The 57,671-nt window shown below is 61.8% G+C and carries 51 protein-coding genes, 1 tRNA gene and 1 pseudogene (1 of these 53 running past the window's edge); 36 read left to right on the plus strand and 17 right to left on the minus strand.

The annotated features are described in order from the left end of the window. Positions 1-295: 295 nt before the first annotated feature. Positions 296-706, plus strand: coding sequence for a hypothetical protein (locus PZ897_RS12080; protein ID WP_275752551.1), 411 nt, complete (start codon positions 296-298; stop codon positions 704-706). Between the two features lie 72 nt (positions 707-778). On the opposite strand, the gene PZ897_RS12085 is transcribed toward PZ897_RS12080, so the two are convergent. Beyond that, on the minus strand, positions 779-1,648 hold the full coding sequence (locus PZ897_RS12085; protein WP_275752552.1) for a D-alanyl-D-alanine carboxypeptidase family protein: 870 nt from the start codon (positions 1,646-1,648) through the stop codon (positions 779-781). 170 nt (positions 1,649-1,818) lie between these two features. On the opposite strand from PZ897_RS12085, the gene PZ897_RS12090 reads away from it, so the two are divergent. From PZ897_RS12090 to PZ897_RS12160, 15 genes are all read left to right on the plus strand, one after another. After that, positions 1,819-2,712 carry a VOC family protein gene (locus tag PZ897_RS12090; RefSeq protein ID WP_275752553.1) on the plus strand — a complete coding sequence of 298 codons (894 nt, stop codon included), beginning with the start codon at positions 1,819-1,821 and terminating at the stop codon, positions 2,710-2,712. Then, positions 2,709-3,551, plus strand: a complete 843-nt coding sequence (kdsA, locus tag PZ897_RS12095) for a 3-deoxy-8-phosphooctulonate synthase (protein ID WP_275752554.1) — start codon at positions 2,709-2,711, stop codon at positions 3,549-3,551. The genes PZ897_RS12090 and kdsA overlap by 4 nt, the downstream gene beginning before the upstream one ends. Before the next feature lie 240 nt (positions 3,552-3,791). Next, positions 3,792-5,066 carry a phosphopyruvate hydratase gene (gene eno, locus PZ897_RS12100; RefSeq protein ID WP_275752555.1) on the plus strand — a complete coding sequence of 425 codons (1,275 nt, stop codon included), beginning with the start codon at positions 3,792-3,794 and terminating at the stop codon, positions 5,064-5,066. A gap of 178 nt (positions 5,067-5,244) precedes the next feature. Then, entirely contained in the window at positions 5,245-5,553 is a 309-nt protein-coding gene (locus PZ897_RS12105; RefSeq protein ID WP_275752556.1) for a septum formation initiator family protein, read from the plus strand. Positions 5,554-5,701: 148 nt separating this feature from the next. Beyond that, the gene (gene pdhA / locus PZ897_RS12110; RefSeq protein ID WP_275752557.1) at positions 5,702-6,739 is read left to right on the plus strand and encodes a pyruvate dehydrogenase (acetyl-transferring) E1 component subunit alpha; all 1,038 of its coding nucleotides are present in this window, start codon (positions 5,702-5,704) and stop codon (positions 6,737-6,739) included. Between the two features lie 15 nt (positions 6,740-6,754). Beyond that, positions 6,755-8,155 (plus strand): pyruvate dehydrogenase complex E1 component subunit beta, encoded by a 1,401-nt coding sequence (locus PZ897_RS12115; protein WP_275752558.1) that lies wholly within the window; start codon positions 6,755-6,757, stop codon positions 8,153-8,155. 15 nt (positions 8,156-8,170) lie between these two features. Beyond that, the gene (locus PZ897_RS12120) at positions 8,171-9,523 is read left to right on the plus strand and encodes a pyruvate dehydrogenase complex dihydrolipoamide acetyltransferase (RefSeq protein ID WP_275752559.1); all 1,353 of its coding nucleotides are present in this window, start codon (positions 8,171-8,173) and stop codon (positions 9,521-9,523) included. A gap of 33 nt (positions 9,524-9,556) precedes the next feature. Next, entirely contained in the window at positions 9,557-10,108 is a 552-nt protein-coding gene (locus tag PZ897_RS12125; protein WP_275752560.1) for a DUF308 domain-containing protein, read from the plus strand. Between the two features lie 141 nt (positions 10,109-10,249). Next, positions 10,250-10,888 (plus strand): SGNH/GDSL hydrolase family protein, encoded by a 639-nt coding sequence (locus PZ897_RS12130; protein ID WP_275752561.1) that lies wholly within the window; start codon positions 10,250-10,252, stop codon positions 10,886-10,888. Positions 10,889-11,069: 181 nt separating this feature from the next. Further along, positions 11,070-11,306: a YdcH family protein gene (locus PZ897_RS12135; RefSeq protein ID WP_275752562.1), complete on the plus strand. Its 237-nt coding sequence runs from the start codon at positions 11,070-11,072 to the stop codon at positions 11,304-11,306. A 70-nt stretch (positions 11,307-11,376) separates the two neighbouring features. Further along, entirely contained in the window at positions 11,377-12,822 is a 1,446-nt protein-coding gene (lpdA, locus tag PZ897_RS12140) for a dihydrolipoyl dehydrogenase (RefSeq protein WP_275752563.1), read from the plus strand. Beyond that, the gene (locus PZ897_RS12145) at positions 12,819-13,073 is read left to right on the plus strand and encodes a hypothetical protein (RefSeq protein WP_275752564.1); all 255 of its coding nucleotides are present in this window, start codon (positions 12,819-12,821) and stop codon (positions 13,071-13,073) included. Before lpdA ends, PZ897_RS12145 begins: the two co-directional genes overlap by 4 nt. Continuing rightward, positions 13,070-13,348: a GlsB/YeaQ/YmgE family stress response membrane protein gene (locus PZ897_RS12150; RefSeq protein WP_275752565.1), complete on the plus strand. Its 279-nt coding sequence runs from the start codon at positions 13,070-13,072 to the stop codon at positions 13,346-13,348. The genes PZ897_RS12145 and PZ897_RS12150 overlap by 4 nt, the downstream gene beginning before the upstream one ends. 27 nt (positions 13,349-13,375) lie before the next feature. Next, positions 13,376-14,368: a lipoyl synthase gene (gene lipA / locus PZ897_RS12155; protein WP_275752566.1), complete on the plus strand. Its 993-nt coding sequence runs from the start codon at positions 13,376-13,378 to the stop codon at positions 14,366-14,368. A gap of 4 nt (positions 14,369-14,372) precedes the next feature. Continuing rightward, positions 14,373-14,834, plus strand: a complete 462-nt coding sequence (locus tag PZ897_RS12160; RefSeq protein WP_275752567.1) for a type II toxin-antitoxin system RatA family toxin — start codon at positions 14,373-14,375, stop codon at positions 14,832-14,834. Here the strand turns inward: PZ897_RS12160 and PZ897_RS12165 are convergent. Together PZ897_RS12165 and ispF are read right to left on the minus strand one after the other, a co-directional pair. After that, positions 14,810-15,394 (minus strand): CinA family protein, encoded by a 585-nt coding sequence (locus tag PZ897_RS12165; protein ID WP_275752568.1) that lies wholly within the window; start codon positions 15,392-15,394, stop codon positions 14,810-14,812. The genes PZ897_RS12160 and PZ897_RS12165 overlap by 25 nt on opposite strands. Then, positions 15,391-15,921 (minus strand): annotated as a pseudogene (gene ispF, locus PZ897_RS12170) (2-C-methyl-D-erythritol 2,4-cyclodiphosphate synthase); the annotation flags it as partial. The pseudogene ispF and the gene PZ897_RS12165, both read right to left, overlap by 4 nt. A gap of 169 nt (positions 15,922-16,090) precedes the next feature. On the opposite strand from ispF, the gene dusB reads away from it, so the two are divergent. From dusB to PZ897_RS12220, 10 genes are all read left to right on the plus strand, one after another. Next, positions 16,091-17,104, plus strand: a complete 1,014-nt coding sequence (gene dusB, locus PZ897_RS12175) for a tRNA dihydrouridine synthase DusB (protein ID WP_275752569.1) — start codon at positions 16,091-16,093, stop codon at positions 17,102-17,104. A gap of 50 nt (positions 17,105-17,154) precedes the next feature. Beyond that, positions 17,155-18,264 carry a nitrogen regulation protein NR(II) gene (locus PZ897_RS12180; protein WP_275752686.1) on the plus strand — a complete coding sequence of 370 codons (1,110 nt, stop codon included), beginning with the start codon at positions 17,155-17,157 and terminating at the stop codon, positions 18,262-18,264. Positions 18,265-18,268: 4 nt separating this feature from the next. Continuing rightward, complete coding sequence (gene ntrC, locus PZ897_RS12185; protein WP_275752570.1) at positions 18,269-19,720, plus strand: nitrogen regulation protein NR(I); 1,452 nt, start codon at positions 18,269-18,271, stop codon at positions 19,718-19,720. 176 nt (positions 19,721-19,896) lie between these two features. Further along, positions 19,897-22,170: a PAS domain-containing sensor histidine kinase gene (locus tag PZ897_RS12190; RefSeq protein ID WP_275752687.1), complete on the plus strand. Its 2,274-nt coding sequence runs from the start codon at positions 19,897-19,899 to the stop codon at positions 22,168-22,170. Beyond that, entirely contained in the window at positions 22,160-23,524 is a 1,365-nt protein-coding gene (locus PZ897_RS12195; RefSeq protein WP_275752571.1) for a sigma-54 dependent transcriptional regulator, read from the plus strand. Before PZ897_RS12190 ends, PZ897_RS12195 begins: the two co-directional genes overlap by 11 nt. 54 nt (positions 23,525-23,578) lie before the next feature. Then, on the plus strand, positions 23,579-24,955 hold the full coding sequence (trkA, locus tag PZ897_RS12200) for a Trk system potassium transporter TrkA (protein WP_275752572.1): 1,377 nt from the start codon (positions 23,579-23,581) through the stop codon (positions 24,953-24,955). A 4-nt stretch (positions 24,956-24,959) separates the two neighbouring features. Next, positions 24,960-26,429: a potassium transporter TrkG gene (locus tag PZ897_RS12205; RefSeq protein ID WP_275752573.1), complete on the plus strand. Its 1,470-nt coding sequence runs from the start codon at positions 24,960-24,962 to the stop codon at positions 26,427-26,429. A 294-nt stretch (positions 26,430-26,723) separates the two neighbouring features. Beyond that, on the plus strand, positions 26,724-26,972 hold the full coding sequence (gene hfq / locus PZ897_RS12210) for an RNA chaperone Hfq (protein WP_275752688.1): 249 nt from the start codon (positions 26,724-26,726) through the stop codon (positions 26,970-26,972). A 70-nt stretch (positions 26,973-27,042) separates the two neighbouring features. Continuing rightward, positions 27,043-28,353, plus strand: coding sequence for a GTPase HflX (hflX, locus tag PZ897_RS12215; RefSeq protein ID WP_275752574.1), 1,311 nt, complete (start codon positions 27,043-27,045; stop codon positions 28,351-28,353). Positions 28,354-28,722: 369 nt separating this feature from the next. Continuing rightward, positions 28,723-29,505 carry an endonuclease/exonuclease/phosphatase family protein gene (locus tag PZ897_RS12220; RefSeq protein ID WP_275752575.1) on the plus strand — a complete coding sequence of 261 codons (783 nt, stop codon included), beginning with the start codon at positions 28,723-28,725 and terminating at the stop codon, positions 29,503-29,505. Positions 29,506-29,592: 87 nt separating this feature from the next. Here the strand turns inward: PZ897_RS12220 and PZ897_RS12225 are convergent, their stop codons facing one another. From PZ897_RS12225 to PZ897_RS12250, 6 genes are all read right to left on the minus strand, one after another. Beyond that, complete coding sequence (locus PZ897_RS12225; protein WP_275752576.1) at positions 29,593-30,498, minus strand: amidohydrolase family protein; 906 nt, start codon at positions 30,496-30,498, stop codon at positions 29,593-29,595. Between the two features lie 9 nt (positions 30,499-30,507). Further along, a complete protein-coding gene (locus PZ897_RS12230; RefSeq protein ID WP_275752577.1) occupies positions 30,508-31,455 on the minus strand; it encodes a threonine/serine dehydratase in 948 nt (315 codons plus the stop codon). Continuing rightward, positions 31,452-32,456, minus strand: coding sequence for a succinylglutamate desuccinylase/aspartoacylase family protein (locus PZ897_RS12235; protein ID WP_275752578.1), 1,005 nt, complete (start codon positions 32,454-32,456; stop codon positions 31,452-31,454). Before PZ897_RS12235 ends, PZ897_RS12230 begins: the two co-directional genes overlap by 4 nt. Before the next feature lie 270 nt (positions 32,457-32,726). Beyond that, on the minus strand, positions 32,727-33,569 hold the full coding sequence (locus tag PZ897_RS12240; RefSeq protein WP_275752579.1) for a MaoC family dehydratase N-terminal domain-containing protein: 843 nt from the start codon (positions 33,567-33,569) through the stop codon (positions 32,727-32,729). Between the two features lie 2 nt (positions 33,570-33,571). Then, a complete protein-coding gene (locus tag PZ897_RS12245; protein ID WP_275752580.1) occupies positions 33,572-34,666 on the minus strand; it encodes a CaiB/BaiF CoA-transferase family protein in 1,095 nt (364 codons plus the stop codon). Continuing rightward, the gene (locus PZ897_RS12250; RefSeq protein ID WP_275752581.1) at positions 34,666-35,826 is read right to left on the minus strand and encodes an acyl-CoA dehydrogenase family protein; all 1,161 of its coding nucleotides are present in this window, start codon (positions 35,824-35,826) and stop codon (positions 34,666-34,668) included. The genes PZ897_RS12245 and PZ897_RS12250 overlap by 1 nt, the downstream gene beginning before the upstream one ends. A 121-nt stretch (positions 35,827-35,947) precedes the next feature. On the opposite strand from PZ897_RS12250, the gene PZ897_RS12255 reads away from it, so the two are divergent. After that, positions 35,948-36,880 (plus strand): LysR family transcriptional regulator, encoded by a 933-nt coding sequence (locus tag PZ897_RS12255; RefSeq protein ID WP_275752582.1) that lies wholly within the window; start codon positions 35,948-35,950, stop codon positions 36,878-36,880. Positions 36,881-36,962: 82 nt separating this feature from the next. Here the strand turns inward: PZ897_RS12255 and PZ897_RS12260 are convergent, their stop codons facing one another. Next, complete coding sequence (locus tag PZ897_RS12260; protein ID WP_275752583.1) at positions 36,963-38,333, minus strand: FAD-binding oxidoreductase; 1,371 nt, start codon at positions 38,331-38,333, stop codon at positions 36,963-36,965. A gap of 72 nt (positions 38,334-38,405) precedes the next feature. On the opposite strand from PZ897_RS12260, the gene PZ897_RS12265 reads away from it, so the two are divergent. Beyond that, positions 38,406-38,696, plus strand: coding sequence for a hypothetical protein (locus PZ897_RS12265; RefSeq protein ID WP_275752584.1), 291 nt, complete (start codon positions 38,406-38,408; stop codon positions 38,694-38,696). Positions 38,697-38,762: 66 nt separating this feature from the next. On the opposite strand, the gene fghA is transcribed toward PZ897_RS12265, so the two are convergent. After that, the gene (gene fghA, locus PZ897_RS12270) at positions 38,763-39,602 is read right to left on the minus strand and encodes an S-formylglutathione hydrolase (RefSeq protein ID WP_275752585.1); all 840 of its coding nucleotides are present in this window, start codon (positions 39,600-39,602) and stop codon (positions 38,763-38,765) included. A gap of 63 nt (positions 39,603-39,665) precedes the next feature. After that, positions 39,666-40,781, minus strand: a complete 1,116-nt coding sequence (locus PZ897_RS12275) for an S-(hydroxymethyl)glutathione dehydrogenase/class III alcohol dehydrogenase (RefSeq protein WP_275752689.1) — start codon at positions 40,779-40,781, stop codon at positions 39,666-39,668. A gap of 175 nt (positions 40,782-40,956) precedes the next feature. Between PZ897_RS12275 and PZ897_RS12280 the strand changes: the two genes are divergently transcribed. Both PZ897_RS12280 and PZ897_RS12285 read left to right on the plus strand, forming a co-directional pair. Further along, on the plus strand, positions 40,957-41,826 hold the full coding sequence (locus PZ897_RS12280; protein ID WP_275752586.1) for a LysR substrate-binding domain-containing protein: 870 nt from the start codon (positions 40,957-40,959) through the stop codon (positions 41,824-41,826). A 39-nt stretch (positions 41,827-41,865) separates the two neighbouring features. After that, on the plus strand, positions 41,866-42,771 hold the full coding sequence (locus PZ897_RS12285) for a bestrophin family ion channel (protein ID WP_275752587.1): 906 nt from the start codon (positions 41,866-41,868) through the stop codon (positions 42,769-42,771). A 229-nt stretch (positions 42,772-43,000) separates the two neighbouring features. Here PZ897_RS12285 and PZ897_RS12290 read toward each other — a convergent pair. Beyond that, positions 43,001-43,076 (minus strand) — tRNA-Lys (locus tag PZ897_RS12290). Between the two features lie 311 nt (positions 43,077-43,387). Here PZ897_RS12290 and PZ897_RS12295 point away from each other — a divergent pair. After that, entirely contained in the window at positions 43,388-44,137 is a 750-nt protein-coding gene (locus PZ897_RS12295; protein ID WP_275752588.1) for a cytochrome c biogenesis CcdA family protein, read from the plus strand. Here PZ897_RS12295 and PZ897_RS12300 read toward each other — a convergent pair. Continuing rightward, a complete protein-coding gene (locus PZ897_RS12300; protein ID WP_275752589.1) occupies positions 44,092-45,111 on the minus strand; it encodes a DMT family transporter in 1,020 nt (339 codons plus the stop codon). The two genes, PZ897_RS12295 and PZ897_RS12300, sit on opposite strands and share 46 nt — an antisense overlap. A 106-nt stretch (positions 45,112-45,217) precedes the next feature. On the opposite strand from PZ897_RS12300, the gene glmU reads away from it, so the two are divergent. The 3 genes from glmU (at position 45,218) to PZ897_RS12315 (ending at position 49,330) form a co-directional block, all read left to right on the plus strand. Next, positions 45,218-46,597, plus strand: a complete 1,380-nt coding sequence (gene glmU, locus PZ897_RS12305) for a bifunctional UDP-N-acetylglucosamine diphosphorylase/glucosamine-1-phosphate N-acetyltransferase GlmU (protein ID WP_275752590.1) — start codon at positions 45,218-45,220, stop codon at positions 46,595-46,597. Between the two features lie 110 nt (positions 46,598-46,707). Beyond that, positions 46,708-48,534, plus strand: coding sequence for a glutamine--fructose-6-phosphate transaminase (isomerizing) (gene glmS / locus PZ897_RS12310; protein ID WP_275752591.1), 1,827 nt, complete (start codon positions 46,708-46,710; stop codon positions 48,532-48,534). Positions 48,535-48,634: 100 nt separating this feature from the next. After that, complete coding sequence (locus tag PZ897_RS12315) at positions 48,635-49,330, plus strand: DUF502 domain-containing protein (RefSeq protein WP_275752592.1); 696 nt, start codon at positions 48,635-48,637, stop codon at positions 49,328-49,330. A 79-nt stretch (positions 49,331-49,409) separates the two neighbouring features. Here PZ897_RS12315 and recG read toward each other — a convergent pair whose 3' ends face one another. Continuing rightward, a complete protein-coding gene (gene recG / locus PZ897_RS12320) occupies positions 49,410-51,527 on the minus strand; it encodes an ATP-dependent DNA helicase RecG (RefSeq protein WP_275752593.1) in 2,118 nt (705 codons plus the stop codon). A gap of 93 nt (positions 51,528-51,620) precedes the next feature. On the opposite strand from recG, the gene PZ897_RS12325 reads away from it, so the two are divergent. Next, positions 51,621-51,941, plus strand: a complete 321-nt coding sequence (locus PZ897_RS12325; RefSeq protein ID WP_275752594.1) for a succinate dehydrogenase assembly factor 2 — start codon at positions 51,621-51,623, stop codon at positions 51,939-51,941. After that, entirely contained in the window at positions 51,941-55,447 is a 3,507-nt protein-coding gene (gene mfd / locus PZ897_RS12330; protein ID WP_275752595.1) for a transcription-repair coupling factor, read from the plus strand. The genes PZ897_RS12325 and mfd overlap by 1 nt, the downstream gene beginning before the upstream one ends. 27 nt (positions 55,448-55,474) lie before the next feature. Here mfd and PZ897_RS12335 read toward each other — a convergent pair whose 3' ends face one another. Then, positions 55,475-56,167 (minus strand): DsbA family oxidoreductase, encoded by a 693-nt coding sequence (locus PZ897_RS12335; RefSeq protein WP_275752596.1) that lies wholly within the window; start codon positions 56,165-56,167, stop codon positions 55,475-55,477. Positions 56,168-56,207: 40 nt separating this feature from the next. Then, positions 56,208-57,671, minus strand: the 3' portion of a protein-coding gene (locus tag PZ897_RS12340) for an extracellular solute-binding protein (protein ID WP_275752691.1). Its footprint extends 342 nt past the window's final position; the window shows 1,464 of its 1,806 coding nt (coding positions 343-1,806); its start codon lies beyond the right edge, outside the window — the gene reads right to left on this strand; its stop codon occupies positions 56,208-56,210.

The raw sequence follows: 57,671 nt of genomic DNA on the forward strand, positions 1-57,671 counted from the left end.
AACGGACATGCACACACATAACCCTCATTTCCGTAAGGCAAAGCCCGCGTGCGGCCCTCCGGAATGCCAGTCTCACCTCACCCCCCGGCGATCGTGTCGCGCGGGATCGTTTCCCCTTGCGCGGAGCACTGCTGCCCGCAGCCGCATCCTCGTTGCCGGGCCGTGCTCTGCCTTGCCGCACACTTGAAAATCTGAGACACTTCCAGGCCGAGGCGCCTGCTGTCCCAAAGCCTGCGGCGAAGGCCAGGGCAAATCTGGGAGAGACAACTGTCCTGCGCCCGGGGAGGATCAGGCCATGCCGATGCGATCAGCAATTCCGATGTCTCTTGCCGCCGTCGCCGCCGGTCTGGCGCTTGCCGGTCCGGCCCGGGCCACGGTGTCGATTTCCTGCACCGACATGAAATTTGAGTCCAGTCTCGACATTGTGCTCGGCGCCGGACCTGTGCCCAATGTGTTTTCGGTGTCGCTGTCGGTCGGCGGCCGCGACTTCACCACCGCCGAAGGCCTGCCCGGAGAAAAACTTGACATCGCCCAGGCCTATGATGACGGCGAGATCTTCCGCATCGATCTGGTCGACCCGCAGGTGACCAGGCGTGTGGCGGCGATCCGGCTCATTCGCGGCGAGCACGATGAGGCGCCGTTGCAGATCGGCCTTGTCCAGATCGAGGATGAACCGCCGGTCGGCATTTCCTGCACCGGGCCCTGACCGGTTCAGGCTTGCCGATCGCGCAGAGGCGTCGTCTTCGCGCCAGTGATGGCGCCAAAGCCTTGCGACAGGCTATTTCGCGCGATTGACATAGGCCGACATCAGCGCCGCCATGCGGGCATTGCGGATCGCCGACGTGTTTTCGCCCATCACCACACCGACCACCGACTTGCCGCCACGTCGCACCGAAGTGGCCAGATTGAAGCCCGACGCGCGGGTGTAGCCGGTCTTCAGCCCGTCAGCGCCGGGAATCATGTCCATCGCCTTGTTGTGGCCCTTGATCGTGCGTCCGGCCACGGTCACTTCGCGCTGGTTGAAGTAGCTGTAATAATGCGGGAAGGTCCGCCGCAGCGCGATCGACAGCCGCGCCATGTCGGTGGCTGTCGTCACCTGGCCCGAATCGGGCAGGCCCGAGGCGTTCTTGAACACGGTGCGGGTCATGCCGAGGCTGCGCGCCTTCGCCGTCATCTTTGCGGCAAATTGCGCTTCCGAGCCGTTGCCGAGAAATTCGGCCACGGCGGTGGCCACATCATTGGCCGACTTGACCACCAGCACCCGGATCGCGGTGTCGACCGGAATCGACTGGCCCGGCTTCAGCCCGAGCTTTGACGGCGGCCGCGCAGCCGCATGGCGCGAAATCGGGATCAGGTCGGAGCGGCTGACGCGCCCCTCATCCATCGCCTCGAACATCAGATACAAGGTCATCATCTTGGTCAGCGACGCCGGGTAGCGCAGCTCGTTGACATTGGCGCCATAGAGCATCTTGCCTGACTTCGCATCGACCACGATGGCGGCATATTTCTCCGTCGTCGGCGCCACCGGCGCCACCACGTTCTCGATCGATCCGCCCGACGAGGCGCAGCCCGAAACCGCTGCCAGCAGCGCAATCATGGTCAGGGATTTTCGGCAATGGCGCAGTGCGCCTGCAATCAGCCCGGTCAAAACTTGCTCCCGTTTGCAACCCGTATCTGATTACCGTCTGTCCGCGATTGACGCAAGGCTTTGCAAGGCCGCAAACGCCGGCCAAGCTGGCGCGGGCAACCGGTGGCCTTGGTGTTGCACCGGCTTGGGCCTTGCTGGTAAGGGGAGGGCGAAATGGAGTAACGCCTCAAATGTCCTCACCGCGATCCCCACGTCCTCTCGATCACCTTGTGCTGCCGGTCGAGGATCTCGACACTGCGCGCGCGCGGCATTCAGCGCTTGGTTTCACCGTCGCCGCCGACGCGCTGCATCCCTTCGGCACCGAGAACGCCTGTGTGTTTTTCGCCGACGGCACCTATCTCGAACCGCTGGCCATCGCCTCGCGCGAGGACTGCGAGGCGGCCGCGCGGCAAGGCAATGTCTTCGTCGCCCGTGACCAGGCCTTCCGCTTCCGCCAGGGCGACACCGGATTTTCCGCGCTGGTGGTCGGCTCGAAGCAAGCCGAAGCCGATCATGCCCGCTTTGTTGCGCTCGGCATGTCCGGTGGCGCGATGCTGGCCTTCTCCCGGCCGATGCAATCGACCGACGGCTCCGAGCAGACGGCGAGCTTCCGGCTTGCGTTTGCGTCCGATCTGCGCAGCCCCGATTTCTTCGGTTTCGCAGTCGAGCGCATCAATGTGCCCGCCGCCGACCGTTCGCAACTGACGACGCACAGGAACGGCGTCACCGGCATCTCCGAAATCATCCTGTCGGAACCCAATCCGACCGATTTCCAGTATTTCATCCAGGAGCTTGCCTGCAACCGCGAGGTCGACGCCAATTCCTTCGGCATGTCGATCAAGCTCGACGGCGCCGCCATCACCGTCCTGAACAAGGCCGGCATGGGGGTTCATCTGGGTCTGCCCGACACCTCGCGCGATCGCGGCCTGATCGGCCGCGCCGTGGTCTACAAGGTCGATGACCTGGCGGCGACCGCGGCGCTGTTGCTGGAAAATGGCCTGGCCGCCCGTCAGGTCGCGGGCCGGCTGATTGTCGACCCGGCGCCGGGGCAGGGCGCCTGTTACTGTTTTGAGGAAACCCGATGACCGCCACGCCCAATTCCACCGTCACCGCCGGCACAGTTGCCTTCGGCAATCATCTGCCGCTGACACTGATCGCCGGCCCCTGCCAGATGCAGAGCCGCGCGCACGCCTTCGAGATTGCCGGCAGGCTGAAGGAAATCTGCGGCAAGCTCGGCATCGGGCTGGTCTACAAATCCTCCTTCGACAAGGCCAACCGCACCTCGCTCACGGGCACGCGCGGTCTCGGCCTCGACAAGGCGCTCACGGTCTTTGCCGACATCCGGGCCGAACTCGGCCTGCCGGTGATCACCGATGTTCACACCGAGGCGCAATGCGCCACCGTTGCCGCGGCTGTCGACATCTTGCAGATCCCGGCCTTTCTGTGCCGTCAGACCGATCTCCTGATCGCCGCCGCCGCCACCGGCCGCGTCATCAACGTCAAGAAAGGTCAGTTCCTGGCGCCCTGGGACATGAAGAACGTGCTCGCCAAGGTCACCGAAAGCGGCAATGCCAATGTGCTCTTGACCGAGCGCGGCGCCTCCTTCGGCTACAACACGCTTGTCTCCGACTTCCGCGCCTTGCCGATCATGGCCGCCATGGGCGCGCCGGTGGTGTTTGACGCCACCCATTCGGTGCAGCAGCCCGGCGGGCAGGGCGGCTCCTCCGGCGGCCAGCGCGAATTCGTCGAGACCCTGGCCCGCGCCGCCGTCGCCGTTGGTGTTGCAGCCCTGTTCATCGAGACCCACGAGGATCCCGACAACGCTCCGTCGGATGGCCCCAACATGGTGCCGCTTGACGCCATGCCGCGATTGCTCGAAACCCTGATGGCTTTCGACGCCGTGGCCAAACACCAGGCCGGCTGAAGATGGTCTGCGATTGCATGCCGCGATCGGCCGGGTAAGAAAAACAAGGCGCCGGTTTGTCCCCGGCGGCCTTGTGGGGTGTAGAGTGTAGATTGGATCCGGATCAGCCGGCGCTGCCTCTGAGCTTCGATGTTGGGATAAGTCCACCGCGGCGCGACCGGCAATTGATTTTTCGCCGCTGTGCGCTAAGACGGCACACAGCCGCCTTGGCCCAAGCCACTTATATGAAGGAACCACACCATGACCGCCATTATCCATATTGTCGGACGGGAAGTCCTCGACAGCCGCGGAAACCCGACGGTTGAGGTCGATGTCCATCTTGAAGACGGCTCCATGGGCCGCGCCATGGTTCCCTCCGGCGCCTCCACTGGCGCCCATGAAGCCGTTGAACTGCGTGACGGCGGCAGCCGCTATCTGGGCAAGGGGGTGGAAAATGCCGTCGCCGCCGTCAACGGCGCGCTGCGCGACCACATTTGCGGCATGGATGCCGAAGGCCAGATTGCCCTCGACAAGGAAATGATCGCCCTCGACGGGACTGCCAACAAGAGCAAGCTCGGCGCCAACGCCATTCTCGGCGTCTCGCTCGCCGCCGCCCGTGCCGCAGCCCAGTCGAGCGGTCTGCCGCTGTACCGCTATGTCGGCGGCGCCAATGCGCGTCTGCTGCCGGTTCCGATGATGAACATCATCAATGGCGGCGCCCACGCCGACAATCCGATCGATTTCCAGGAGTTCATGATCATGCCGGTTGGCGCGGAAAGCTTCCGCGACGCCGTGCGCATGGGCTCGGAAGTGTTTCATACCTTGAAAAAGGAGCTCTCGGCCGGCGGTTACAACACCAATGTCGGCGACGAAGGTGGCTTTGCGCCTGACCTCAAGAGCGCGCCCGATGCGCTCGATTTCATCATGAAGTCGATCGAGAAGGCCGGCTACCGTCCGGGTGAGGATATTCATCTGGCGCTTGACTGTGCCGCCACCGAGTTCTTCCGGGACGGCAAATATCAGCTTGACGGCGAAGGCCGGGCGCTCGAGCCCGAAGCCATGGCCGACTATCTGGCCGAACTGCAGGCCAAGTACCCGATCATTTCGATCGAGGACGGCATGGGAGAGGATGACTGGGACGGTTGGAAGTCCCTCACCGGCAAGATCGGTGACCGGTGCCAGCTGGTCGGCGACGATCTGTTCGTCACCAGCTCCGCCCGGTTGCGCGACGGCATCAAGATGGGCGTTGCCAACTCGATCCTGATCAAGGTCAACCAGATCGGCACCTTGTCGGAAACGCTCGATGCGGTCGAAACCGCGCACAAGGCGCGCTACACTGCTGTGATGAGCCACCGGTCCGGCGAGACCGAGGATTCGACCATCGCCGATCTGGCGGTTGCCACCAATTGCGGTCAGATCAAGACCGGATCGCTGTCGCGCTCCGACCGGCTGGCGAAATACAACCAGCTCATTCGCATCGAGGAAGAACTCGACGTCGAAGCCGCCTACGCCGGAACGTCCGTCCTGCGCACCTGACCGGGCCTGCGCACCTGACCGGGCGGGTGAACCCTTCACCGTCGGCCGTGAGGAAAAACTGATCAGGGCCCGCGCCGCTTGCGCGGGCCTTTCTGTTCGGTTTCGCTGATTGAGCTAACGCTATTTTAAGCATGAGGATGCGATCCTTGCCCACTCGCACGGGTAAGGCGTTTTTCGAATGCGGACACAATTCAAGAAAAAGCGGTTCTGGGGCCGGTGGGTCATTCCGGTTCTCTCGGTGGCTTGCTTTTCCTATTTTGGCTATCACTCCTGGCACGGTGCTTACGGGCTGGATTCAGCCGAAGCGCTGGAGATTCGACGTGTCGAATTGACGGAACGGCTTGCAAGCCTGGAAGAACGCAGGCAACATCTGGAACGCAAGGTGATGTTGTTGAGCGACGGCGCGGTGGAAGCTGATATGCTCGACGAACGGGCGCGGGCGCTGCTCAATGTCGCCCGTGCGGACGAGGTCGTCTATTTCAACTGATTTAACTGAGTTAACCTGAATTCAGTTAATCGAATGATTGTCTAGTTAAATCAATGGATTAGTTGGAATATCAGCTATGCGTTTATACGCTTGCTGATCATCTGCAATTTCCCTATGGTCAAGATTAGATGACCTTTGGGAGGATGATATGGCACCCCGTAAAACCGCCACAGCCGCATCCCGCAAGAAGCCTGCCGAAAAAAGCGGGCTGAACGGCGGGATTACCGATTTCGACAAGGCCGCCGAGATCAAGGCCTATAGCGAGATGCTGATGATCCGCCGGTTCGAAGAGAAGGCCGGCCAGCTTTACGGCATGGGCTTCATCGGCGGATTCTGTCACCTCTACATCGGTCAGGAAGCTGTCGTTGTCGGCATGCAGATGGCGCTCAAGGACGGCGATCAGGTCATTACCGGCTACCGTGATCACGGTCATATGCTGGTTTGCGGCATGGAGCCGCGCGGCGTCATGGCCGAGCTGACCGGACGCCGCGATGGCTACTCGCGTGGCAAGGGTGGCTCCATGCACATGTTCTCCAAGGAAAAGGATTTCTACGGCGGCCATGGCATCGTTGGCGGGCAGGTGTCGCTGGGCACCGGGCTGGGCTTTGCCAACCGCTATCGTGGCAACGACAATGTTTCTCTCACCTATTTCGGTGACGGCGCGGCCAACCAGGGTCAGGTCTATGAGAGTTTCAACATGGCGGCCTTGTGGAAGCTGCCGGTTGTCTACATCATCGAGAACAATCGCTACGCCATGGGCACCTCGACGGAGCGCTCCACCGCCCAGTCGAATTTCTCGTTGCGGGGCGCGTCCTTCGGCATTCCGGGGCATCAGGTTGATGGCATGGATGTGCGCGCGGTACACGCCGCCGCCATCGAGGCGGTCGCCCATTGCCGCGCAGGCAAGGGTCCGATCATTCTCGAAATGCTGACCTACCGCTATCGCGGCCATTCGATGTCCGACCCGGCGAAGTACCGCACCAAGGACGAGGTGCAGAAGATGCGCTCCGAGCACGATCCGATCGAGCAGGTCAAGGCGCGCATTCTCAAGCTCAAACATGCCGGCGAAGATGACCTCAAGGCCATCGACAAGCAGGTGCGTGAAGTGGTCGCCGACGCGGCGGATTTCGCCCAGAACAATCCGGAGCCGGATGCCTCCGAGCTCTACACCGATATTCTGCTGTAAGGGGAGGGAACCACCATGACGATAGATATCCTGATGCCCGCGCTTTCCCCGACAATGGAAGAAGGCACGTTGTCCAAATGGCTGAAAAACGAGGGCGACACGATCGCCTCCGGCGATGTGCTGGCCGAAATTGAAACCGACAAGGCCACCATGGAGGTCGAAGCCGTCGACGAGGGTGTGCTCGGCAAGATCGTCGTTCCTGCCGGCAGCGAAAACGTCAAGGTCAACGCTGTTATCGGCGTGATTCTGGAAGAGGGCGAGAGCGCTTCCGACATCGGCGCGCCGAAGGCTGCCGAAGCTGCACCGTCCGCCGCGCCCAAGGCAGCCGAGGCCGACGCAAAATCCGATGCAGCCGCGCCTGTGCCGGCCGCGCCGAAGGCGCCGGTTGCCAACACCGCGGTTTCCGATCCGTCAATCCCCGAAGGCACCGAGATGGTTCCGACCACCGTGCGCGAGGCGCTTCGCGATGCCATGGCCGAGGAAATGCGCGCCGACGACGACGTCTTCGTCATGGGCGAGGAAGTGGCCGAGTACCAGGGGGCCTACAAGATCACGCAAGGGTTGCTTGCGGAATTCGGCGACAGGCGCGTTGTCGACACGCCGATTACCGAACACGGCTTTGCCGGTCTCGGCGTTGGCGCCTCCATGGCCGGGCTGAAGCCGATCGTCGAGTTCATGACCTTCAACTTCGCCATGCAGGCAATTGACCAGATCGTCAATTCGGCTGCCAAGACGCTGTATATGTCGGGCGGTCAGATGGGCGCACCGATTGTCTTCCGCGGCCCCAACGGCGCGGCGGCCCGCGTCGGCGCCCAGCATTCGCAGTGCTATGCGGCCTGGTACAGCCATATTCCCGGCCTCAAGGTGGTCATGCCCTATTCGGCGGCTGACGCGAAAGGCCTGCTCAAAGCCGCCATCCGCGATCCCAACCCGATCATTTTCCTCGAAAACGAGATCCTTTACGGCCAGACATTCGATGTGCCGAAAATCGATGATTTCGTCCTGCCGATTGGCAAGGCCCGCATCCACAAGGCCGGCGCCGACGTCACCATCGTCTCCTTTGGTATCGGCATGACCTATGCCCTCAAGGCGATCGAGGAGCTCTCCAAGCTCGGCATTGATGTCGAATTGATCGACCTTCGGACCATCCGTCCGATGGACCTGCCGACCGTGATTGAAAGTGTGAAGAAGACCGGTCGCCTGGTCACCGTCGAGGAAGGCTTTCCGCAATCCTCCGTCGGCACCGAAATCGCCACGCGTGTGCAGCAACAGGCGTTCGATTATCTCGACGCGCCGATCATCACCATCGCGGGCAAGGATGTTCCCATGCCCTACGCCGCCAATCTCGAAAAGCTCGCACTGCCGAACGTCGCCGAGATCATCGAGGCCGTCAAAGCCGTCACCTATACGGCGTAAGGGGAGGTCCGGAAGATGCCTATCAACATCACAATGCCCGCCCTGTCGCCAACCATGGAAGAGGGAAACCTGTCCAAATGGCTGGTCAAGGAAGGCGACACGGTCAGCGCCGGCGATGTCATCGCCGAGATCGAGACCGACAAGGCGACGATGGAAGTCGAAGCCGTCGATGAAGGCACCGTGGCCAAGCTCGTCGTTGCCGCCGGTACCGAAGGCGTCAAGGTCAATGCGGTGATCGCCATTCTCGCCGCGGAAGGCGAAAGTGTCGAGGACGCCGCAAAGAGCGGCGGCGATGCCGCTCCAGCCCCTGCGCCAAAACCCGCCGAGGCTGCGAAGGCTGACACAGCCGCAACACAAGCCGCTCCTTCCACGGACAGCAAGCCGATCCGCGACGCCAATCCGGCTGCGCCTGCTGCCCCTCCTGCGCCGGTAGAAGACGGCGAGCGCGTGTTCTCGTCGCCCCTGGCGCGCCGCATTGCCAGGGACGCGGGCGTCAACGTGGCGCAGATCACAGGCTCCGGCCCGCATGGCCGCGTGGTCAAGAAGGATGTCGAGGCGGCAATCGCTTCGGGCACCGGTAAGGCTCCGGCAGCCGCAGCCGCTGCACCTGCCGCCGCGGCTCCAAAGGGCATGTCCGATGATGCCGTTCTGAAGAATTTCACCGAAGGCTCCTACGAGCTGGTCAAGCATGACGGCATGCGCAAGACCATTGCCCGCCGGCTGCAGGAATCCAAGCAGACCATCCCGCATTTCTACGTCACCGTCGATTGCGAGCTGGATGCGCTGCTGGCGCTGCGGGCCCAGCTCAACAAGGCGGCCCCGGTCAAGGACGGCAAGCCCGCCTACAAGCTCTCGGTCAACGACATGGTGATCAAGGCGCTGGCGCTGGCGCTGCGCGATGTGCCGGACGCCAATGTTTCCTGGACGGACGAGAATATGGTCATGCACAAGCATTCCGATGTCGGCGTCGCCGTCTCGATTCCGGGCGGGCTGATCACCCCGATCGTGCGCTCGGCTGAACTCAAGACGCTGTCAGCGATCTCGGGCGAGATGAAGGATCTGGGCAAGCGGGCCAAGGAGCGCAAGCTCAAGCCAGAAGAATACCAGGGCGGCACCACTGCCGTGTCCAACATGGGCATGATGGGGGTCAAGGACTTTGCCGCCGTCATCAACCCGCCGCATGCCACCATTCTGGCCGTCGGCGCCGGCGAACAGCGCGCCGTTGTCAAGGATGGTGCCTTGGCGATAGCCACGGTGATGAGCGTCACGTTGTCAACCGATCACCGCGCCGTTGACGGTGCGCTCGGCGCCGAATTGCTGGCGGCCTTCAAGGGCTACATCGAAAGCCCGATGGGAATGCTGGTCTGAGCGACTTGACGATCAACACTGGAGGACGCGGTTATGGCTGATCATGGTGTGGACGAGCGTTTCAGCAAGACCTGGACCTGGATGGCCGTGCTGGCGGTGATCTGCATTGTCGGCGGTTTTCTGGCGCTGCTCAATCCGTTCGGTGCGACCATTCTCGCCGTTGTTCTGGCCGGTTGGATCTTTCTCATCCAGGGTGTCGTCCAGGTGGTCCATGCCTTCAGAATTCGGGACTGGCCCGGCTTCATCTGGTCGCTCGGCATCGGTGCGCTGTCGCTTATCGTCGGCTTCGTGCTGGTTGCCGATCCGCTCGCGGGATCGGTGTCGCTGACCTTGCTGGTGGCGGTGCTCTTCCTGGTGATCGGCGTTGCCAAGATTATGTTCGCTCTGGCGCTCAAGCCCGCGTCCGGCTGGGTCTGGGTGTTGGTCTCGGGCCTTGTCTCGGCTGTGCTCGGCGTGATGATCCTTGCCGGTCTGCCGTCGACGGCGACGACTGTTCTGGGTCTGCTGCTCGGCATCGAACTGATCTCCAACGGCGTGCTGTTCCTGTTCGTGGCGCTGGGCCTGCGCAAGCTGGGTCACGTCTGAGACAGGCGGGTGACTTTGCCTGCCGCGCGCATCATATTGAAGCCGTAGCTTGAGGGAGTAGGAGGATATCATGACCGAATCGACAGACATGATTGGCCCGACGCTCAAGCAAATGCGCGCTGCAAATGGCGTTGTGAAACCATGAAAACAGTCCTCTGCTATGGCGACTCTCTCACCTGGGGCTATGACCCCAAGACCCGGGCCCGGCATGGGCTCGCGGACCGCTGGCCCTCGGTGCTGGCGTCAGCGCTGGGCGAGGGCGTGCATGTGACCGCCGACGGGCTCAATGGCCGGACCACGGCATTTGATGATCACACCGGTGATTGCGACCGCAACGGCGCGCGCACGCTGCCGACTGCGCTGCATGCCCACGCGCCGCTCGATCTGGTCATCTTCATGCTTGGATCGAACGACATGAAGCCGGTCATCGCTGGCACCGCCCATGCGGCATCGAAAGGCATCCGGCGGCTGCTGGACCTGGTCCGGTTGCACGCCTGGCCGGTGGAGCAGGAGGCGCCGCAGATCCTGGTGGTCTCACCGCCACCGCTGGTTCAAACCGCTGATCCCGACTTCGCCGCGATGTTTGAAGGCGGGGTCGCCCAGTCGGTGATGCTGGCGTCGTTCTATGCCGATCTGGCCGATGACACCGGTGCCGGATTTTTCGACGCGGGATCGGTGGCGCGGTGTTCGCCGATCGACGGCGTCCATCTGGATGCGGAGAACACCCGCGCCATCGGGCGGGGCCTGGCGCCGGTAACAAGGTTGTTGCTGGGGCATTGATGAACGCAGCGCCAGGCGGTCAACACCGCAAGGTGCTGCAGCACATGGAAGTGGCGTATGCGCCTTTGATCGCATCGCATGCGATTTGAGCGGTTGTGCGCGAAGCAGTTGACCAGGGTCAAGGAGAACACGGACCGGGCGGATAGAGTGCAGTCATCACCAGACAACGAGGAGATGATTGATGTCACATACGCCCAACGAACTGCCGGAGGAATTTCCCGAGCATGTTGAGAAAATGCATGAGATGAAGCAGGACGATGACCATTTCGCCAAGCTCTCCGATGCCTATCACGACCTCAACCGGGCCATCCACCGCGCTGAAACCAATGTCGAGCCGACAGATGATTTCACTATGGAATCGATGCGCAAGCAGCGCCTGAAGCTCAAGGACGAAATCTACGGGATGCTGACGGGATAGGACCCGACAGGCCCGTACAGATGGCAGGGCGGATGCCGATCCGTCCGCCCTGACTCAAAGGAGACGAGGCGTGTCAAACAGTTACGACGTGATCATCATCGGCGCCGGCCCCGGCGGCTACATCGCGGCCATCCGCGCCGCCCAGCTTGGTCTGAAGGCCGCCGTGGTCGAGCGCGAACATCTGGCCGGCATTTGCTCCAACTGGGGCTGCATTCCGACCAAGGCTCTGCTGCGCTCGGCCGAAGTGCTGCATCTTGCCGAGCACGCCAAGAACTACGGCCTCAAGCTCGAAGGCTCGGTCACTCCCGATCTTGACGCCATCATCAAGCGCTCGCGCGGCATTGCCGAACGGATGAATGGCGGCGTCGGCTTCCTGATGAAGAAGAACAAGGTCGATGTCATCTGGGGCGAAGCCAAGCTGACCAAACCGGGCGAGATCGCGGTTTCAAAAACCACCAAGAAGATCGTCGAGCCGCAGGGGCCGATCCCCAAGACCACGCTGGGCGAGGGCACCTACACCGCCAAGCACATCATCGTCGCCACCGGCGCGCGGCCGCGGGCACTGCCCGGCATCGAGCCCGACGGCAAGCTGATCTGGACCTATTTCGAGGCGATGAAGCCCGACAAGATGCCTAAGTCGCTGCTGGTCATGGGCTCCGGCGCCATCGGTATCGAATTCGCCTCCTTCTACCGCACCATGGGTGTGGATGTGACCGTGGTCGAGGTGATGAAGGCTGTGATGCCGGTCGAAGATGCCGAAATCTCGGCTTTCGCAAAGAAGCAGTTCGACAAGCAGGGCATGAAGATTCTGCTCGAAGCCAAGGTCACAAAGGTCGACAAGGCCGCCGATTCGGTCACCGCCCATGTCGAGCTCAAGGACGGCAAGATCGAAAAGATCACCGCTGACCGGATGATCTCGGCTGTCGGTGTCCAGGGCAACATCGAAAATCTCGGGCTCGAGGCGCTTGGTGTGAAGACCGATCGCGGCTGCATTGTCATCGATGGCTACGGCAGGACCAATGTCCCCGGACTCTATGCCATCGGCGATGTTGCCGGTCCGCCGATGCTGGCGCACAAGGCCGAGCACGAAGCCGTCATTTGCGTCGAGAAGATCGCCGGCCTGCCCAATGTCCACCCGATGGACAAGCTCAAGATCCCCGGCTGCACCTATTGCAACCCGCAGGTCGCTTCCGTCGGCCTCACCGAAGCCAGGGCCAGGGAACTGGGCCGTGATATTCGCGTCGGACGTTTCCCGTTCGTTGCCAACGGCAAGGCCATCGCACTGGGCGAGGACCAGGGCATGGTCAAGACCATTTTCGACAAGAAGACCGGCGAATTGCTCGGCGCGCATTTGGTTGGCGCCGAAGTCACCGAGCTGATCCAGGGCTTTGTCGTGGCGATGAATCTGGAAACCACCGAGGAAGAGCTGATGCACACCGTCTTCCCGCATCCGACGATTTCGGAAACGCTCAAGGAAAGCGTGCTCGACGCCTACGGACGGGCGCTCAACGCGTGAGCGGGTCTCGCCGCCTGCCAAGGGCCGTGCTGCTGCCGGTGATCGGCGGCGCAGGCTTGGGCGCGGTGGCGGGGCTGGCCGCCATTCGCGGCCGCGGTGCGGTCGAGTTCGGGTCTGTCCGGCTTGAGGGTTTGGCGGGGATCGTCTCGTTATCCGCCATCCTGGCATTGATGGGACTGATGCTCGGTCTTACATTCTGGTTGATCATGCGGGCGCTCGGCGCGGCGGCACAAGGAGACAAACGGCGATGATGGAGGTGCAGATGGGGTTTTTGGCGATGCCGGGGCTCGGCTTCTTCGGCCTGCTGCTGGTTGGTCTGATTGCCGGATATGTCGCCGAACGCGCCATGAACCGGGAGCACGGCTTGCTGACCAACATGCTGGTCGGCATTGCCGGCTCCTTCGTCGGCGGCGCGCTCGCGGGCGTGCTCAACATCAATTACTACGGATTTGCCGGAAATCTGGTGGTCGCCATTGTGGGCGCGATCCTGATTCTCTGGGTTTTCGGCCGCTCGAAGCGCGGCTGAACCACAACGCACATAAAGGGCCTTGTCATGGTCACCATTCTCGACGTCACCAATCGTGAAGCCGCAAAACCTGAAGTCCGGCGTATCCGGCATCCGGAAAAGCAGAATCGGCCTGATACCGAGGTCAAGCGCAAGCCGGAATGGATCAGGGTCAAGGCGCCGACCTCGAAGGGCTATCAGGAAACCCGCTCGATCGTGAAGCAGAACAATCTCGTCACCGTCTGCGAGGAGGCCGGCTGTCCCAATATCGGCGAATGCTGGGACAAGAAGCACGCCACTTTCATGATCATGGGCGAGATCTGCACCCGCGCCTGCGCCTTCTGCAATGTCATCACCGGCAAGCCCAATGCGCTGGATGTGAACGAGCCGGAGAACGTCGCCAAGGCGGTCAAGCAGATGGGGCTGATGCATGTCGTCGTTACCTCCGTCGATCGCGATGATCTCGATGATGGCGGCGCCGAGCATTTCGAGAAGGTGATCTTTGCCATCCGTGCCGCGTCGCCCGAGACGACGATCGAAATCCTGACACCGGATTTCCTGCGCAAGCCCGGCGCACTCGAGCGCGTGGTCGCAGCCAGGCCCGACGTCTTCAACCACAATCTTGAAACCGTGCCCGGCAATTACCTCACCGTCCGTCCCGGCGCACGCTATTTCCACTCGCTCAGGCTTTTGCAGCGGGTCAAGGAACTCGATCCGGCCATGTTCACCAAATCCGGCATCATGGTGGGGCTGGGTGAGGAGCGCAACGAAGTGCTGCAGCTGATGGACGATCTGCGTTCGGCCGATGTCGATTTCATGACCATCGGGCAATATCTGCAGCCGACCCGCAAGCACCACGAGGTGATGAGCTACGTGACCCCCGACGAGTTCAAGAGCTACGAGAAGATCGCCTACACCAAGGGGTTTCTGATGGTCTCGTCGAGCCCGCTGACCCGCTCGTCACACCACGCCGGCGATGATTTCGCCCGTCTCAAAGCCAACCGGGAGGCCAGAATGGCGGGCGCGCTCGTCGCCAGTTGAACCGATGCCAACCTACACCACCACACGTTCCATACCGCACTCGCCGCGCCAGATGTTCGATCTGGTCGCCGATGTCGAGCGCTATCCCGAGTTCTTGCCGTTGTGCGAGGCGCTGAGCGTGCGCTCGCGCAAGGAGCGCGATACCAGGACATTGCTGATCGCCGACATGACGGTGGGCTACAAGAAGATCCGCGAAACCTTCACCAGCCAGGTTTTGCTCGATCCGGATGAACGGGAGATCAACGTCAAATACCTCGACGGGCCGTTCAGATATCTCGACAACAAGTGGACCTTCGAGCCGCGCGATGATGGCGGATGCGAGGTGCGGTTCTTTATCGACTACGAATTCAAGAGCAGAATGCTCGGCGTGCTGATGGGCGCCATGTTCGACCGGGCCTTCCGCATGTTTGCCGAGGCGTTTGAAAAACGCGCCCGGGAGATTTACGGCGAGCCCGGCGTTTCCTGACCTCGCGTCGGCTGCGCCAGGCGGCCGATCAGCGCTTCGAGTGCAGCGCGGACTGTGGCAGCCCGGATCAGCGCGCGGCTCCAGGCCGGGTCCCAGCGCAGCTCGATCACACTGGTCAGGTCTCCCGGCCCCGAAAGCCCCATCCACACCAGCCCGACCGGTTTGATGGCCGAGCCGCCGCCTGGACCGGCGACGCCTGTCACCGAAACCGCGAAACTGGCCCCCGACCGGCGGCGTGCCCCGAGCACCATTTCGGTGGCGACCTGCGCCGACACCGCACCATAGCTATCGAGTGTGGTGTCGCGCACGCCGAGCATGTCCTGCTTGGCCGGGTTGGAATAGGTCACAAATCCGCGCTCAAACACCGCTGACGAACCGGGCACGTCCGTGATGGCTGCGGCGATCAGGCCGCCGGTGCAGGATTCGGCCGTCGCCACCCGCGCGCCGGCGACGGAGAACGAGTCAACCAGCTCCTGTGCCAGCCTGTGGCAGTCGGCGCCGATCTCGTCGAGCAATGCCGTTTGCCGCGCGGCCCCGTCCTTCATCTCCCCATCACTCATGACCGATGGCCATACACGACAGAGGCAGTGGCGATGGCCGCAATGCCCTCGCGGCGGCCGATGCTGCCGATGGTCTCATGGGTGGTGGCCTTGACCGAACAGCGCTCGACCGAAATGCCGAGAATGCCGGCAAGGGCGGAGCGCATGGCCAGCCGGTGCGGCCCGATCTTCGGCTCTTCGGCGATCAGCGTGACATCGACATTCAGGATCACGCCGCCGGCGTCGCGCACGATCGCGGCTGCGTGGCTGAGAAAGATGTGCGAGGCGGCGCCATGCCATTGCGGATCAGACGGCGGAAAATGATCGCCAATATCGCCCGCAGCGCATGTCGCCAGCAGCGCATCGGTCAGCGCGTGCAGGCCGACATCGGCGTCGGAATGGCCGTCAAGCCGCTGATCATGCGGGATCTCGACGCCGCAAAGAGTAACATGGGTGCCATCCACCAGCCGATGGACATCATAGCCGTTGCCGGTCCGGACATCCGGCAGCGGGTGGGGGGACGGGTCTTCATGCGCCATGGCGATTTCCTCGAAATTAGCGGTTCTTGTGGGCGAGTTCACCACATCCTGTCTCTAAGGCTTGCGCCGGGGGGAAAAAAGCCCTTTTGCATTTTTATCGTCCGCCGACCGAATTCGACTTGGCAAGCCCGAATGGTTTGTCTAAAAAAAGGGCAATCAGAAAAGTTGCACGATACGCATGCAGAATATTAAAGCCAGTCTCAGTCAACCGCTTCAGATCGGGCCGGTAACCGCGCGAAACCGGGTGTTTCTGGCGCCCTTGTCGGGCATCTCTGATCTGCCGTTCCGGCAACTGGCCTGGCAGCATGGGGCAGGGCTGGTGTTCACCGAAATGGTCGCGAGCCGCGAGCTGGTCACCGACAGCCGCGAATCGCTGGTGCGGTTGCGGGGGGACGGCATTGATCCGCATGTGGTGCAGCTTGCCGGCCGCGAGGCCGGATGGATGGGTGAGGCAGCCCGGATTGCAGAGGCCGCGGGCGCTGCCATGATCGACATCAACATGGGCTGTCCGGCCAAGAAGGTGACCGGCGGCTATTCGGGGTCAGCGCTCATGCGCGATCCCGACCATGCGCTTGAATTGATCGCGGCGACCGTCAAGGCGGTTTCGGTTCCGGTAACGCTGAAAATGCGTCTCGGCTGGGATGATGACAGCCACAATGCGCCGTTGATTGCAGCCCGCGCCGAAGCCGCCGGCGTGCAGATGATCACCATTCATGGCCGCACCCGCATGCAGTTTTACGACGGTGTTGCCAATTGGGATGCCATCGCCCGGGTTCGCGACGCGGTCAGCGTTCCGTTGATCGCCAATGGTGATGTCACCTCGCCCGCCGATATTGCCGAGTGCCTGCGCCGCTCGGGCGCCGACGCGGTGATGGTCGGGCGCGCCGCGCGCGGCCAGCCCTGGATTTGCGGCGAACTGGCCGGATCGGACGAGGTTCCGGCCGGGGCTGCCGCCCGCCAGGCCGTGGCGCTTGCCCATTACCGGATGATGATCTCGCATTACGGTGAAGACGTCGGCGTGCGCCATGCGCGCAAGCACATCGGCTGGTATCTCGAGACGCTGGCGCCGGAAACCCCGGCTGCGGTCAAAACCGCCCTGATGACGGCGCGCCGGGCCGATGAAGTTTTCGATATGTTTGCTCAGGCGCTGGCGGCGAGCTTGCAGGCGTCGGTGCTGGAGAGTGCGGCGTGAGCGCAAAAGGTGGCGAACAGGCGAGCGTCATCGACGCCGGCACCACCACCATGGTGCTCAACGCCATCCAGCATCCGGTGATCATGGTCAACGCCGGCAGTGTCGTCTGCTTTGCCAATTGGGAAGCGGAAAACTTCTTCGGCGCCAGTGCGGCCCATCTCGGCAGGCACAGGATCGACGACTTCATTCCGTTCGGCAGCCCGCTTCTCGAACTCATTGGGCAGGTGCGCGAACGCAGCGCGGCCGTCAATGAGTACCGGGTCGATCTCAGCTCGCCACGGCTGGGCAGCGACAAGCTCGTTGATCTCTATGTCGCGCCGGTGGCAGGGATGCCCGGTAACGTCGTGGTGGTGTTCCAGGAGCGCTCGATGGCCGACAAGATCGACCGTCAGCTTACCCACCGTGCCGCCGCGCGTTCGGTCAGCGGACTGGCATCGATGCTGGCACATGAAATCAAGAACCCGCTGTCGGGCATCCGCGGCGCGGCGCAATTGCTGGAAATGTCGGTTGGCGAGGAAGACCGCTCGCTGGCACGGCTGATCCGCGATGAGACCGACCGCATCGTCTCGCTGGTGGACCGCATGGAAATCTTCTCCGACGAGCGTCCGGTGGACCGCACCACCGTCAACATCCATTCGGTGCTCGACCACGTCAAGGCGGTGGCCAAGGCCGGGTTCGCCCGCCATATCAAGTTCGTCGAACTCTATGATCCGTCGCTTCCCTCGGTCTATGCCAACCGCGACCAGCTGGTGCAGGTGTTCCTCAATCTGGTCAAGAACGCCGCCGAATCGATCGGCGATGATCCCAATGGCGAAATCGTTCTGACCACGGCCTACCGGCCCGGCATCAAGCTGTCGGTCGCCGGCACACGCGACAAGATCTCGCTGCCGCTTGAATTCTGTGTGCAGGACAATGGTCCCGGCGTTCCACACGAGCTGGTCTCGCACCTGTTCGATCCCTTCATCACCACCAAGACCAACGGCTCGGGCCTCGGTCTGGCGCTGGTTGCCAAGATCGTCGGCGGTCATGGCGGTATCGTTGAATGTGACAGCCAGAGCCGCGAGACCGTTTTCCGGGTGCTAATGCCGGTTTCGCCCGACGGACGGCCGATCAAGCCGCTGCCGTCCCACACGGGCCATGCCTCCGGCCAAGAGGACTGAATTGATGGGCAAAGCCACGATACTTGTTGCTGACGATGACGCCGCGATCCGCACCGTGCTCAACCAGGCCCTGACCCGGGCCGGCTATGATGTGCGCGTTACGTCCAATGCAGCGACTCTGTGGCGCTGGGTATCGGCTGGCGATGGCGATCTGGTGGTCACTGATGTGATCATGCCGGACGAGAACGCCTTCGACATGCTGCCACGCATCCGCAGGGCGCGCCCGGACCTTCCGGTGCTGGTGATGAGCGCGCAAAACACCTTCATGACCGCAATCAAGGCATCGGAGGGCGGGGCTTACGACTATCTTCCCAAACCTTTCGATCTGAGCGAGTTGATCGGCACCATCGGCCGGGCGCTGTCCGAACCGCGCAAGCTTGCCGCCCAGCCCGAAGAATCCGCTGAAGGCATGCCGCTGGTTGGGCGTTCTGCTGCCATGCAGGAAATCTACCGCGTCCTGGCGCGGCTGATGCAGACCGATCTGACCTTGATGATTACCGGGGAATCGGGAACCGGCAAGGAGCTGGTGGCGCGGGCGCTGCATGACTACGGCAAGCGGCGCAAGGGTCCGCTGGTTGCCATCAATATGGCCGCCATCCCGCGTGATCTGATCGAATCCGAACTGTTCGGGCATGAAAAAGGCGCCTTTACCGGCGCCCAGACCAAATCCGTCGGCCGCTTCGAACAGGCCGAGGGCGGGACGTTGTTTCTTGACGAGATCGGCGACATGCCGATGGAGGCCCAGACCCGGCTGTTGAGAGTGCTGCAGCAGGGTGAATACACCACCGTGGGTGGCCGCACCCCGATCAAGACCGATGTGAGGATTGTCGCCGCCACCAACAAGGACCTCAAGATCCTGATCAATCAGGGCCTGTTCCGCGAGGATCTGTATTACCGGCTCAATGTCGTGCCGCTGCGGTTGCCCTCACTGCGGGACCGGGCCGAGGATGTGCCGGATCTGGTCCGCCATTTTGTCCGCTTCGCAGCCGGCGAGGGGCTCGATGCCAAGCGCTTTGACGGCGAGGCGCTGGAGCTGCTCAAGGCCTATCCCTGGCCGGGCAATGTGCGGGAGCTCGAAAACGTCGTCCGCCGCGTCATGGCGCTCTATCCGCAGGATGTCATCACCCGCGAGATCATCGAAAACGAACTCCGCAACGAATCCCCCGAACCGGTCTCCCCGCAAGGTTCGGCATCCATGGGACCCGCGACCATCGCCCAGTCGGTGGAGGAAAACATGCGCCGCTATTTTTCCGGATTCGGAGACGAGCTGCCGCCCACGGGCCTGTATCAACGGGTGCTGGAAGAGGTCGAATACCCCCTCATTATGGCAGCCCTGACTGCCACCCGCGGCAATCAGATCAAGGCCGCCGAACTGCTCGGCCTGAACCGCAACACCTTGCGCAAGAAGATCCGCGAACTCGGGGTCAGTGTCTACCGTTCGCCACGCCCGGCCTGATCCGCGGCAGTGCGGCAAGGATGGCTTGACAGGCCGTGCCGGGAAGTTGCATTTTCGCCACAATCTGTTGCTTGTTCGCAACGATATGACCCAACCAAGTGTGGAGTGGCGAGGAACAGATGGTGGTTGAGACGGCCCCTGGTTTGACGAATACCGAACCGGCCCGGCCCGCAGCCATCGGCGGCGGGCGGCAATCGGCTGGACATCAGGCTGACGGGCAAGACGCCGGCCGGCGCCGCAACCTGTTTAGCCTTCCGGGCCTTGCGCTGGTCATCACTGCCTTCCTGAGCGCCTTGATTTCATTTGCGATTCTTCTTGGGCTGACCCCGATCGAGCCGGTCGATCAGGTGGTTCTCGGCGCTGTCGTGGTCAACCTGGTCCTGGTCATTGGCCTGGTGACACTGGTGTATCTGGAAATCCGGATGCTGCTGAGGGCGCGGCGGCGGGGCAAAGCGGCGGCGAAGCTGCACATCCGCATTGTTGCGCTGTTTTCCATCGTGGCGATTCTTCCCGCCATTCTCGTAGCCATCGTCGCATCGATCACGCTGGATGTCGGGCTTGACCGCTGGTTTTCGATGCGGACCAAGTCGATCGTCAATTCGTCGCTGTCGGTGGCGCAGGCATATGTGCTGGAAAACGCGCGTTTTCTGCAGGGCCAGACGGTCTCCATGGCCAATGATCTCGACAATGCACGCTCGCTATACACGCTGGATCGCATCGGCTTCAGCCAATTCATCACCCGCCAGGCGATCGGCCGCGGCCTGCTGGGCGCCTTTCTGTTGCGCGAAGATGGCAGCGTCATCCTGCAGGCCGACATCGAGACCGAGAGACCATTGCCGGCCGTGCCCGAACAGGCGCTGACAGATGCCGTCAAAGGCCAGCCAACCCTGATTCCGCCGGGCGTCACCAATCTGGTCGGCGCGCTGATGCCGCTACAGCAGATCAATGACACATTGCTCTATACCGTCCGGGTGGTCGATCCGGAGGTCATGCGATCAATGCGATTGATGGAGGAGGCGACCCAGGAGTATCAGACGCTGGAGAAGGGGCGGGCATCGCTGCAACTCGCCTTCGGCATTCTGTATCTGGGGTTTGCGCTTATTGTTCTGCTGGCGGCGATCTGGACAGCCATCGCCGTCGCCGACAGGCTGGTCCGGCCGATCCGCATACTCATCGGCGCATCCGACGACGTGGCCAGCGGCAATCTCGATGTGGTGGTTCCGGTGCACGCCTCGGATGGCGACGTCGGCTCGCTGGCGCAGACGTTCAACAACATGATCGTGCAGATCCGAAGCCAGCGTGATGAAATCCTCTCCGCCAAAGACCAGATCGACGATCGCCGCCGGTTCACCGAAGCGGTGCTATCGGGCGTGTCTGCAGGCGTTGTTGGCGTCGATCACAGGGGTGCGGTGACGATTGCCAACCGCTCGGCACGGCAAACCCTGGGCGACGGCCAGACCGAGGTGAAGGGGCAGCAATTTACCGTGCTGGCACCGGAATTTGCGACGATTATGGCCGAAGCCGCCATGCATCCACGCTCCGCCGCGACCGGCCAGGTGACGTTGCATCGCGGAGGCAAGGAGCGCACGCTCAACGTCAAGGTGTCGCGTGAGGAAAGCCATGACGGTCTGGTGTCCTTTGTCGTCACGCTTGACGACATCACCGACCTGCTGATCGCGCAGAGATCGACCGCCTGGGCCGATGTTGCCCGCCGTATCGCCCACGAGATCAAGAACCCGTTGACGCCGATCCAGTTGTCCGCCGATCGCATCCGCCGCCGTTATGGCCGTCAGATTCCGGAAGACGATCGCACGATTTTCGATCAGTGTACCAACACCATCATCCGCCAGGTTGAGGATATCGGACGGATGGTCGATGAGTTCTCCTCCTTCGCGCGGATGCCGAAACCGTCAAAGGCGCGCAGCGATCTGCGTGACATTCTCAAGGACGCCACTTTTTTGCGGGAAGTCAGCCGGAATGATATTGAGTTCGTGACGGAATTTCCCGAGACGCCACTTGAAGGAGAGTTTGATCCGCGGATGCTGGGCCAGGCGTTCGGCAATCTGATCAAGAACGCCACCGAGGCGATCGATGCGGTTCCGGACGGTGATGAGCGTTCGGGCAAGACCATCATTGTCCGGGCAGGGCGGTCAACTGACGGCAGCGAATACAGTGTCGACATCATCGACAACGGTCGCGGGTTTCCGGGTGAAAACCGGCACCGTCTGCTCGAACCTTATACCACCATGCGCGACAAGGGCACGGGGCTCGGGCTCGCCATCGTCAAGAAAATCATAGATGACCACGGTGGCACGATCCAGTTGCGGGATGCGCCGGCTGAAGTCGATGGGGGCAAAGGCGCCATGATTACGGTCCGCCTTCCCGTGGATGCTCCGGCGCCGGCCCCCGAACAAGAAGAAAACGCAAAGGAACCGGCAGATGGCATCTGACATTCTGGTCGTTGATGACGAAGCGGATATTCGCGAAATTGTGTCCGGCATTCTCGACGATGAAGGCCACGAAACCCGGACTGCGGCGGACAGTGATTCCGCACTTGCGGCCATCAACGACCGGGTGCCGCGCCTGATCTTCCTCGATATCTGGCTGCAGGGAAGCCGGCTCGATGGACTGGCGCTGCTTGATGAGATCAAGGCACGCTATCCCGATCTGCCCGTGGTGATGATATCCGGACACGGCAACATCGAGACCGCCGTCTCGGCGATCCAGCGTGGCGCCTATGATTTCATCGAGAAACCCTTCAAGGCCGACAGGTTGATTCTGGCTGCTGACCGGGCGCTCGAAACCTCCAAGCTCAAGCGTGAGGTTTCCGAACTCAAGAAGCGTTCGGGCGATTCGATCGAGTTGATCGGCACGTCAGTCGCCGTTTCGCAGCTCAAGCAGGCCATCGACAAGATTGCGCCGACCAACAGCCGGGTGATGATTCTGGGACCGTCGGGATCGGGAAAGGAACTGGTTGCCCGCCTGATTCATCGCAAGTCCGCCCGTGCTGGCGGCCCGTTTGTCGCACTCAATGCTGCCACCATCACCCCCGAGCGGATGGAAGTGGCGTTGTTTGGCACCGAAAGTGCCGCCAGTCATGAACGCAAGATTGGCGCGCTGGAGGAAGCGCATGGCGGCATTCTCTATCTCGATGAAGTGGCCGATATGCCGCGCGGCACCCAGAACAAGATCCTGCGCGTGCTGGTTGATCAGCAGTTCGAGCGGGTTGGCGGCACCAAGCGGGTGAAGGTGGATGTGCGTATCATTTCCTCGACGGCGCGCAATCTTGAGGAGCTGATTGCCACAGGGGAGTTCCGCGAAGACCTCTATCACCGGCTTGCGGTCGTTCCTGTGCAAGTCCCATCGCTTACCGAGCGACGCGAGGATATTCCGTTTCTGGTCGACAGCTTCATGCGCGTCGTCTCCGAGCAGGCAGGGATCAAGAACCGCCGCATCGGCGAGGATGCGCTGGCGGTGATCCAGGCCCACACCTGGCCAGGCAATATCAGGCAATTGCGCAACTATATGGAGCGGTTGATGATTCTGGCCCGTTCGGATGGGCCGGAAACCGTGATCAGCGCCGACATGTTGCCCGATGACGTCTCCGACATGCTGCCCAAGGCCTCGGCGTCGGGATCCAACCACGTCATGACGCTGCCGCTGCGCGAGGCGCGCGAACTGTTCGAGCGCGACTATCTGATCGCCCAGATCAACCGGTTCGGCGGCAACATTTCCAGGACCGCGGAATTTGTCGGCATGGAGCGCTCCGCCCTGCATCGCAAATTGAAATCGCTTGGCGTATAAGCGGCACAAGGCGGCCGTGGCCGCAACAACTGGTGGGCGCTTGAGGGGTCGGCAATGAAGGTCATCATTTGCGGTGCGGGACGTGTCGGCTACGGCATCGCTGAACGCTTGGCGGCCGAGGACAACGATGTGTCGGTCATCGACACTTCCGCCACCCTTGTGCAGGGCATTCGCGACACGCTGGATGTGCGCAGCTATGTCGGTCATGGCGCCCATCCCGACGTCCTGGCGCAGGCGGGCGCCGATCAGGCGGACATGATCATCGCGGTTACGCTCTATGACGAGATCAACATGGTGGCCTGCCAGGTGGCGCACTCGATCTTCAATGTGCCGACCAAGATTGCCCGGATCCGGGCTCAGTCCTATCTGAAATCCCACTGGGCCGATTTGTTTTCCCGCGATCATATGCCGATCGACGTCATCATCTCGCCGGAGGTTGAAGTCGGTCAGATGGTGTTGCGCCGCATCGCACTGCCGGGGGCGACCGATGTCGTCCGCTTCGCCGATGATCAGGTGGCGATGGTTGCCATCGAGTGCCTTGAAGATTGTCCCGTGGTCAACACGCCGCTGGCACAGTTGAGCGAGCTGTTTCCGGATCTGCTTGCCACGGTGGTTGGTGTCTGGCGTCACGACAAGCTGTTCGTACCCCATTCCTCCGACCAGCTGGAAACCGGTGACCTCGCCTACGTCGTGTGTGACAAGGATCATGTCCGCCGCACGCTCGGCCTGTTTGGGCATGAGGAGCAGGAAGCCGGCCGAATCGTTATCTCCGGCGGCGGCAATATCGGCTATTATGTTGCAGCGGCGATTGAGGAACGGCAGCCGAAGACCAAAGTGAAAATCATCGAGACCGACCGTGCCCGTGCCGTCACCATCGCGGATTCGCTGTCACGCACCATTGTCCTCAACGGCTCGTCGCTGGACCACAACATACTGGTTGAGGCCGATATCCAGAATGCCGATCTGATGGTTGCCCTGACCAATGATGATCAGGTCAACATCTTGTCCTCGGTGATGGCCAAACGGCTTGGCTGCAAGGCCAATCTGGTGTTGATCAACAATCCCTCCTATCAGGATTTCACCAGGACACTGGGAATTGATGCCCACATCAATCCGCGTGCGGTGACCATCTCCCGCATTCTCCAGCACGTCCGCCGCGGCCGCATTCGCGCGGTCTATGCGGTGCAGAAGGGGGCCGCTGAAGTGATCGAGGCGGAAGCGCTCGAGACTTCGCCGCTGGTCGGCAAGCCATTGCGCAGCCTCGATCTTCCCGACGGTGTCCGCGTCGGCGCAATCTACCGCGACAAAAAGGTGTTGCGCCCGGACGGATCGTTGAAAATCAAGGCCAAGGACCGGGTGGTGATGTTCGCCGCAGTCGAATCGGTGCGGCATGTGGAACAGATGTTCCGCGTCAGCCTCGAGTTTTTCTGATCCCATGCTTGGCGTTCTGCACGTTCTGGCGGTTGCGGTTGCGGTGATGTTCGCGCTGATTGCACCGTCTGTGCTGTTTGCGATTGCCGACGGAATGCAGGAGCTTGCCCTGTCGATGCTGCTGGTTGGCGCACTGGGCGTGTTCTCGGCGCTGATGGTGCTGGGTTCGATTGCCGGCTTCAAGCGCCCGCTGGGGCGTGCTTCGGGCTATCTGGCGCTGGTCGCGATGTGGGTTCTGGTGCCGGTCGTGGCCGCGGTGTCGTTCAAGACCCTGGCCGGGTTGAGCTGGGTCGATGCCTGGTTCGAGGCGGTGGCCGCTCTGACCACGTCGGGGGTTACCCAATTGCCGCGCGAAACCGCGCCCCAGGCGATCCTGTTCTGGCGCGCCACGGTTGAGTGGTACGGCGGGTTTCTGATGCTGTTGTCGATCATTCATGTGCTGGCGCCGGGCGGATTTGGTGGTTTGCCCGCCGGTGACCGCCGCGTTCTCACCGGTCAGGCCAGCGACATGACGATCGATCTTGGCGAGTTCCGCCAGGTGATGACCCATTACATGCTTCTGACTTTCCTGGTTTTTGTCGGATTGATGCTGGCCGGGGTCAACGGACCTTATGCCGCCATGATGTCGATGATCGCCATTGCCACCGGCGGCTTCCTTCCCTTTGAAGGGGCGCTTGAAAACCATGCCGGTCCGATGGCGCAACTGGTGCTGGCGGCCGGGCTTGCGCTCGGGACCGTCAGCGTGTTTTGGCGCCGGCGCATGCTGCGCTCGCCGCGGATGTTTTTCGCCAACAATCCGGAAATGGTGGTGATCGGCCTGGTGATCCTTGTGGTTGCGTTCTTTTTCGCCGCCCGCCTGTCGTCGGTGTCAGGCGGCAATGATCTGGGACCGATATTTGCCGAAAGCCTGTTGGTGGCGACGTCGCTGGTCGGCACCAGCGGGATTGAGAGCCGGCCAGGTGTCATCGCGTTGTGGCCTGATCTCACCGTCCTGGTGATCGTGTTGATCGGGGGCGGCATCTACTCGACGACCGGCGGCTTCAAGGTCTACCGGATTGTCGCCATGGCAGTGCATTCCGCCCGTGAACTCAACCAGTTGATCTATCCCAGCGGGGTGACGAACCTGCGCTTTGGACAGCAGGTCATCGACGACACCAGCATGCGGGCGATCTGGACCTATTTCGCGCTGTCCTTGTTGATCATTGCCTTTGCGGCGATGGCGCTGACGCTCGGCGCCACCGATTTCGAAGGCGGAATCACCATGGCGATCGCGTTCTTTTCCAATGCCGGCCCGGTCTATGAGGCGCTGGTGCCCGTCGCCTATGCAACCGAACCGGTAAACCAGGACTGGCCGCAATTTGCCACCATGCCCGCGTCTGCCAAGCTCACCGGCATTGTGGTCATGACCCTGGGGCGGCTTGAGGTCATGATTGTTTTCGCGGTTTTGAACATTCGCTACTGGATGAGCCATTAAACCCGGTTCCTGACCGAAGCGGTTGAAGTCCGCAAAATCAAGTGTTTACAAAACCCCGCAACAGTGGTCTTCTGTGCGGTGTTCGGACCAGCATTTTTTCTGTCAGCAGCGTTTTTTTTGGTGTTCTGTTTGTCAGGGATAAGAATGGGAATGTTCGGGGCTTGAGGCAACGCAAGGCTGTTGCCTTTCATGCGCTTTTCATGGTTGAAGAATGCGGATGTCATCAAGGCCGGAACGAGTGCGGTAATGACCTGCGGAAATGCGGGCAAGAAAAAGACGGATGAAAAATCGCAAATGGCGGAGCGTTCACAAAACCTGCAGGATCTTTTTCTCAACACAGTTCGGAAGCAGAAGATCTCCCTGACGATCTTTTTGATCAATGGGGTGAAACTGACCGGTGTGGTGACGTCATTTGATAACTTTTGCGTGCTGTTGAGACGTGATGGCCATTCGCAGCTTGTCTACAAGCATGCGATTTCCACGATCATGCCAAGCCAGCCGGTGCAGATGTTTGAAAATGAGGACGCCACACCCGGCGCCTGACAGGAAAACGCAAATCGAAACTGTAGACAGCTCCGGAAATTTCTTCGACGCGGACAGCAAGTCCGGCGTCATGCGCGCAATTGTGCTGGTTCCGACCCTGCGCAGCCGCAACGCCGCACCCGGCAGTGGTGAGGCCGACAAGCGGCCTGATGCCAACCGCATGGCAGAGGCAGTCGGTCTGGCCGGCGCCATCGATCTCGAAGTGGCCGAGGCGCTGCTGGTGCCGGTATCCGCGCCGCGGCCTTCGACCTTGTTCGGCAAGGGCAAAATGCTCGAGATCCAGGCTCTGATCGATGCGACCGACTCGCATCTGGTCATCGTCGATCATCCGCTAACACCGGTGCAGCAGCGCAATATGGAGACGGAATGGGGGGTCAAGGTGATTGACCGCACCGGACTGATCCTGGAAATTTTCGGGCGCCGCGCTTCCACCAAGGAAGGTGTGTTGCAGGTCGAGCTGGCACACCTCAATTATCAGAGGGGCCGGCTGGTGCGCAGCTGGACCCACCTTGAACGCCAGCGCGGCGGTGGCGGCTTCATGGGCGGTCCCGGCGAGACCCAGATCGAGTCCGACAGGCGGCTGCTGCAGGAGCGGATCGTCAAGCTGGAGCGTGAACTCGAGCAGGTGCGCCGCACCCGGCAACTGCACCGCGCCAAACGCAAGAAAGTGCCGCACCCGATTGTGGCGCTGGTCGGCTACACCAATGCCGGCAAATCCACCCTGTTCAACCGTATCACCGGCGCCGATGTGCTGGCCGAAGACATGCTTTTTGCCACGCTTGACCCGACGCTGAGGCGGATGAAACTGCCGCATGGCAGCACGGTGATCCTGTCTGATACGGTTGGTTTCATTTCCAATTTGCCGACCCATCTGGTCGCCGCCTTCCGGGCGACGCTGGAAGAGGTGGTGGAGGCTGATCTTATCCTCCATGTGCGCGACATGTCCGATCCCGACCGCAGTTCCCAGGCCGCCGATGTGGAAGCGATTCTCAACAGTCTGGGTGTCGGCGAGATCGAACCGCGGCGAATGCTCGAGGTGTGGAACAAGGTGGACCTGCTTGACGCCGAAGCCGCCGAATCCCTGCGCGTCCGGGCTCAATCCGGCGAAGCCATCGTTGTGTCGGCGCTGAAAGGCGAGGGCATTGATTCCCTGCTGACGGCGGTTGAAGCCCGCATTTCCGGCAAGCTCTCCACCCGCACGACAGTGCTGACCTCGCAGCAATTGCCGGTGATGTCCTGGATCTATGAGCGCGGCCGGGTCAAGAGCCGCATCGATCACGAAGACGGCTCGGTTGAGCTGACGGCCGAATTCACCGAATCCGACAGCCAGGATCTCGACCGGCAGCTCGGTCTGGGGCCGAAGCCGGAAGCTGACTTCTAGCCACGGATTTCGCCAGGCGCCTGGTGGTCAGAGCAGAAGCTTCCCCGCTCAAGATTTCGGTTTCATGCGCCAAGCAAGTACCGGATCGTCTTGTTGCTCGCGAGGCTGATAGCATGCACGACGGCAGATGGCATTGTCCGGATCCGGACCCCGAACCTTTTTCCGGCCCATGGCACCGTCGAGCCGGTCATCTGGTAATTCGTCGAACAAACCCCACATTGGCAACAGCGATGGTTTTCGTGCAATGTGGGGCGCAATCGGGTTTTGACAGCAAGCCATTTCCCTTCTACCGCACCGGCATTGAGAGGCCCCGTGGTGTGGCGAGGGCGATGGCGGCAGGCCGTGACAACAAAGGCTGGTGGGTTTGACATGGTTGAGTGCAGCGAATCAGGCGAGAAGAATACCGCTTCCATCAGCGTCGCCACCTACAATGTGCGCAAGGCAATCGGGGGCGACTACCGGCGTGATCCCGAACGCGTTCTGGAAGCTGTGGCAAATCTGGGCGTCGATATCGTCGCCCTGCAGGAGGCGGATTATCGCTTCAAGCAGCGCAAGCCGATTTTCAGCTCCTCTCAGGTTCGCCACCACACCCAACTGCACACTGTCTCGCTCAATCACAATCAGAACGGGCTTGGCTGGCATGGCAATATTCTGCTCGTCAATCCGGACCTGCGCATACTCGACGCCCGGACGATAGAACTGAAGGGCCTGGAGCCGCGGGGCGGTTTGCTGGTTGATCTCGCCCATGGCGACACTGAAATTCGGGTGATCTGCGCCCATCTGGGACTTCTCGCCGCCTACCGGCGCCGTCAGGCCGAGACCCTGGTGGAAGCCGCAGACCCGGGCTCGGGCCGGGTGACGTTGATGATGGGAGATTTCAATTGCTGGGGCAAGGGGCGCTGGAGCCTGAAGCCGTTTCGTGACTGCATGCAGGAAGCGGAATGTGGCAAGACCTTTCCCGCCGGTTTTCCTGTCGCGGCCCTGGATCAGATTTTCTACGCGGGCCCGTTGCAGCTCAAATCCGCCGGCCGGATTCAAACGGGCCTGACCCGCATGGCATCGGACCATCTGCCGGTCCGGGCCCAGTTCGACATCGGCGCCGCGGCTGCACCAGATGCCGGACGGCCTCAGGCGCAGCCTGCCCTTGCATGAGCCGTCCGGCGGCATCCAACCGGGTGCGCCAGGGCCGCAGCAACGGCTCTGATCCCGTGGCTCACAGATGCATCCGTTTGAGCGACACTACACCGGAACCTGGTAGACCTCGCGGGCGCAATCGTGAAAAATCGAGTGTTTCTCGGTGTCCGAAAGCCCGGCCACGATCCCGCTGAACACCGCGAGCCATTCCTCAAACGAGATATGCAGTGCGGATACCGGGTAGTCGCTGGCAAACATGCAGCGGCCCGGCGTGAAGCAATCGATGCAGTGGTTTATGATCCCGGCAAGGCTGCCGACCGTCCACTGGGGGTCGTAGGCAACCGGGTCGGACAGTTTGAGCACAACATTGTCGGCCGCTGCCAGCGCGCGGACGCCCCGGCGCCAGCGGTCAAGTCCTTCGGCGTCACGGTCCATCGGGCTGCCGCAGTGATTGACGACAAACCGCATGTCCGGGTGATCGCTGGCCAGGCCGAGCGCATCGTCAAGTTGCCAGGGAGAGATCAGCAAATCAAAGCTCAGGCCGTGGCGCTGAAGGGCAGCAAGCCCCGTCCGCCATGCAGGGCTGTGGATGATCCCGGCATCGGCCGTTCGGGTTTTCGCCGGGTCAGGATGCCAGCTCAGGATCTCCCGGATGCCAGCGACACGCCTGTGCTCTGCAAGTTGCGCCAGTGTGCTTTCGATGTCGGGATCGGCCAGCGCAGCGTAAGCCACATAGCGCGCAGCGATACGCTCTGGCCGCGCCAGGCGGTCGAGCCATTCCACTTCACCGAAAGGATCCGTGGTGTCCCAGTTGGCCTCTGCGTGAACCGTGGCAACGATGTTGGCGCATGCCGCCTGGTGCCGATAGTCATCAGCCAGAAATGTGCGCCGCAGCGGCGCCAGGCCATCACCGCGCCCCGTGGCGGCCAACCAGGGATGGCGATCCAGGCTGAGGTCCCAGAGGTGGTGGTGGGCATCGATGATCGGCCCCTGATAGATTGTGCTGGGCATGACAGGTCCTTAACCGGGAATGCCTTCGGTTCCGGCGCCGCAGACAAGCGCACAAACCGTCTCGGTCGCGGTCAATGCAACATGCCCGCCACGCAAGGCAGCCACCGCAGCAGCACCGCTGAGATCGGCGGCCAGTCCGAGCTCGGTCCAGAGCCAGCGCGCGGCCTCCTCCATGGCGCGGTCCTCAAGAAGGATGATGTCATCGATCAGGTGACGCGACAGTTCAAACACATCAGGGTCGGTCCGGGCGCAAGCCATTGTCGCCACGCGGGTGCTGACCTTTGGAAGGGTGATGACCTGGCCGGCGGCCAGGGAGGCATGAAACGTCGGGCAGCCAACGGGTTCGATGCCGATGATGCGGATCGAGGGTTTGAGTGTCTTCAATGCCACAGCCATGCCTGTCAGCAAGCCGCCGCCGCCAATGGCGATGAGAATTGCATCGAGGTCGGGCAGCTCGTCCAGTATCTCCAGCGCCACGGTACCCTGACCCGCCATGACGGCCGGATCGGCGAAGGGATGAAAATAGGCCGCACCGGTCTTTGTCGCGAAGGCCAGTGCATGCTCATTGGTTTCATTCCAGACGGAGCCGACCACATGGACGGTGGCGCCCATGGCGCGCAATCGCTCCAGCTTGTAGGCGGCGACGTTTTCGGGAACGAAAATCGTGGCTTTCACGCCGGCAGAGCTTGCCGCACGCACGGTGGCCAGCGCGTGGTTGCCACCCGACGCGGTCACGACCCCCTGGGCGAGCGCGTCCCGCGGCGTGGACAGCAGCTTGTTGGTTGCCCCGCGCGCCTTGAAGGAACCGCTTGCCTGCAGGCATTCGAGCTTGAGCCAGAGCCGTGCGTCGGTGATCGGTGCGCTGAGCGCGGCAGCTGCCATCAGCGGGGTCTTGCGAATGTGCGGCGCAATGCGCGCCCGCGCGCTGATGATGTCGTTAAGCTCAAGTTGCATCATGCCGGGCACCGGGAAGCCACAACCATGCAGCAGTTGCCAGCGCGCACCCGGCCCGGGTGACGCAGGCCGTAGAGGATGCCATCTGTCGCAAAGTTGAGCTGTTTGGGCGCGCGCCGCGGGTCGGACAGGAAGTGGACCCGTCCGGCGGCTTGTCCTGCGCGTACCTCCGCACCCAGATTGTGCAGCGGTTCGAACACACCATCATCCTCTGACAGGTGGTGCGCTCGGGCAGTCAGCTCGTAGACGGACTCGGGGAAACGGCTGTCGGTCCGTGTCGGGCTGCCCTCCATCAGGCCAAAATGGCGCAAGAGGTTATGGACGCCTTTCCGGCAGATCCTGACCGCGTCGGGTGACACGGTGCCGGCGCCGCCAAGTTCGGTGCCCACGGTGACCAGGCCCGCCCGCACCGCACTGGCAGTCGACGTGCGCGGGTCGCCGCGATTGGAGATGATGACGGTCATCGGGGCGTCAAACGCCGCTGCCGCGTTCTCAAACTTGCCATTCAGCGCCGGGTCATCAGAGGGGTCGATAATGGCGCTTGGGATGATGGAAAGCGATGACCCGCCCGAATGCAGATCGACGAAAGCGTGAGCCATGGGGAACAGGAAGTCGTTGACCAGTGAGGACAGCTGCATCGTCGGCGATCCCAGCGGATCACCGGGGAATGTCCGGTTGAAGTTGAGGCCGTCGATCGGCGAAACCCGCTGGCCTGCATTGACTGCCGGAAGGTTGATGGCCGGAACGATGATCAGCCTGCCGCTGATGCTGCCGGGATCGAGATCGCGAACAATCTCGCCGAGAATGATCGGTCCCTCGTATTCGTCACCGTGATTGCCACCCTGAAGAATAACCGTCGGACCCTGGCCGTTGCTGATCACCGCAATCGGAACCGGCACAACACCCCAGGCGTCGTCATGCCCGGAATAGGGCAGGCGGATGAAGCCGGTCTGCTTTCCGCCCTTGTCAAAGTCGATATCTGTTTGCCACGCCTGCTTTGTCACGGTTGCTCCAGATCATGCTCAAAGGATCAAACCTGAAGCCCTGACGGAATGGATGCAAGGCCGGAGCCGATCATTTGCCCTTCTTCATGAAAACAAAAATCTATCCGTGATGCCGACGCCTGTCCATGAAGCGTTTCGGGCCTGTCCGCCGGTCAAGCGCCAGGGCATTCCACGCACCCCGGGCGGGATGACAGAGCCGTGCGGCCGATTGCGCGCGCAAGCAGACGCCCAGCCGTGTTCATGGTCGGCCGGTTGAGAAATACGCAGCCTCTACCATGTTGCGAACGCCTCCATCGCCACCGGCCCATTGGCACTGGCGGTCCAGAGTTTCAATCCACCGTCACCCTCTGAGGCGTTCACGGTGAAATCGGCAGTGTCAAAGATCGGCGAAAGGCTGCGAAAGCGAAAGCTTTTCGGCGTGGCGCCCTTGAGGTCGGCTGCAGCCTGGCACAGCAATGTCGCCTGCATGGGCCCATGGACCACCAGGCCGGGGTAACCCTCGGCTTCGCCCGCATAGGGCGCATCGTAATGAATACGGTGGCTGTTGAACGTGAGCGCGGAATAACGGAAAAGCTGTGCGGACGAGGGCGTGATCTCGCGGCAAAATGAACCCCTTGGCGCCGCGGGCTGCGCGCGATTGGCGGCAGGCTTGTGCGGCGGCGTCGCGCCGCGATAGACAATATCCTGCCGCTCGGTCAGGACCGCACGGTCGTCGCTGGTCAGTTCATGCTCGACCGTGACAAACCACAGCGGGCCGGAGCGGCCTTCCTTCAACACCACATCCTTGATGGTCGACAGCCGGGACACCGTCTCGCCGATGCGGATGTCGCTGTAAAATGTCAGGGCGCCTCCCGCCCACATCCGGCGGGGAAGCGGGATCGGCGGCAGGAACCCACCGCGGGCCGGATGGCCGTCCGGGCCCAGCTCGGCTGTGGCCGCAATCGGCTGAGCGAGACAGAAATGGATCATGAGCGCCGCACGATCTCCCGGCTGCGTGCCGGAGGTGCGGTCGAATGTGGCGTTGAACCTCCGCGCAAGGGAGGCGGTGAGAAGCTCGCACTCGCTCTGGGTCCGGCCGATCCAGGTTCTCAGATGCTCGATATCCGTGTCCACATTCAGTCCTGCTGCGGGTTGAGCCCGGGAATCGGGCCATAGCGCCGTTGCTCGCCGGCAAAGACGGCGCCGGGGGCGGGGACCGACACCGGCCCGTTGGGGGAGTCGACCGTAATGCGGCGCAAATGCGGGTGAGCCGACAGCCCGGCCATATCATTGACCGAGGCCAGCGCAATGTCAGCCCTGGTGAGCATGTCAATCGCAGTGGCGGCATCGACCTTGCCGAAAGCGGCGGCGACCAGCGCGTCAGTTTCGGTGCGATTGCTCACGCGTGCCACATTGGTGGCAAAGCGGGGGTCTGTGGCAAGGGCAGGGTCGCCGATGAACAAGGAACAGAGTTTGGCCCATTCGCGGTCACTCTGGATCGAGATCAGGATCGGTGCACCGCTCTTTGGCGTGAACACGCCGTAGGGCGCGATCGAGGGATGTGCCAGTCCCACCCGTTTCGGGCTCTTGCCGCCTTCGTGGTTGAGCAAGGGCACGGTCAGCCAGTCGGCCATGACATCAAACATCGAGACCGAGATGTCGCTCCCCTTGCCGGTGATGCCGCGGCGGATCAGCGCCTCGAGGATCGCGGCATAGGCGGTCGCCCCCGTTGCAACATCGACGATGGAGATGCCGACGCGGGCCGGTTCGTCCGGTCCGCCGGTGATCGAGCAAAGGCCGGATTCCGCCTGAATAAGCAGGTCATAGGCCTTTCGGCCGGCCATCGGCCCCGCGTCGCCATAGCCGCTGATCGAGCAGGTGACGAGGCGCGGATAGTCGGTGCGCAGGCGGGCAGGGGCAAACCCCAGACGCGCGAGTGCTCCGGGCTTGAGATTCTGCACCAGCACGTCCGCACTTGCGAGCAGCGTTTCCAGGGCGTCCTTGCCCTTGCTGGAAGCCAGGTTGAGCGTGACTGAGCTTTTGCCCCGGTTGAGCCAGACAAAATAGCTCGATTGACCGGCCGCCACATCGTCATAACCGCGTGCAAAATCGCCCTCGGGGCGCTCGATCTTGGTCACATGCGCACCCGCATCAGCCAGCCGAGACGAGGCAAAGGGTGCCGCAACGGCCTGTTCGATGGCAACGACCTTGAGGCCTTCCAGCGGCAACATCAGAACGACCTCGGCATGCCAAGCACATGCTCTGCGATGTAGGACAGGATCAGATTGGTGGAGATCGGCGCGACCTGGTAAAGCCGCGTCTCGCGAAACTTGCGCTCCACATCATATTCATTGGCAAAGCCAAAACCGCCATGGAATTGAAGGCAGGCATTGGCTGCTTCCCACGATGCTTTGGCCGCCAGATATTTGGCCATGTTGGCCTCGGCGCCGCAGGGCTTGCCGGCGTCGTAAAGATGGCAGGCCTTGTAGCGCATCAGGTTTGCGGCTTCGACTTCGATGAATGCCTCCGCAATCGGGAACTGCACCCCCTGGTTTTGACCGATGGGCCGGCCGAAGACCTCGCGTTCGCTGACATATTTGGTCACGGTGTCGGTGAACCAGAATCCGTCGCCGATACACTCTGCAGCGATCAGCGCACGTTCGGCATTCAGTCCGGTCAGGATGTATCTGAAGCCCTTGCCCTCTTCGCCGATCAGGCAGTCTTCAGGAATCTCCAGATTCTCGAAGAACAACTCGTTGGTCTCGTGATTGACCATGTTGGCGATGGGCTTGACCACCATTCCGCTTTTCATCGCCTGCTTGATGTCGACGAGGAAGATCGACAGGCCTTCGGATTTCTTTTCCACCTCTGCCAGCGGCGTGGTGCGCGCCAGCAGGATCATGAAATCCGAGTGCTGCACGCGCGAAATCCAGACTTTCTGACCGTTGATCACATAGCGATCACCCTTCTTGACGGCATTGGTCTTGATCTTGGTGGTGTCCGTCCCGGTACTCGGTTCGGTCACGGCCATGGACTGGATGCGTAACTCTCCAGCCGCGATCCTGGGCAGGAATTTCTGGCGTTGTGTCTCCGAACCGTGCCGCACCAGCGTGTTCATATTGTACATCTGGCCGTGGCAGGCACCGGAATTGCCGCCGGTGCGATTGATCTCCTCCATGATGACCGAGGCTTCGGTCAAGCCAAGACCCGAGCCGCCATACTCTTCGGGAATGAGCGCTGCCATCCAGCCTTCGCGTGTCAGTGCCGCGACGAATTCTTCCGGGTAGGCGCGTTCCTGGTCGATTTTACGGTGGTAGGCCGCGGGAAACTGGGCGCACAGTGCGCGAACTCCGTCGCGAATGTCGTGATAGCGCTCGTCGAGAAAATCCATAGCAACCCTCGGTCTGACCTGTGAATTCAGCCTTTATAATCTCACCCGTTCATATTGCGCAAATATATGTTTATGATGCCGGATATACGATAATGTTATGGGCGCAGCGCGCAGGTGAAAAATGGATATCAGGCAACTGCAGTATTTCATTGAGATCGTCGAGCAGGGCTCGTTCACCCGCGCCTCGCGAAGCCTGAACATTGCCCAGCCTGCGCTTTCCCTTCATCTGAGAAACATGGAAAATGCGCTCGGCACCCGCCTTCTGGTTCGCAGTCATGCGGGCGTCGTGCCGACGGAAGCGGGCGCACTCCTGGCACGAAGGGCGCGGTCGATTCTTGATGACCTTGCCCGGACCGAGGACGATATCCGAACCCTGGACGGCAACCCTCAGGGCGTTGTCAGGGTGGGGCTGCCCGGCACCATCAGTGCCATACTCGGACTGCCCCTGATAACCGCGGCGCGTGAACGGTATCCCGGGATTGTCCTCAACATTTCGGAAGCCATGAGCGGGTTTATCGCCGACTGGATGTCTGAAGGCCGGATCGACATCGCAGTGCTCTATTCTGCCTCGCAAGAAAGAGGAAATGTCTCTCAACGGCTGCTTGAGGAAGAGCTTGCGGTGATATGGCAGGGCGACAGCGACTGCCCGTCAGAAATGAGTCTGGAAGGATTGCGCGACACGCCCATGGTCTTGCCGAGTTCGGCGCACGGATTGCGCATACAGTTGAACGAGGCGATGCGCCCATTGGGGATAAGCCCCAATGTGGCGGTGGAAATTGATTCCTATGCAAACATCAAAAGTCTTGTCGCCGCAGGATTCGGGGCCTCGATCCTGCCTTACCATGCAGTGCAACAGGAGGTGTCGAAGGGAACATTGGCGGTCAGCCGGATTGCAGATCCTGGTCTGTGGCGCGGCGTACATTTGACCTATCCCGCCAATCGTCCGGTCGCGCGCGCCCAGCAGGTCGTGCTCGGCCTCTTGCGTGAGGTCATATTCGAGCTTCACGCAAGCGGCGACTGGGCCGCAGTTCGGCTACCCAAGACGGATGACTAAAACGGGGATGACGAAAACATGCTGGGGTGTTGCCGAGGCAGACGTGGTCCCGCCATCATCGGGGCGCTGAAATGCCGCCCATTCAAAGCAGTTTTCCAGGGTTCAGAATCCCGTCAGGATCGAGTGCCAGCTTGATCAAGCGCATCAGGGTGATTTCTTCCGGTGTTCGCGAATAGGAAAGATAGTCGCGCTTGAGCGTGCCGATGCCGTGCTCAGCCGAGATGGAGCCCCCGGCATCGCGGACCAGATCATAGACGATCCGGTAAACCTCATCGGTCGGATCGTCCTGACCGGGCTTGGGCTGGTCGGCTGCAATGTGCAGATTTCCATCGCCCGCATGGCCAAAGAAAAGCACCCTGATGTCTGGAAACCGCTGATGCAAGGCGTTGCGGCAGGCATCGACACATGCCCCCATCCTGCCGATGTCGAGGCTGATATCGAGGTTGATCAGATGCGGCATGATCTGTTCCAGCCTGTGGCCCTCGCGCACGGCCCAGAAGGCATTGGCCTCTTTTGTCGATTGTGCGATCAGCGCATCGGTCAGGATGCCCGCTTCCAGCGCGCCGGCCAGAAAGGCTTCGAAGTCCGCCGTCTGGTCCGAACCATTGGTGCTTTCGGTTTCAATGATCACTGAAAGCGGGGGAACAGGTGAAAACAGCTGCACGCCTTCTGCCTGCTGCATCAAGGCAAAATAGTCCTGCCACATGACCTCCAGCGCCGACAGCCCGGGAAGCTGGGTGCGGGCAAGCTTGAGCAAGCTTGGGACAGCGTCAAAGTCTGACAGGGCGCAAAGTGCTGTGCAGCGGCCGGTGGGCAGCGGGCGCAATCGCAGCACGGCACGGGTTATGATGCCAAGCGTGCCTTCCGACCCGGTAAAAAGCTGCGGCAGATTATAACCGGTGTTGTTTTTGACCAGCTTGCCAAGATCAGAGATGACGCTGCCATCGGCCAGCACCACCTCCAGTCCGAGAAGATTGTCGCGGGCCATGCCGTGTCGGATCACGCGCAACCCGCCGGCATTGTTGGCCAGTATCCCGCCGATCTGGCAGCTGCCGCGTGATCCGAGATCGATCGGGAGCAGGAACCCTGCCGCCGCCGCGGCGTCCTGCGCCACCTGCAACACCGTGCCCGCGCGCAGCGTGATGCTGGCGGCCTCGGCGTCGATGTCCTCGATTCCGGCGAACCGCTCCAAGGACAGAGCGACATCGCCGGGAGCTGGGTTTGCTCCCCCGGAAAGACCGGTCATTCCACCTTGCGGCACCAGGGTTTGTTGATGATGCGCGCAGATCGCAACGGCTGCCGAGATTTCCGCCGTGGTGGTGGGGCGCAGGACCGCCAGTGGCTTGTGCCGGCCGGTTTCGCTTGCGTCCGACATGCTGCGAACCGGAAGATCGTCACCAGTCAAGACCGCGCCCGGTCCCAGCGCCGCCGTCAATTCAGCCAACAAGGTCATTCCGCCTCCCGGTCGAGCGATTGTGCCATGCCGTGAATTTTGCCCCCGGTCATGCAAAAGGTTGAGCGGTCAATGGCGCCACCGGAAAACCGCGCACAGGCAACTGGCCGATCAGCGAACTTTCCGCTGTTGGCACATCCGGTCGCGGCGCGAGGCCATCACATCACAGACATGCGCCACGGTGTCGTGAAAGGACACATCGATCATCTCGCGGCCCTGGCGCGCAACCTGTTTACGACAACCGGCTCGGTGCAATCAAGGCAGAGCGCGATCAAATCGGGCCGGTGCAGTGCCAGTTTCAAGAAACCACTGGGGGACCCGGGTTTTCATGGCCAGATCCCCCGTTGTGTGGGCGGCGACTGAGCTCCCCAACGGTCCGCGCATCCATGTGGATGCGCTCCCGCCGATGGCTGTCTTCAGATCAATGCATCAGGCACCCAGATGCCTGGCGTGGAACCGCAGATGGTCATCGATGAAGCTGGCGATGAAGTAATAGCTGTGATCATAGCCTTCACGCCGGTTCAACTCCAACGGATAACCGCTCGCCTTTGCCGCCGCTTCCAATGTTTGCGGCTTCAACTGCTCTTCGAGAAAATTGTCGGCTTCGCCCTGATCGACCAGCGCGGGCACAGCGCCTGTCGCCTTGCGCATCAGCAGGCTTGCATCATAGTCGGCCCAGGTGGCGCTGTCCTTGCCCAGATAGGCGGTGAAGGCTTTCTGACCCCAGGGGCTATTGACCGGGTTGCCAATGGGGCTGAAGGCGGAAACGGACTTGAAGCGATCGGGATTGCGCAGCGCCAGCACCAGCGCGCCATGACCGCCCATCGAATGGCCAAAGACCGACCGTTTGTCGCTGACCGGAAACGTGGCTTCGATCAGTTCGGGCAGCTCCTTGAGCACATAATCATACATCTGATAATGGCGGTTCCACGGGGCCTGTGTCGCATTGACATAAAACCCGGCGCCCTGACCAAGGTCATAGCCTTCGTCATTGGCCACATCGGCGCCACGCGGGCTGGTGTCCGGGGCGACAAGGGCGACGCCAAGCTCGGCGGCGATACGTTGCGCGCCGGCCTTCTGGATGAAGTTCTCGTCGGTGCAGGTGAGCCCCGACAGCCAGTAGACGACGGGTACCTTCTGTCCGTTCGCGGTCTGCGGCGGCAGGTAGATCGCAAACCGCATCTCGCAGCTCAATGTGCTCGACTGGTGGGTGTAGTGTTTGGTCCAGCCACCAAAGCTCTTGTTAACGCTCTTGTTTTCCAGTGACATGTTGCACCTTTCGCTTGAATGGGACGGCCGCGCCGCCCAGGGCGTGCGCGGCCGTGATAGGGTCTACTTGTCGAAGTGAATGACCGAACGAATGCTCTTGCCTTCATGCATCAGGTCGAATGCCTGGTTGATGTCTTCAAGGCCCATCGTGTGGGTGATGAAGTCGCTCAGGTTGAATTCGCCCTGCAGATAGCGCTCGACATAATCGGGGAGTTCGGAGCGGCCCTTGACGCCGCCGAATGCGGTCCCGCGCCAGACCCGTCCGGTGACGAGCTGGAACGGGCGGGTGGAGATTTCCTGTCCGGCGCCGGCAACGCCGATGATCACCGATTCACCCCAGCCCTTGTGGCAGCATTCCAGCGCCGAACGCATCACGTCGACATTGCCGATGCATTCAAACGAGTAATCGACACCGCCATCGGTCAGTTCGACGATGACGTCCTGAATTGGCTTGTCATGCTTCTTGGGATTGATGAAGTCCGTGGCGCCGAGCTTGCGGGCGAGGTCGAATTTGCTCTCGTTGATGTCGATCACGATGATGCGGCTGGCCTTGGCCATGGTCGCGCCGATCACCGCCGAAAGACCAATTCCGCCCATGCCAAAGATGGCGACCGTCGCGCCTTCTTCGACCTTGGCGGTGTTCATCACGGCGCCCATGCCGGTGGTGACACCGCATCCCAGCAGACAGACCTCCTCCAGTGGTGCTTCGGGGTTGACCTTGGCCAGCGAGATTTCAGGCATCACGGTGTATTCCGAAAACGTCGAGCAGCCCATGTAATGCAGGATCGGCTTGCCGTCCTTGGAAAACCGGCTGGTGCCATCCGGCATCAGGCCCTTGCCCTGGGTTTCACGGATCTTCTGGCACAGGTTGGTCTTGCCCGATGTGCAGAATTTGCACTCGCCACATTCGGGTGTGTAAAGCGGAATCACATGGTCGCCCACGGCCACGCTGGTCACGCCTTCGCCGATGGATTCGACAATGCCGCCGCCTTCATGGCCCAGGACAACGGGGAACAGCCCCTCGGGGTCTGCGCCCGAAAGCGTGAAGGCGTCGGTGTGACACACGCCGGTCGCGATGATGCGGACGCGCACTTCGCCCTTTTGCGGAGGCATGACGTCGATCTCTTCGATCGAAAGCGGCTGGTTGGGCCCCCAGGCGACGGCGGCCCTGGATTTGATTGTGTCGGTCATCAGGTCTCACTTTGCTGTTGAACTGTCGACTTCTGTGGTTGCGTCGACCGATGACAAAGGTTTACATCATTCCTGATGGTCGATAAATGTCCGGTTTGTGAAATCACTATTACCAGAGTGCAACAATAGCGAGGTGCTTCGGGCCACCTGAAAGGAGCCGGCGATGTTCAGTTGCGAGGGGGTCACCGAGTTTGTCGCGGTCGCGGAAAACAGAAGCTTTACCGGCGCCGCCAGACAGTTGGGAATCTCGACAGCCCAGGTCAGCCGGCAGATCAGCGCGCTGGAAACCCGGCTGGCCGTCAAGCTGTTCTACCGGACCACCCGCAAGGTCACCATCACCGAAACCGGGCGGATCTACTACACCCACTGCCGGCAGGTCCTTGATGGCCTGGCAGAAGCCGAGCGCGCCATCACCGACCTGCACCAGACGCCGAAAGGCAGGCTCAACCTGACGGCGCCGGTGACCTATGGCGAGAACAGGATCGCGCCGCTGGTCAACGACTTCATCGTCCGCTACCCGGAGTTGGAGGTCAATGTGACGCTGACCAATCAGATGCTCGATCTGGTTGCCGACGGCTATGATCTGGCGATTCGGCTTGGCCACCTTGAAGACAGCACGATGATTGCCCGAAGGCTGGCGTCGCGCAGCCATTATGTGTGCGCCTCTCCGGACTACCTTGCGGCGCATGGCGTGCCGCACACGCTGTCCGAACTGAGCCAGCACAATTGTCTGCAGGGCATGTCGGACTACTGGCGTTTTCAGGATATGGGCAAGTCGCGCCACATCCGGATCAAGGGAAACATGCGCTGCAACAGCGGCTGGTCGCTTGTCGATGCGGCACTGAAAGGCGTCGGCATCATTCAGCTGCCGGATTACTATGTCGAGGCCGACCTTCAGGCCGGCCGTCTGGTGCCCATGCTCGATACGTATCGCGCACCTGACGATGGAATATGGGCCGTGTATCCGCACAACCGCCATCTGTCGTCCAAGGTGCGGTTGCTGCTCGAATGTCTGGTCCAGGGCTTGAGCTGACCTTGCAGCTTTTGAAATGAATCTTGAAGAGGAAATGAAATGATTGTCCGGGACCATCCGTCCTCACTGAAGCTGTTCTTTGTCATGCAGGGATCTGTGGTTCCGAAAATCTGGAGCAAGATCATCGGCATCGCCATTTTGACGGTCCTGGTTCTGCTGACCGACGAATATGCATTGACCTTGCCGCGAATCTCGATTGCAGCGATGGGGATATTTGGCGTTGCATTGTCGCTGTTTCTGGGGTTTCGCAACAATGCCGCCTATGACCGCTGGTGGGAAGCCCGCAATCTGTGGGGCGCGATGATCGCCGATGTGCGCAATCTGGGACGGCACATGGGTGTCTTCGTCGGCAAGGGCGAAGCGCGGGACCATCTGTTGTCCTATGCGGTGGCGTTTGCCCATCTCCACCGCGGATTTCTGCGGGATGTGCCGGTGCGGGCCGAGATTGTCGACTGGATTGGTGAGGCTGAGGCCGATAGGCTGATAGAATGCAGGAATCCGGCCGACGCTGCCTTGCGCACGATGGCGGAACGAATGCGCGAACTGGGCCAGCAAGACGTCATCAGCGGCTTTGGCCTGATGACGATCTCCAAGACCATGTCGTCCCTGGCCCTGGCGCAGGCTGGTTGCGAGCGGATCGTGACGACGCCCCTGCCGTTTGTCTATTCCCTCCTGGTGCGCCGGACCACCTATCTCTATTGCTTCCTGCTGCCTTTCGCGCTGATCGAATCCGCCGGCTGGTTTGCGCCGGTGTTTGCCGCCGTCGTGGCCTATGTCTTCTTCGGGCTGCAAGCGGTGACCAATGAGCTGGAACTGCCGTTCCGGAATGTTCAGAACGGGCTTCCGCTCGACGCGATGTGCCGCGTCATCGAAATCTCGGTCTCGGAAGCCCTGGACCGGCCGGCTCCGGAAATTCTGGTGGCGACAAACCACGTCTTGTCCTGAATGAAGTGGAACCGCCGGACCCGAATGCGCGTCCTGATGATATCAGGCTGTCGTGATCGGATCTTGTCGACGCGGCCTGGGACAGGCGGCCGCAAGCGATGGCTCCGCACCGGCAGGAACGCGCGTCATGCCGGTTCCTTGCGCCGCTGACCCAAACCCCGAACTCAGGAATGCAAAGCTGCTGACCACCGAAGCTTATTCACGTGAGAAAGAGAATGTCTGTTTCTAGTGGTGAGCGCGTCGGGGTTCGAACCCGAGACCTACTGATTAAAAGTCAGTTGCTCTACCAGCTGAGCTACGCGCTCCCATACCCTGATCGACGCAGTTGCGTGTCAGGTCCGAGTGGCGCGGAACATAGGCAGGCATCTGCCCATGGTCAACAGCAAAAGCCATCCCGCCACGGTCTTTTTTGCGACGTCGCCGGCATCGGCGCGCCAACCCTGCCACCCGGCCAATTGGTCACGGTTTGGCGTCCAAACCGGAAACGTCAAAAGAAGGCCAGCATCACGCCGTATACTCCATAACGTGACTGGCGGACCGGCAAGCGGACCCTTAGATAGGGTGGAGCCGCCCGGAGCGGTTTTTTCCACGCCAGACGCAAACGGATCCGGATTTCGTGACAATCGCAGACATTCCCCTTTTCACCGTGCTGCTCGCTGGAGCGCTGTCCTTCCTGTCGCCCTGTGTGCTGCCGCTTGTGCCGCCCTATCTGTGCTACATGGCGGGTGTCTCGGTCGAGGATTTCCGGGGCGCCGCCGCAGACAAGACAACCCGGGACACACGGCGTGCCGTTTTCGGCGCGTCAGTGGTCTTCACGCTCGGATTTGCCACCGTCTTCGTCGCGCTCGGCGCCGGCGCTTCGAGCATTGGCGGCGCTCTTCGCCAGCATATCGACCTGCTCGCCAAGGTCGGCGGTATCGTCATCATTCTGATGGGGCTGCATTTTCTCGGCGCCTTCCGGATCGGCCTGCTCGCACGCGAGGCCCGATTCGCAGGCAGCGGCAAACCGGCCACCCTGTCGGGCGCCTATCTGATGGGGCTTGCCTTTGCCTTTGGCTGGACGCCCTGCATCGGGCCGGTGCTGGGCGCGGTTCTCGGTGTGGCCGCAGGGCGCGAGACGGTCGGCGATGGTGCGGTGCTGCTGGCTGCCTATTCGCTTGGCCTGGCCGTGCCGTTCTGGATCGCGGCACTGTTTTCCGAGCGATTCATGCGGTTTACGCAGACGTTCCGCCATCATCTCGGCACAGTGGAAAAGATCACCGGGGCACTGCTGGTGCTGACCGGCCTCCTGTTTCTGACCGGAGGCATGGCCACCATGGCCTACTGGCTGCTCGAGACCTTTCCGGCACTGGGCGCGATCGGCTGAGCCGGGGGAAGGGCAGGGTCACTGGCCGAAACCGGCACCCGCGGCTTGGTGCCCAGCCCTGGTGCGGTGGCAAGCACCAGCCCGCTCAGCACGGTCAGAATGCCGATCGCATGGTAGCTTTCGAACGGTTCGCCCAGCACCAGCACGGCAAGGCCGACACCATAGGGCGGCAACAGATACATGAACACGCTGGCCGTCGAGGCGCCAAGCCGGGCGACGCCAAACTGGTAACCGGAAAACGCCAGCAGCGACGCGAACACCACGATGCCGGCGATACCGCCCCAGGCAGTCCAGGTCTGCGGCATCGACGCGCCGGAGAGATATTCCCACAGTGCAAACGGCGCCAGCAGCAAAGCCCCCGACAGGGTAACGGCGGCAAACAGCGCCGAGACCGGCAGGCTTGCGGTCCGGGGGCCCTTGAGCAGCACCGAGTACCCGGCCCACGACAGGGCCGCGCCGATGAACATCAGATCGCCGCGGTTGAAGGCCGAGTCTGCCAGACCGGCGAAATTGCCCTTCAGCACAATGATCGAAACCCCGAAAAACCCGACGGCAATACCTCCAATCTCCCTGAGACTGGTGGCACGGCCGAAAAACAGCCGTTCCAGGAGAATCACCAGCAACGGCGAGGTGGTGTAGATCAGCGTGCCATTGGTGGCGGTGGTGAATTGCAGCGCGTAGTAGACGCCGCCGCCGCAGATCCACATGCCCAGGAACCCCAGCGCCAGCCAGTGCACCGTATGGTTTGCCAGATAGAGGCGTACCTGCGTGCGGGCCCGCCACAGGAACGGCGACAGAACGACCGCTGCCGCCGTCCAGCGCAAGCAGGCCAGCGTGAATGGCGCGACTTCTGCAATCGTCGAGCGCCCGAAGATCAGATTGGAGGAAAAGAACAACGGCGTCAGCAGCATGACAGTCAGCGGGAGGAAGCGCGCCGCAGAAAGCTTCGCGGCGGGCAGGTCGGCAGGGGGCATGAGGCTTTCTTATCCGGACAATATTTGCTTGAAAGAGAATAGTTACGGATCGGGTGCTATAGGGTCCGGGACTTGGAAACAAGCGATTCGGCAAAAAGGTGATTGAATGACGCGCACAAGTCTTGCAGTCGTGCTTGCAGCAGGCGAGGCGACTCGCATGAAGTCTTCCAGATCCAAGGTCTTGCACAGCGTCGGCAATTTGCCGCTGATCGCCCACGTGACCCGTGCGGCAGCCAGCGCGGGGGTCAGCAAGGTGGCGCTGGTGATTGGCCGGGATGGCGAAGCTGTCACCGAAGCCGCAAGATCAGGGCACAATGTGGTGGTGACGCCGGTCGAGCAGACCGAGCGCAAGGGCACCGGCCATGCCGTTCTGGCGGCCCGCGACATCATCGCCGAAGGCTTTGACGATATTGTCGTGCTCTATGGTGATGCGCCGCTGATCGACCCGGCAAGCCTGAGTGCCGCCGCCGCCGAACGCGTCAGGGGCGCCGATGTCGTTGTTCTCGGTTTTCAGGCCGCGGACCCGACCGGGTACGGCCGTCTGATCGAGCAGGATGGCGAACTGGTGGCTATTCGCGAACACAAGGAAGCCTCGGCGGAAGAGCTGGCGATCGATTTCTGCAATGGCGGCATCATCACCTTCTCCGGGGCTCAGGCGATCAGTCTGCTCGAGGCCATCGGCAATGACAACCTCAAGGGCGAATACTACCTGACCGACATTGTCGAGATCGCCCGGGCGCGCGGCCTCAGGTGTGTTGCCGTCAAGGCCCCCGAAGAAGACATGATGGGCTGCAACACCAGGGCCGAACTGGCCGAGATCGAACAGGTCTGGCAGGCCCGCGCCCGCCATGCGGCCATGGTCTCCGGGGTCAGCATGGTTGATCCGTCGAGTGTGTTTCTGTCGCATGATACCGAGCTTGGCCATGATGTCATGATCGAGCCGAATGTCTGGTTCGGTCCGGGGGTCCGGGTCGGGCCCGGCGCCGTCATTCATGGGTTCAGCCATATCGAAGGCGCGGAGATTGGCGCCGGCGCCCAGATCGGCCCGTTTGCCAGGCTGCGTCCAGGTACGGATCTTGCGGAGAAATCCAAGGTCGGCAATTTTTGCGAGATCAAGCAGGCCAAGGTCGGCGCCGGCGCCAAGATCAATCATCTCAGCTACGTCGGTGATGCCATTGTCGGGCCCGGCTCGAATATCGGGGCAGGCACCATCACCTGCAATTATGACGGTCAGAACAAGCATTTGACCGAAATCGGCGCCAACGCGTTCATCGGTTCCAATTCCTCGCTGGTGGCGCCGGTCAGGGTTGGTGACGGTGCGTATGTCGGCTCCGGCAGCGTCGTGACCGCCGATGTTCCCGACGACGCCCTGGCAATCGCGCGGGCGCCGCAGCAGACAAAGCCCGGTCGCGCGCACCGGCTGCGAGAGAAGATCGCGGCCATCAAGGCACTCAGGAAAAGCGGCCCTGGTGAATCCGGTCAGTAACTTGGTTACGCGGAGTCATGAAAATTGAGCGGGCGCAATACTTTCGTCCTCTGGTTTCAACAAGAATTGCTCGGTAAGAGCATGACCAACACATTAGCCAGGAGAACCCCATGTGCGGCATTGTCGGGATAGTTGGTAAGCGCGAAGTGGCGCCGCTGCTGGTGGATGCTCTCAAGCGGCTTGAGTATCGCGGTTATGATTCCGCCGGTGTCGCCACCATCCATGAGGGACATCTCGATCGCCGCCGGGCCGAGGGCAAGCTTGTCAATCTCGACCAGAAGCTCGGCCAGTATCCGCTGGCCGGCCGTATCGGCATAGGGCATACCCGCTGGGCGACCCATGGCGCGCCGACGGAAAACAATGCACACCCGCATTTTTGCAGCGGCATCGCTGTCGTGCACAACGGCATTATCGAAAATTTCGCGCCCCTGCGCGCGGAACTTATCGCCGACGGCGCTGAATTCCACAGCCAGACCGACACCGAAGTCGTGGCGCAGCTGCTGGCGGCCTATCGCAAGCAGGGCCTGGCGCCGCGTGATGCGATGCAGAAGGCCTTGTCGCGGCTGGAAGGCGCCTATGCGCTGGCGGTGCTGTTTGAGGATCAGCCCGACATGATCATTGGCGCACGGTCCGGCCCGCCGCTGGCCGTGGGGCATGGGTCTGGCGAGATGTTTCTCGGCTCCGATGCAATCGCGCTGGCGCCCTTTACCGACGAAATCACCTATCTCAATGACGGCGACTGGGTGGTCATCACCTGTGATCGGCTTGAGATTTACGATCAGGCTGGTCAGCCAGTGGAGCGGCCAAGCCAGATTTCGCGCGGCGCTGCCTATGTTGTCGACAAGGGCAATCACCGGCATTTCATGGAAAAGGAAATCTATGAGCAGCCCGAAGTGGTCGCCCATACGCTCAGCCATTACATTGATTTTGCCGAAGGCCGGGTAAGGCTGGATACCGGGCGGATCGATTTTGCCAATCTCGACAGGCTGGCAATGTCGGCCTGCGGAACGGCCTACTATGCCGGCTTGATCGGCAAATACTGGTTTGAGCGCTTCGCCCGGTTGCCGGTGGAGATCGACGTCGCCTCGGAATTCCGGTACCGCGAAATGCCGCTGCCTGGCAAAATGGCAGCGCTGTTCATCTCGCAATCGGGTGAAACCGCCGACACGCTGGCCTCGCTGCGCTATTGCAAGGACAACGCCTTGACCATCGGCGCGGTGGTTAATGTTCAGGAATCGACCATTGCGCGCGAATCCGACGTTGTGTTTCCAACACTTGCGGGTCCGGAAATCGGTGTGGCGTCGACCAAGGCGTTTACCTGCCAGCTATCGGTTCTGGCGGCACTGGCGATGATTGCTGGTCGCGCCCGCGGCACGCTTTCGATCGAGGACGAAACCCGAATGGTACAGGCGCTGGTTGAAGCGCCGCGGCTGTTCAATGAGGTGCTCAACGCGATCCAGCCGCAGGTTGAAACCCTGTCGCGCGAACTCTCCCGCTTCAAGGATGTGCTTTATCTCGGCCGTGGCACCAGCTTTCCGCTGGCGCTCGAAGGGGCTCTCAAACTCAAGGAAATTTCCTACATCCATGCGGAAGGCTACGCCGCGGGAGAACTCAAGCATGGCCCGATTGCGCTGATCGACGAAAACATGCCGGTGATCGTGATCGCTCCGCATGACCGTCACTTCGAAAAAACCGTCTCGAACATGCAGGAAGTTGCCGCGCGCGGCGGCCAGATCATCCTGATCACCGACGAGAAGGGGGCTGCGGCGACCACGCTTGAAACCATGGCGACCATCGTGCTTCCCCAGGTCGACGACATTGTTGCACCGATTCTCTACGCCCTGCCGGTGCAACTGATCGCCTATCACACAGCCGTGTTCATGGGCACTGATGTCGACCAGCCGCGCAACCTCGCCAAATCGGTCACTGTCGAATAGGCCAGGCGCACGCTGACACTTGTCTGACAGGGCGCGCGCTCCCTATATAAGACGGATTGCGTGGCGAGGTGCGTCTGCACGTCGCAAAACAGGGTGTACCATGAGCGAAAAACCGAAACGGCAGGGTGCCGGCCGCAGGCTGCGCAACTATTTTCTGACCGGCCTGATCATCGTCGCGCCGCTCGCCATCACCGCCTATCTGACCTGGACCTTCATCGGCTGGGTCGACAGCTGGGTCAAACCCTACATCCCCTCCATCTACAATCCGGACTATTATCTGCCATTTGCGGTTCCCGGGTTCGGATTGCTGACCGCTCTGGTCCTGATCACCATGATCGGGTTTCTGACGGCCAATCTGGTCGGGCGTTCGATTATCGCATTCGGCGAATCGCTGCTCGACCGGATGCCACTGGTGCGCAGCCTCTACAAGGGCCTCAAGCAGATTTTCCAGACCGTGCTTGCCGAGCAGAGCAGTTCGTTCAAGCAAGCCGGACTGATCGAGTACCCGCGCCGTGGATTGTGGTCGATTGTCTTTATCGCTACCGACACCAAGGGCGAGGTTGATCATCGGTTGCCCGAGCACGAATCGATTTCGGTGTTTTTGCCCACCACGCCCAACCCGACATCGGGTTTCCTGCTGTTCGTGCCGCGCAAGGACATTCTCATCCTTGATATGAGCGTCGAAGAGGCGGCCAAGATGGTGATTTCTGCCGGTCTGGTGGCGCCGGATTTCCCCAAGAAAGAGCCGCTTCAACCGGCAACCAAAGTCAAGCTCAAGCAACCTCAACCGAAATAGCTGTCTAGAGCATTTCCGGCGAAACCGAGTCGCCTAAGCGCGCCGCATCAAACCGGTTCCCACTTGTGCTGGAATTGCTCTAGCCGGCTCTGAGGAACCGGATCGCCTCGTCGCGGCGCATCAGATAGAGCAAGACTCTGAGCGCCGCACCGCGCGGGCCTGACAGGGCGGGATCGGAGTGCAGCACATTGCGGGCGTCGGTGCGGGCTATTTCCAGCAGATCTCCGTGGGCCGCGAGATTGGCCAGCCGGAAACCGGGCAGGCCGGATTGGCGCGTGCCAAGCACTTCGCCTTCACCGCGCAATTTGAGATCTTCCTCGGCGATCCGGAAGCCGTCTTCGGTTTCGCGCAACACCGCAAGCCGCGCCCCGGCGGTCTCGCCCAGGGGGCCATGGTAGAGCAGAATGCAGCTTGACGCGGAATCACCGCGGCCAACCCGGCCGCGCAACTGGTGCAATTGCGCCAGCCCGAAGCGCTCGGCATGTTCGATCACCATGATGGTGGCGTCGGGCACATCAACCCCAACTTCGATCACGGTGGTTGCGACCAGCAACCGGGTCTGGCCCGATTTGAAGGCGTTCATTGCCTGGTCTTTTTCCTCCGACGACATGCGCCCGTGGACGAGTCCGACCATTGGCGCCAGCTCCTTGCCAAAAGCCTTTGTCAGACTGGCGTGGCGGCTTTCCACCGACATCAGTTCGCTCTGGTCGGAATCTTCGACCAAAGGGCAGATCCAGTAGGCCTTCTTGCCCTCGAGCACTGCGCTCTTGAGCCTTTCGACAATGTCGCCCAGACGTTCGTCGGGAATGGTAACCGTAGTGATCGGTTGGCGTCCGGCCGGTTTTTCGGTGAGCTTTGACACATCCATGTCGCCGAAGGCCGCCAGCACCAGGGTCCGCGGAATCGGAGTTGCGGTCATCACCAGCATGTGCGGCGCGGTGCCCTTGGCGGTCAGCCGCAGCCGCTGGTGGACACCGAAACGGTGCTGCTCGTCGACCACAGCCAGGGTCAGATTGGCATAGACAACCGATTCCTGAAACAGGGCGTGGGTGCCGATCACAATCTGCGCGGCGCCGGATTCGATGCGCGCGAGCAGCTCCGCGCGGTCCCGGCCCTTGGCCCGCGCGGTCAGCACCACAACCTCGATGCCCGCGGCTTGGGCCATCTTGCTGATGGTGGCGTAATGTTGCCGGGCCAGAATCTCGGTCGGCGCCATCAGCACCGCCTGACCGCCGGCCTCCACCGCATCGGCCATGGCGAGCATGGCCACCGCTGTCTTGCCGGAGCCGACATCTCCCTGCAACAGCCGCAACATCCGGTCTGAGCCGGCCATATCGGTGAGAATTTCGCCGACTGCAGTCTGCTGGCTTCCGGTGAGCGAAAAAGGCAGCGCTTGAAGAATGGCCTGACGCAGTTTGCCTTCGGCCTGGACCGGCTGACCGGGCAGCTTGCGCAGGGTCTGGCGCACCAGGGCGAGTGACAATTGACCGGCCAGCAGTTCGTCGTAAGCGAGCCGGCGCCGCGCCGGGGTTTGCGGTTCGATGTCGATGACGGTTTTGGGATGATGCAATTGCTGCAAGGCATCGGCGAAATCCGGAAGACTGTGTCTGCGAACCAGATGCGGGTCGGCCCATTCCGGCAGCACCGGAACCAGCTCCAGCGCCGATTCGATCGACCGGCGCAGCACCTTTGGCGACAGACCGGCAGTCAGCGGGTAGACCGGCTCGATCCGCGGAAAACTGTCGGCTTCGGCCTCAGCCACGATATGATCGGGATGAACCATCGACGGCCTGCCATTGAACCATTCGACCTTGCCGCTGACCAGCACGGTTTCGCCCACCGGAAGAAGCTTCTCGAGCCAGGCTTGCTTGGCATGGAAAAACGTCAGCGCCAATTCACCCGTGTCATCATGGACAAACACCCGGTAGGGTGCGGATCTGCGGCCCGGCGGCGAGGGTTGATGCCGGTCAACCCGCACCTTCAAGGTGGCAATCACGCCTTCCGGTGCTTCGGTGATGCCCGATTGCAAGGTGCGGTCGATCAGTCCATGCGGCGGCAGCAGCACAAGGTCGAGCGCCCGGGTCTCGTCGGCTGAATCGCGGCCCGTCACCCGGGCGAGCGCTTCGGCCAGCTTGGGGCCAATTCCAGCCAGGCTGTCTACGGGTTTGAACAGGGGATCGAGTTCGAGCGGTCGCATGGCTTGAGAAGAACGGCAAATTTACCCCAAAGGCAAGGCTGACAATCGCGCACCGACAGGATATGCAAGCCATCCAACCTGAAAAGGCACATCATGACTGGTACTACACGCTCAAGCGCCGACCTTGATCCGCGCCGCCGCCGCATCCTCGTTCGCGCCTGGCGACGTGGCATTCGCGAAATGGATCTGGTCATTGGAGGATTTGCCGATGCCGAGATCGCGGACCTCAATGACACCGAGCTTGATCAGCTTGAATTGCTGATGGCGGAAGAGGATGCGGATATTCTAAGTTGGGTTACCGGCGAAGCGGAGATCCCGGAGCGGTTTCGCAGCCCGCTGTTTGAGCGGATGCGGCGTTATGAGCCGGATTTTGAACCGCTCCAGTCCGGGCCGAAAGCGCGGGCATCGGAATAATGAAGCCCGTGATTCCCGTCGCCAGCATCACCGGAGCCAGAACCCCGGTCACATTGGCCGGCGTGCCGCAGGGTCTGGAAGCCCTGGCGCTGGCCGAACTGGTGCGGTCGGCGGGACCGTTGGCGCACATCATCTCCGATGGGCACCGGATGGCGGATCTGGAGCAGAACCTCGCCTTTTTCGCGCCGGACATTCCGGTGCTGACCTTGCCTGGCTGGGATTGCCTTCCGTATGACCGGGTGTCTCCGGGCGCCGAAGTGTCGGCCCGCCGGCTTGCGGCGCTGGCGGCGCTGGCACGGTTCTGCGATAATCCGCACCCGGCCATTGTGCTGGTCACCGTCAACGCCTTGCTGCAACGGGTTCCGTCACAATCGATTGTCGCCGAACTCGGATTTTCCGCCCGCGTCGGCAATCGGCTGAAAATGGAAGACCTGGCGGCTCGCTTGTCCAAGAACGGCTTCGACCGCGTCGACACGGTCCGGGAAGTGGGCGAATTCGCGGTGCGCGGTGGCATTCTTGATGCCTTCATTCCCGGCGCGGACGAGCCGGTGCGGCTGGATTTCTTCGGCGATACGCTTGAGAGTGTCCGCAATTTCGATCCGGCCTCGCAGCGCACGACGGCCCAGGTCAAGGAACTCACGCTCAACGCCATGAGCGAGGTGACGCTTGACCCCGAGACCATCAGCCGGTTTCGCAGCAACTATCTTGCCATGTTTGGCGCCGCCACCCGAGACGATGCGCTGTATGTCGCCATCAGCGAAGGCCGCCGCTATCCCGGCATGGAGCACTGGCTGCCATTGTTTCATGACGAGATGCAGACCGTGTTCGATTATCTCGACGGGTTCCAGATTTCCAATGACCACATGCTCGCCGAAGCCGCAAGCGAACGCCGGGCCCAGATCGACGATCACTACGAGGCGCGCCAGTCGGCCCAATCCATAGAAAAGGTCCGCGGTGTCCAGGCGACGCCCTACAAGGCCATTCACCCTGACCTTCTGTATCTCGACGCGCCGGATCTGGAGGCCCGCATCGAGGCCTTGAATGGCATCCGGCTGACACCGTTTCACGAGCCCGAAAACTCGGCCCGCCGGGTGATTGATCTTCCGACCAGAACCGGACCACGCTGGGCAGCGGACGCCGAAGCCGACAAGACGGAGGAGGGCGGACGCGCCAACCTGTTTGAGAAGCTGGCGGCCCATGTCGGCGCAAAGCGCGCCGAGGGCCGCAAGGTGTTGATCACGGCCTGGACCGAAGGGTCGCTGGACCGCTTGCTGCAGGTGACCGATGAGCACGGCCTCAAGCGGGTGGTCCGCATCAACAGCCACGCCGAACTCGACAGGCTCAAGCCGGGCGAAGCCGCCGCTGCGGTGCTGGCCATCGAGGGCGGTTACGAGATCGACGACCTTGTCGTCATCGGCGAGCAGGATGTGCTGGGCGACCGGCTCGTGCGGCGGGCCAAGCGCAAGCGCCGCGGCGCCGACTACATTTCCGAGGTTTCAGGTCTCGACGAGGGCAATTATGTGGTTCATGCCGAACACGGCATCGGCCAGTTCATCGGGTTGAGGACAATCGAGGCAGCCGGCGCGCCCCATGCCTGCCTGGAATTGCAATATGCCGGCGACGCCAAGCTGTTCCTGCCGGTCGAGAACATCGAACTGCTGACCCGCTACGGCTCCGACAGTGCCGAGGTCCAGCTCGACCGGTTGGGTGGGGTCGCCTGGCAGTCGCGCAAGGCCAAGCTGAAGAAGCGGCTTCTCCACATGGCCGAAGGGCTGATCCGCATCGCCGCGGAGCGGCACATGCGCTCGGCGCCGGCCCTGGCGGCACCCGAGGGTCTCTACGACGAATTCTCCGCCCGCTTCCCCTATGACGAGACCGAAGACCAGATGGCGGCGATCGAGCGCGTGCGCGATGATCTGGCTGCCGGTCAGCCGATGGACCGGCTGATCTGCGGCGATGTCGGATTCGGCAAGACCGAGGTGGCGCTTCGAGCGGCCTTCATCGCCGCCATGAACGGGGTGCAGGTGGCTGTCGTGGTGCCGACCACCTTGCTGGCGCGTCAGCATTTCAAGACCTTCACCGACCGGCTGCGCGGCTACCCGGTGCGCATCGCCCAGGCCTCACGGCTGGTTGGCGCCAAGGAACTGGCTCTGACCAAGGCGGAACTCGCCTCGGGCAGGACCGACATCGTTGTCGGCACCCATGCGCTGCTTGGCTCAACCGTTCAGTTTGCCAATCTGGGGCTGTTGATCATCGATGAGGAACAGCATTTCGGGGTCAAGCACAAGGAACGGCTGAAGGAACTGAAAAGCGATGTGCATGTGCTGACGCTCTCGGCCACTCCGATCCCGCGCACCTTGCAACTGGCCATGACCGGGGTGCGCGAACTGTCGCTGATCACCACGCCGCCGGTCGACCGGATGGCGGTCAGGACGTTCATCTCGCCGTTCGATCCGGTCACCGTGCGCGAGACATTGATGCGCGAGCATTACCGTGGCGGTCAGAGCTTTTATGTCTGTCCGCGGCTTGCCGATCTCGACGATGTCGCCGCCTTCCTCAGGTCCGATGTGCCGGAACTGAAGTTTGCCGTCGCGCACGGACAGATGGCGGCCGGTGAGCTCGATGACATCATGAATGCGTTTTACGACGGCCAGTATGATGTTCTGCTGTCGACGACAATCGTCGAATCGGGACTTGATGTACCGACAGCCAACACCCTGATCGTGCACCGCGCCGACATGTTCGGCCTGGCCCAGCTCTATCAGCTGCGTGGCCGTGTCGGCCGCTCCAAGGTACGCGCCTTTGCGCTGTTTACCCTGCCGGTCAACAAGATGCTGACTGCAACAGCCGACAAACGGCTCAAGGTGTTGCAATCACTCGACACGCTCGGTGCCGGCTTCCAGCTTGCCAGCCACGATCTCGACATCCGCGGTGCGGGAAATCTTCTGGGCGAGGAGCAATCCGGTCACATCAAGGAGGTCGGTTTTGAACTCTACCAGCACATGCTGGAGGAGGCCGTGGCCGAAGTCCGCGGCGAGGATGAAGTGGTCGATACCGGCTGGTCGCCGCAAATCACCGTCGGCACGCCGGTGATGATCCCGGAAAATTATGTGCCGGACCTGCATTTGCGGCTGGGGCTTTACCGCAGGCTGGGCGAGATCACCGATGTCGGCGACATTGACGGTTTCGGCGCCGAGATGATCGACCGCTTCGGGCCGTTGCCGATCGAAGTCCAGCATCTGCTCAAGATCGTGTTCATCAAGGCTTTGTGCCGCAAGGCCAATGTCGAGAAACTCGATGCCGGGCCGAAGGGTGTGGTTGTGATGTTCCGCAACAAGGAGTTCCCCAATCCCGGCGCACTTGTGGGGCATATTTCGAAACAGGGATCGCTGGCCAAGATCAGGCCGGATCAGAGCGTGGTGTTCATCCGCGACCTGCCAACCGCGGAAAAGCGCCTGACCGGGGCTGCCGTGGTGATGACCCAGCTTGCCGAACTGGCAGGGTAACGAGCCGGAAGCTTCGTTGCGGATGGGTCAGTCCTGCCCGGACTGGGCCTCGGCATCGGTCTGTTTCATCTTTTCCTGCACCACCTTGCGCATGGCATCGGCCAGGGCTGCGGCGGGCTGGGCGCCGACGACGGCATATTTGGTGTCGATGATGAAGCAGGGAACCCCGGTCACTCCCATTTGCCGCGCCTGGTCAATTTCGGCGCTGACGGCGGCGCGATCGGCATCGCCAGCCAGCAGCCGTTCCACCACTGGCCTTTCGAGACCGGCCTGTTCGGCAGCCTCGATCAGCACCGCGTCGTCGCCGATGTTCTTGCCGTCCTCGAAATAGGCCTTGAACAGCCGTTCCACCACCTCGTCCTGGACAGCAGGCCCGAGCGCGCCGGCCCAGCGGATCAGCCGGTGGGCGTCCAGTGTGTTGGCCGACACCGGAATCTTGTCGAAGGCGAAAGCGATGGCTTCATCGGCGCCTGCAGCGCGCACGGCGGCATAGGCCTGATCCGCGCCCTCCGGACCACCAAACTTGTCCTCAAGATACTGCTGCCGGTCCTTGCCCTGCTTCGGCAGCGTCGGGTCGAGTTGATAGGGGCGCCAGCGCAGGTCGACGTGCATCTCCGCGCTGACCTCATCAAGCGCCGCTTCAAGCCGGCGCTTGCCGATGTAACACCATGGGCACATCACGTCGGAGACGATATCAATGGTCAGAGAGGGTGTTGTCATGAAAGCGCCTTCCGGATGTCTGGCATGTGTGTTTGAAACCTTACGGCTTGGCGCTGGTGTCCCACCAGGCCGGGAGATAGTACCCATACAGCGGCGGGTCACCGTCCGGCACTCCGATACGGCTGCGGTGGGCGACCCAGGATTTGCCCAGATGAAAGGCCGGAATGACATAATGCCCCGCCAGCAATACCCGGTCAAACGCCCGCACGGATGCGCGAAAGGCCTCCGCCGAACGGGCATTGAGCATGGCGTCGATCGCCGCATCGATTGCCGGGCTTGCGGCGCCGGCGAAATTGAACGAGCCCTGCTGGTCACGCGATGCGGAACCCCAGCGGTTGAGCTGCTCGGCGCCTGGCGACAGCGATGAGGTGAACGCCTTCATGATCATGTCGTAGTCGAAGGTTTGCGAGCGCTGCTGATATTGCGCGTCATCAACCGTCCGGATCGACATGGCGATGCCGAGCGCCGACAGGGATCGCTGAAACGCCACCGCGAGCTTTTCCTGGCCTTCGTTCTGGGTCATCAGGTCAAAGGCAAACTGGGTGCCGTTGGCATCGACCAGCTTGCCGCCGTCGATCCGGTAGCCTGCTTCCTGCAGAAGTGTCAGCGCCGCGCGCTGCAGCTTGCGATCTCGGCCCGAGCCGTCCGACACCGGCACCTGCCAGCGGCCCTCGAGGATATCGGCGGACACCGCATCGGGGAACGGCGCCAGAATGTCCCGCTCCCGCTCGTCTGCCGGCTTGCCGTAGCTCGACAGGTCCGAGCCGTCCCAGAAGGAGCGGGTGCGCGTGTAGGCATTGTCGTAGAGACTTCGGTTCGCCCACTCAAAGTCGAACATCAGCGCCAGCGCCTGCCGGACGCGGACATCCTCGAAGATCTGCCTGCGGGTGTTGAAAACAAAGCCATACATGCCCGACGGAGTGCGGCTCTGATACTCCTTGCGAACCACGTCACCGGCAGCCACAGCGGGGAAATCATAGCCGCGGGACCAGTTGGTGGCGCTGCCGTCCGGGTAGATGTCGAAAACGCCCTTCTTGAAGGCTTCGAACTGCGCGGTTTCGGAGAGGAAATACTCGACCGCAATCTCATCATAATTGTCGATGCCGCGTTTGATCGGCAGATCCCTGGCCCAGTAATCGTCACGCCGTGTGAAGGTAATGCGCTCGCCGGGCTTGATCTCGCTGATCAGATAGGGGCCGGAGCCGATGCCGGGTTCGAGCGTCGACTGGTCGAAGGTTTCCACATCGGTCGCATGTTTGGGCAGAACCGGAGAAAGCGACAGGATCAGCGGAAACTCGCGATTTGACTTGTCATTGAAGGTGAATCGGACCGACAGATCGCTGATCTTCTCCATGCTGGCGACACGGTCGAGCCGCGAGCTGTAGGGCGGCCGCCCCTTGTCCTTGAGAAGGTTCATGGTGAAGATCACGTCGTCGGCGGTCACCGGCATTCCATCGGACCATCGCGCCGCGGGGTTGATATTGTACTGGATAAAGCTCCGGTC

Source organism: Hoeflea sp. YIM 152468 (genome assembly GCF_029210485.1).
GTDB lineage: Bacteria > Pseudomonadota > Alphaproteobacteria > Rhizobiales > Rhizobiaceae > Hoeflea.

Bases quoted from the DNA above. Each gene is read 5' to 3' on its own strand.
- PZ897_RS12080 (WP_275752551.1), top strand. From the start codon at position 296: ATGCCGATGCGATCAGCAATTCCGATGTCTCTTGCCGCCGTCGCCGCC.
- PZ897_RS12090 (WP_275752553.1), top strand. From the start codon at position 1,819: ATGTCCTCACCGCGATCCCCACGTCCTCTCGATCACCTTGTGCTGCCG.
- kdsA (WP_275752554.1), top strand. From the start codon at position 2,709: ATGACCGCCACGCCCAATTCCACCGTCACCGCCGGCACAGTTGCCTTC.
- eno (WP_275752555.1), top strand. From the start codon at position 3,792: ATGACCGCCATTATCCATATTGTCGGACGGGAAGTCCTCGACAGCCGC.
- PZ897_RS12105 (WP_275752556.1), top strand. From the start codon at position 5,245: ATGCGGACACAATTCAAGAAAAAGCGGTTCTGGGGCCGGTGGGTCATT.
- pdhA (WP_275752557.1), top strand. From the start codon at position 5,702: ATGGCACCCCGTAAAACCGCCACAGCCGCATCCCGCAAGAAGCCTGCC.
- PZ897_RS12115 (WP_275752558.1), top strand. From the start codon at position 6,755: ATGACGATAGATATCCTGATGCCCGCGCTTTCCCCGACAATGGAAGAA.
- PZ897_RS12120 (WP_275752559.1), top strand. From the start codon at position 8,171: ATGCCTATCAACATCACAATGCCCGCCCTGTCGCCAACCATGGAAGAG.
- PZ897_RS12125 (WP_275752560.1), top strand. From the start codon at position 9,557: ATGGCTGATCATGGTGTGGACGAGCGTTTCAGCAAGACCTGGACCTGG.
- PZ897_RS12130 (WP_275752561.1), top strand. From the start codon at position 10,250: ATGAAAACAGTCCTCTGCTATGGCGACTCTCTCACCTGGGGCTATGAC.
- PZ897_RS12135 (WP_275752562.1), top strand. From the start codon at position 11,070: ATGTCACATACGCCCAACGAACTGCCGGAGGAATTTCCCGAGCATGTT.
- PZ897_RS12150 (WP_275752565.1), top strand. From the start codon at position 13,070: ATGATGGAGGTGCAGATGGGGTTTTTGGCGATGCCGGGGCTCGGCTTC.
- lipA (WP_275752566.1), top strand. From the start codon at position 13,376: ATGGTCACCATTCTCGACGTCACCAATCGTGAAGCCGCAAAACCTGAA.
- PZ897_RS12160 (WP_275752567.1), top strand. From the start codon at position 14,373: ATGCCAACCTACACCACCACACGTTCCATACCGCACTCGCCGCGCCAG.
- PZ897_RS12165 (WP_275752568.1), bottom strand. From the start codon at position 15,394: ATGAGTGATGGGGAGATGAAGGACGGGGCCGCGCGGCAAACGGCATTG.
- dusB (WP_275752569.1), top strand. From the start codon at position 16,091: ATGCAGAATATTAAAGCCAGTCTCAGTCAACCGCTTCAGATCGGGCCG.
- PZ897_RS12180 (WP_275752686.1), top strand. From the start codon at position 17,155: ATGGTGCTCAACGCCATCCAGCATCCGGTGATCATGGTCAACGCCGGC.
- ntrC (WP_275752570.1), top strand. From the start codon at position 18,269: ATGGGCAAAGCCACGATACTTGTTGCTGACGATGACGCCGCGATCCGC.
- PZ897_RS12195 (WP_275752571.1), top strand. From the start codon at position 22,160: ATGGCATCTGACATTCTGGTCGTTGATGACGAAGCGGATATTCGCGAA.
- trkA (WP_275752572.1), top strand. From the start codon at position 23,579: ATGAAGGTCATCATTTGCGGTGCGGGACGTGTCGGCTACGGCATCGCT.
- PZ897_RS12205 (WP_275752573.1), top strand. From the start codon at position 24,960: ATGCTTGGCGTTCTGCACGTTCTGGCGGTTGCGGTTGCGGTGATGTTC.
- hfq (WP_275752688.1), top strand. From the start codon at position 26,724: ATGGCGGAGCGTTCACAAAACCTGCAGGATCTTTTTCTCAACACAGTT.
- hflX (WP_275752574.1), top strand. From the start codon at position 27,043: ATGCGCGCAATTGTGCTGGTTCCGACCCTGCGCAGCCGCAACGCCGCA.
- PZ897_RS12220 (WP_275752575.1), top strand. From the start codon at position 28,723: ATGGTTGAGTGCAGCGAATCAGGCGAGAAGAATACCGCTTCCATCAGC.
- PZ897_RS12225 (WP_275752576.1), bottom strand. From the start codon at position 30,498: ATGCCCAGCACAATCTATCAGGGGCCGATCATCGATGCCCACCACCAC.
- PZ897_RS12230 (WP_275752577.1), bottom strand. From the start codon at position 31,455: ATGATGCAACTTGAGCTTAACGACATCATCAGCGCGCGGGCGCGCATT.
- PZ897_RS12245 (WP_275752580.1), bottom strand. From the start codon at position 34,666: ATGTTGCCGCTGGAAGGCCTCAAGGTCGTTGCCATCGAACAGGCCGTT.
- PZ897_RS12250 (WP_275752581.1), bottom strand. From the start codon at position 35,826: ATGGATTTTCTCGACGAGCGCTATCACGACATTCGCGACGGAGTTCGC.
- PZ897_RS12255 (WP_275752582.1), top strand. From the start codon at position 35,948: ATGGATATCAGGCAACTGCAGTATTTCATTGAGATCGTCGAGCAGGGC.
- PZ897_RS12260 (WP_275752583.1), bottom strand. From the start codon at position 38,333: ATGACCTTGTTGGCTGAATTGACGGCGGCGCTGGGACCGGGCGCGGTC.
- PZ897_RS12265 (WP_275752584.1), top strand. From the start codon at position 38,406: ATGGCGCCACCGGAAAACCGCGCACAGGCAACTGGCCGATCAGCGAAC.
- fghA (WP_275752585.1), bottom strand. From the start codon at position 39,602: ATGTCACTGGAAAACAAGAGCGTTAACAAGAGCTTTGGTGGCTGGACC.
- PZ897_RS12280 (WP_275752586.1), top strand. From the start codon at position 40,957: ATGTTCAGTTGCGAGGGGGTCACCGAGTTTGTCGCGGTCGCGGAAAAC.
- PZ897_RS12285 (WP_275752587.1), top strand. From the start codon at position 41,866: ATGATTGTCCGGGACCATCCGTCCTCACTGAAGCTGTTCTTTGTCATG.
- PZ897_RS12300 (WP_275752589.1), bottom strand. From the start codon at position 45,111: ATGCCCCCTGCCGACCTGCCCGCCGCGAAGCTTTCTGCGGCGCGCTTC.
- glmU (WP_275752590.1), top strand. From the start codon at position 45,218: ATGACGCGCACAAGTCTTGCAGTCGTGCTTGCAGCAGGCGAGGCGACT.
- glmS (WP_275752591.1), top strand. From the start codon at position 46,708: ATGTGCGGCATTGTCGGGATAGTTGGTAAGCGCGAAGTGGCGCCGCTG.
- PZ897_RS12315 (WP_275752592.1), top strand. From the start codon at position 48,635: ATGAGCGAAAAACCGAAACGGCAGGGTGCCGGCCGCAGGCTGCGCAAC.
- recG (WP_275752593.1), bottom strand. From the start codon at position 51,527: ATGCGACCGCTCGAACTCGATCCCCTGTTCAAACCCGTAGACAGCCTG.
- PZ897_RS12325 (WP_275752594.1), top strand. From the start codon at position 51,621: ATGACTGGTACTACACGCTCAAGCGCCGACCTTGATCCGCGCCGCCGC.
- mfd (WP_275752595.1), top strand. From the start codon at position 51,941: ATGAAGCCCGTGATTCCCGTCGCCAGCATCACCGGAGCCAGAACCCCG.
- PZ897_RS12335 (WP_275752596.1), bottom strand. From the start codon at position 56,167: ATGACAACACCCTCTCTGACCATTGATATCGTCTCCGACGTGATGTGC.